Source organism: Pseudomonas sp. AC083 (assembly GCF_979253165.1).
In genome coordinates, this window is record NZ_CEEDDH010000015.1 from 111,464 (window position 1) to 156,403 (window position 44,940).

General features: G+C 60.2%; 40 protein-coding genes (1 of these 40 running past the window's edge). 17 read left to right on the top strand and 23 right to left on the bottom strand.

Annotated features, from left to right (window positions below; all coding sequences use genetic code 11):
• The 3 genes in view from AC0IXA_RS20550 to pilB are tightly spaced (at most 2 nt apart) and all read right to left on the bottom strand, a layout consistent with a single transcriptional unit that may run on beyond the window.
• Positions 1-245, bottom strand: the 5' portion of a protein-coding gene (locus tag AC0IXA_RS20550; protein WP_471814407.1) for a prepilin peptidase. 628 nt of this gene lie to the left of the window's left edge; the window shows 245 of its 873 coding nt (coding positions 1-245); it begins with the start codon at positions 243-245; the stop codon falls past the left edge of the window.
• Between the two features lies 1 nt (position 246).
• Positions 247-1,464: a type II secretion system F family protein gene (locus AC0IXA_RS20555; RefSeq protein ID WP_122693098.1), complete on the bottom strand. Its 1,218-nt coding sequence runs from the start codon at positions 1,462-1,464 to the stop codon at positions 247-249.
• A gap of 2 nt (positions 1,465-1,466) precedes the next feature.
• Entirely contained in the window at positions 1,467-3,167 is a 1,701-nt protein-coding gene (gene pilB / locus AC0IXA_RS20560; RefSeq protein WP_341639206.1) for a type IV-A pilus assembly ATPase PilB, read from the bottom strand.
• A 226-nt stretch (positions 3,168-3,393) separates the two neighbouring features.
• Here pilB and AC0IXA_RS20565 point away from each other — a divergent pair, with 226 nt between their 5' ends.
• Together AC0IXA_RS20565 and AC0IXA_RS20570 are read left to right on the top strand one after the other, a co-directional pair.
• Complete coding sequence (locus AC0IXA_RS20565) at positions 3,394-3,831, top strand: pilin (protein ID WP_217865203.1); 438 nt, start codon at positions 3,394-3,396, stop codon at positions 3,829-3,831.
• 299 nt (positions 3,832-4,130) lie between these two features.
• Positions 4,131-4,484 (top strand): BON domain-containing protein, encoded by a 354-nt coding sequence (locus AC0IXA_RS20570; protein WP_016773155.1) that lies wholly within the window; start codon positions 4,131-4,133, stop codon positions 4,482-4,484.
• 235 nt (positions 4,485-4,719) lie between these two features.
• Here AC0IXA_RS20570 and AC0IXA_RS20575 read toward each other — a convergent pair whose 3' ends face one another.
• From AC0IXA_RS20575 to dksA, 14 genes are all read right to left on the bottom strand, one after another.
• Positions 4,720-5,019 carry a DUF2845 domain-containing protein gene (locus AC0IXA_RS20575; RefSeq protein WP_471814408.1) on the bottom strand — a complete coding sequence of 100 codons (300 nt, stop codon included), beginning with the start codon at positions 5,017-5,019 and terminating at the stop codon, positions 4,720-4,722.
• Positions 5,016-7,967 carry a DUF748 domain-containing protein gene (locus AC0IXA_RS20580; RefSeq protein WP_471814409.1) on the bottom strand — a complete coding sequence of 984 codons (2,952 nt, stop codon included), beginning with the start codon at positions 7,965-7,967 and terminating at the stop codon, positions 5,016-5,018. Before AC0IXA_RS20580 ends, AC0IXA_RS20575 begins: the two co-directional genes overlap by 4 nt.
• A gap of 212 nt (positions 7,968-8,179) precedes the next feature.
• Positions 8,180-9,196 (bottom strand): class I SAM-dependent rRNA methyltransferase, encoded by a 1,017-nt coding sequence (locus AC0IXA_RS20585; RefSeq protein WP_341639204.1) that lies wholly within the window; start codon positions 9,194-9,196, stop codon positions 8,180-8,182.
• A gap of 135 nt (positions 9,197-9,331) precedes the next feature.
• Complete coding sequence (gene acs, locus AC0IXA_RS20590) at positions 9,332-11,269, bottom strand: acetate--CoA ligase (protein ID WP_341639203.1); 1,938 nt, start codon at positions 11,267-11,269, stop codon at positions 9,332-9,334.
• Positions 11,270-11,469: 200 nt separating this feature from the next.
• Complete coding sequence (gene pgi, locus AC0IXA_RS20595; RefSeq protein ID WP_016773160.1) at positions 11,470-13,134, bottom strand: glucose-6-phosphate isomerase; 1,665 nt, start codon at positions 13,132-13,134, stop codon at positions 11,470-11,472.
• A 358-nt stretch (positions 13,135-13,492) separates the two neighbouring features.
• Complete coding sequence (gene panC / locus AC0IXA_RS20600; RefSeq protein ID WP_341639202.1) at positions 13,493-14,353, bottom strand: pantoate--beta-alanine ligase; 861 nt, start codon at positions 14,351-14,353, stop codon at positions 13,493-13,495.
• Entirely contained in the window at positions 14,350-15,150 is an 801-nt protein-coding gene (gene panB / locus AC0IXA_RS20605; protein ID WP_016773162.1) for a 3-methyl-2-oxobutanoate hydroxymethyltransferase, read from the bottom strand. The genes panC and panB overlap by 4 nt, the downstream gene beginning before the upstream one ends.
• A 435-nt stretch (positions 15,151-15,585) precedes the next feature.
• The gene (folK, locus tag AC0IXA_RS20610) at positions 15,586-16,071 is read right to left on the bottom strand and encodes a 2-amino-4-hydroxy-6-hydroxymethyldihydropteridine diphosphokinase (RefSeq protein WP_471814410.1); all 486 of its coding nucleotides are present in this window, start codon (positions 16,069-16,071) and stop codon (positions 15,586-15,588) included.
• A 3-nt stretch (positions 16,072-16,074) separates the two neighbouring features.
• Positions 16,075-17,475, bottom strand: a complete 1,401-nt coding sequence (locus AC0IXA_RS20615) for a polynucleotide adenylyltransferase PcnB (protein WP_471814411.1) — start codon at positions 17,473-17,475, stop codon at positions 16,075-16,077.
• 733 nt (positions 17,476-18,208) lie between these two features.
• Positions 18,209-19,645: a sigma-54-dependent transcriptional regulator gene (locus AC0IXA_RS20620; protein ID WP_039761623.1), complete on the bottom strand. Its 1,437-nt coding sequence runs from the start codon at positions 19,643-19,645 to the stop codon at positions 18,209-18,211.
• Positions 19,646-19,667: 22 nt separating this feature from the next.
• A complete protein-coding gene (locus tag AC0IXA_RS20625; RefSeq protein ID WP_024014332.1) occupies positions 19,668-22,622 on the bottom strand; it encodes a sensor histidine kinase in 2,955 nt (984 codons plus the stop codon).
• Complete coding sequence (locus AC0IXA_RS20630) at positions 22,606-22,782, bottom strand: hypothetical protein (RefSeq protein WP_003176118.1); 177 nt, start codon at positions 22,780-22,782, stop codon at positions 22,606-22,608. Before AC0IXA_RS20630 ends, AC0IXA_RS20625 begins: the two co-directional genes overlap by 17 nt.
• 77 nt (positions 22,783-22,859) lie before the next feature.
• Complete coding sequence (gene gluQRS, locus AC0IXA_RS20635; RefSeq protein ID WP_110646737.1) at positions 22,860-23,753, bottom strand: tRNA glutamyl-Q(34) synthetase GluQRS; 894 nt, start codon at positions 23,751-23,753, stop codon at positions 22,860-22,862.
• Positions 23,754-23,964: 211 nt separating this feature from the next.
• Positions 23,965-24,408, bottom strand: a complete 444-nt coding sequence (gene dksA, locus AC0IXA_RS20640) for an RNA polymerase-binding protein DksA (RefSeq protein WP_016773167.1) — start codon at positions 24,406-24,408, stop codon at positions 23,965-23,967.
• A gap of 332 nt (positions 24,409-24,740) precedes the next feature.
• Here dksA and AC0IXA_RS20645 point away from each other — a divergent pair, with 332 nt between their 5' ends.
• Positions 24,741-25,910 carry a pyridoxal phosphate-dependent aminotransferase gene (locus AC0IXA_RS20645; protein WP_471814414.1) on the top strand — a complete coding sequence of 390 codons (1,170 nt, stop codon included), beginning with the start codon at positions 24,741-24,743 and terminating at the stop codon, positions 25,908-25,910.
• Complete coding sequence (gene sfsA / locus AC0IXA_RS20650; protein ID WP_024014329.1) at positions 25,910-26,623, top strand: DNA/RNA nuclease SfsA; 714 nt, start codon at positions 25,910-25,912, stop codon at positions 26,621-26,623. The genes AC0IXA_RS20645 and sfsA overlap by 1 nt, the downstream gene beginning before the upstream one ends.
• On the opposite strand, the gene AC0IXA_RS20655 is transcribed toward sfsA, so the two are convergent.
• On the bottom strand, positions 26,620-26,937 hold the full coding sequence (locus AC0IXA_RS20655; protein WP_016773170.1) for a Rieske (2Fe-2S) protein: 318 nt from the start codon (positions 26,935-26,937) through the stop codon (positions 26,620-26,622). The two genes, sfsA and AC0IXA_RS20655, sit on opposite strands and share 4 nt — an antisense overlap.
• A 164-nt stretch (positions 26,938-27,101) precedes the next feature.
• Between AC0IXA_RS20655 and AC0IXA_RS20660 the strand changes: the two genes are divergently transcribed.
• From AC0IXA_RS20660 to AC0IXA_RS20675, 4 genes are read left to right on the top strand one after another with little or no spacing between them, the layout of a single operon-like run.
• Entirely contained in the window at positions 27,102-27,974 is an 873-nt protein-coding gene (locus AC0IXA_RS20660; RefSeq protein ID WP_341639197.1) for a heme/hemin ABC transporter substrate-binding protein, read from the top strand.
• 50 nt (positions 27,975-28,024) lie between these two features.
• Positions 28,025-29,008: a FecCD family ABC transporter permease gene (locus tag AC0IXA_RS20665; protein WP_191622376.1), complete on the top strand. Its 984-nt coding sequence runs from the start codon at positions 28,025-28,027 to the stop codon at positions 29,006-29,008.
• Positions 29,008-29,775 carry a heme ABC transporter ATP-binding protein gene (locus tag AC0IXA_RS20670; protein WP_125918138.1) on the top strand — a complete coding sequence of 256 codons (768 nt, stop codon included), beginning with the start codon at positions 29,008-29,010 and terminating at the stop codon, positions 29,773-29,775. Before AC0IXA_RS20665 ends, AC0IXA_RS20670 begins: the two co-directional genes overlap by 1 nt.
• Before the next feature lie 19 nt (positions 29,776-29,794).
• Positions 29,795-30,643: a ChaN family lipoprotein gene (locus tag AC0IXA_RS20675; RefSeq protein WP_471814415.1), complete on the top strand. Its 849-nt coding sequence runs from the start codon at positions 29,795-29,797 to the stop codon at positions 30,641-30,643.
• A 233-nt stretch (positions 30,644-30,876) separates the two neighbouring features.
• On the opposite strand, the gene AC0IXA_RS20680 is transcribed toward AC0IXA_RS20675, so the two are convergent.
• The 4 genes from AC0IXA_RS20680 to AC0IXA_RS20695 form a co-directional block, all read right to left on the bottom strand.
• The gene (locus AC0IXA_RS20680) at positions 30,877-31,671 is read right to left on the bottom strand and encodes a Crp/Fnr family transcriptional regulator (protein WP_471814416.1); all 795 of its coding nucleotides are present in this window, start codon (positions 31,669-31,671) and stop codon (positions 30,877-30,879) included.
• A 15-nt stretch (positions 31,672-31,686) separates the two neighbouring features.
• Positions 31,687-31,959: a TfoX/Sxy family protein gene (locus tag AC0IXA_RS20685; RefSeq protein ID WP_016773175.1), complete on the bottom strand. Its 273-nt coding sequence runs from the start codon at positions 31,957-31,959 to the stop codon at positions 31,687-31,689.
• Between the two features lie 290 nt (positions 31,960-32,249).
• Positions 32,250-32,594 (bottom strand): pentapeptide repeat-containing protein, encoded by a 345-nt coding sequence (locus AC0IXA_RS20690; protein WP_073475441.1) that lies wholly within the window; start codon positions 32,592-32,594, stop codon positions 32,250-32,252.
• A gap of 91 nt (positions 32,595-32,685) precedes the next feature.
• Positions 32,686-34,242 carry a bifunctional aminoglycoside phosphotransferase/ATP-binding protein gene (locus tag AC0IXA_RS20695; protein WP_341639193.1) on the bottom strand — a complete coding sequence of 519 codons (1,557 nt, stop codon included), beginning with the start codon at positions 34,240-34,242 and terminating at the stop codon, positions 32,686-32,688.
• Positions 34,243-34,358: 116 nt separating this feature from the next.
• Between AC0IXA_RS20695 and mrcB the strand changes: the two genes are divergently transcribed.
• The 3 genes from mrcB to AC0IXA_RS20710 are packed head-to-tail and all read left to right on the top strand — an operon-like array spanning position 34,359 to position 37,784.
• Positions 34,359-36,683 carry a penicillin-binding protein 1B gene (gene mrcB / locus AC0IXA_RS20700; protein WP_016773178.1) on the top strand — a complete coding sequence of 775 codons (2,325 nt, stop codon included), beginning with the start codon at positions 34,359-34,361 and terminating at the stop codon, positions 36,681-36,683.
• Positions 36,684-36,699: 16 nt separating this feature from the next.
• A complete protein-coding gene (locus AC0IXA_RS20705; RefSeq protein WP_263471300.1) occupies positions 36,700-37,449 on the top strand; it encodes a tetratricopeptide repeat protein in 750 nt (249 codons plus the stop codon).
• Positions 37,449-37,784, top strand: a complete 336-nt coding sequence (locus AC0IXA_RS20710) for a YqcC family protein (RefSeq protein WP_341639191.1) — start codon at positions 37,449-37,451, stop codon at positions 37,782-37,784. The genes AC0IXA_RS20705 and AC0IXA_RS20710 overlap by 1 nt, the downstream gene beginning before the upstream one ends.
• Before the next feature lie 117 nt (positions 37,785-37,901).
• On the opposite strand, the gene AC0IXA_RS20715 is transcribed toward AC0IXA_RS20710, so the two are convergent.
• The gene (locus tag AC0IXA_RS20715) at positions 37,902-38,318 is read right to left on the bottom strand and encodes a DUF4124 domain-containing protein (RefSeq protein ID WP_471814417.1); all 417 of its coding nucleotides are present in this window, start codon (positions 38,316-38,318) and stop codon (positions 37,902-37,904) included.
• Positions 38,319-38,717: 399 nt separating this feature from the next.
• Here AC0IXA_RS20715 and AC0IXA_RS20720 point away from each other — a divergent pair, with 399 nt between their 5' ends.
• The 6 genes from AC0IXA_RS20720 to msrQ all read left to right on the top strand — a co-directional run bounded on the left by AC0IXA_RS20720 (position 38,718) and on the right by msrQ (position 44,705).
• On the top strand, positions 38,718-40,442 hold the full coding sequence (locus tag AC0IXA_RS20720; RefSeq protein ID WP_039761986.1) for an acetolactate synthase 3 large subunit: 1,725 nt from the start codon (positions 38,718-38,720) through the stop codon (positions 40,440-40,442).
• A 2-nt stretch (positions 40,443-40,444) separates the two neighbouring features.
• Positions 40,445-40,936, top strand: a complete 492-nt coding sequence (ilvN, locus tag AC0IXA_RS20725; RefSeq protein WP_003176102.1) for an acetolactate synthase small subunit — start codon at positions 40,445-40,447, stop codon at positions 40,934-40,936.
• A 46-nt stretch (positions 40,937-40,982) separates the two neighbouring features.
• A complete protein-coding gene (ilvC, locus tag AC0IXA_RS20730) occupies positions 40,983-41,999 on the top strand; it encodes a ketol-acid reductoisomerase (RefSeq protein WP_003228216.1) in 1,017 nt (338 codons plus the stop codon).
• Between the two features lie 148 nt (positions 42,000-42,147).
• Complete coding sequence (gene pssA / locus AC0IXA_RS20735; RefSeq protein ID WP_471814418.1) at positions 42,148-43,005, top strand: CDP-diacylglycerol--serine O-phosphatidyltransferase; 858 nt, start codon at positions 42,148-42,150, stop codon at positions 43,003-43,005.
• A gap of 63 nt (positions 43,006-43,068) precedes the next feature.
• Positions 43,069-44,082 (top strand): protein-methionine-sulfoxide reductase catalytic subunit MsrP, encoded by a 1,014-nt coding sequence (gene msrP / locus AC0IXA_RS20740; RefSeq protein WP_024014317.1) that lies wholly within the window; start codon positions 43,069-43,071, stop codon positions 44,080-44,082.
• Positions 44,082-44,705 (top strand): protein-methionine-sulfoxide reductase heme-binding subunit MsrQ, encoded by a 624-nt coding sequence (msrQ, locus tag AC0IXA_RS20745; protein ID WP_400558069.1) that lies wholly within the window; start codon positions 44,082-44,084, stop codon positions 44,703-44,705. The genes msrP and msrQ overlap by 1 nt, the downstream gene beginning before the upstream one ends.
• Positions 44,706-44,940: the final 235 nt, after the last annotated feature.

Genomic DNA, 44,940 nt, shown 5'->3' on the forward strand with positions numbered 1-44,940 from the left:
CACGGGCGGATCCGGTGTCCGCAATGCGGGCACGCGGAGTGCGGCAGCATCAGGTTGTAGGTCGGCACGGGCGTTTCGCTGGGCAGGCCGAGCACATCATGGGCTTGCTGGCGCCAGTCGCGCTCGAGCATTTTCGGCAAGCGCCAGACCACAACATTGAGGAAGCTGCCGACCACCAGCCCGAGCAGCAGCGCGCTGACCACAAAGGCCAGCGGATACACGGCAAACAGTTCATCGATAGGCATGTCAGATCGCTGAGCCGAGTTGGAAGATCGGCAGGTACATGGCCACCACCAGTCCACCGACGATGACCCCCAGCACCACCATGATGAACGGCTCCATCAGGCTGGTGAGGTTGTCGACCATGTTATCGACTTCCGCTTCATAAAAACCGGCGACCTTGTCGAGCATGTCATCCAGCGCGCCCGATTCCTCGCCGATGGCGGTCATCTGCACCGCCATATTGGGAAACACACCGGTGCTGCGCATGGAGAAGTTCAGCTGCATGCCGGTCGAGACGTCTTGCCTCACGCGCAGCACCGCGCGCTTGAACACCACATTGCCGGTGGCGCCCGCCACCGAATCCAGTGCTTCGACCAGCGGCACACCGGCGGCGAAAGTGGTCGACAGGGTGCGGGCAAAGCGGGCGACGGCGGACTTGTACATCAAAGTGCCTACCAGCGGCAGCTTCAGCAGCCAGGCATCGCGCCGGTCGCGCAGGGCCTGCGAGGTCTTCAGCGCGTGACGAGTGCCGAAAAACGCTGCCACCAGTGCAAACAGAATCGCCCACCACCACTGCTGCATGAATTCCGACAGGCTGATGATCATCAGGGTGAAGCCCGGCAGTTCTGCGCCGAACCCGGAGAATACCGACTGGAACTGCGGCACCACTTTGACCAGCAGAATGCCGGTCACCACCGCCGCCACCAGCACCACGGCGGTGGGGTAGGTCATGGCTTTCTTGATCTTGGCCTTGAGCGCTTCGCTTTTTTCCTTATAGGTCGCCACTCGTTCGAGCAACGTGTCGAGGGCACCGGACTGTTCGCCGGCGTCGACCAGGTTGCAGTACAACTCGTCGAAGTATTGCGGCTTCTTGCGCAGGGCCGTGGCGAAGCTGTTACCGGCGGCAACTTCCTGTTTGACCTCATCGACCAGCTTGCGCATGGCCGGGTTTTCGAAGCCTTCGCCGATGATGTCGAAGGACTGCAACAGCGGTACACCGGCCTTCATCATCGTTGCCATCTGCCGGGTGAACAGGGCGATGTCCTGCGGTTTGATGCGTTTGCCCAAGGTCAGCAGGGAGGCGGACTTCTTGCGCACCTTGCCCGGGTTGATCCCCTGTTTGCGCAGCTGCGCCTTGATCAGTGCGGGGTTCTGTCCGCTTAGTTCGCCGCTGACTTTGCTGCCTTTGCGGTCGGTGCCTTCCCAGGCGTAAATGCTGACTTTTGCTGCCTTGACCGCCATGTTCAATCCTTGGTGACCCGGTTGATTTCCTCAAGGCTGGTGATGCCTTGCATGGCCTTGTACAGCCCGGAAGTGCGCAGATCGGCGAAACCGTCGCGGCGCATCTGAATGTCGATTTCCAGCGAATTGCCTTCGGCCATGATCAACCGTTGCAGGTCCGGTGTGTTCTTTACCACTTCATAAATCCCCACGCGTCCTTTGTAACCGCCGTTGCAGTGATCGCAACCGACCGGCTCGTAGATCGTGAAATGGCCGATGCGTTCCTCGGGGAAGCCTTCCTTGAGCAAGGTTTCGTGCGGGATTTCCAGCGGCCGCTTGCAGTGCGCGCACAACTTGCGCGCCAGACGCTGGGCGATGATCAGGCTGACCGAGGTGGCGATGTTGAATCCGGGAATGCCCATGTTGTGCAGGCGCGTGAGGGTTTCCGCTGCGCTATTGGTGTGCAGGGTCGACAGCACCAGGTGGCCGGTCTGCGCGGCCTTGATCGCGATCTCGGCGGTTTCCAGATCGCGGATCTCGCCGACCATGATCACGTCCGGGTCCTGACGCAGAAACGAGCGCAGCGCCTGGGCGAAGTCCAGCCCTTGCCGAGGATTGACGTTGACCTGATTGATGCCTTCCATGTTGATTTCCACCGGGTCTTCGGCGGTGGAAATGTTGATGTCGACGGTGTTGAGGATGTTCAGTCCGGTGTACAGCGACACGGTTTTACCGGAACCGGTGGGGCCGGTGACCAGAATCATCCCTTGCGGCTGTTTCAGCGCGGCCAGGTACAAGGCTTTTTGTTCGGCCTCGTAGCCCAGCGCATCGATGCCCATCTGCGCACTGGACGGGTCGAGGATCCGGATCACCACTTTTTCGCCCCACAGGGTCGGCAAGGTGTTGACGCGAAAATCGATGGATTTGCTTTTCGACAGGCGCATCTTGATCCGCCCGTCCTGGGGTTTGCGTCGTTCGGAAATATCCAGACTGGCCATTACCTTCAAGCGCGCGGCAATGCGCCCGGCCAACTGGATCGGCGGCTTGGCCACCTCGCGCAGCATGCCGTCGGTGCGCATGCGCACCCGGTAGTTTTTTTCGTACGGCTCGAAATGCAGGTCGGACGAGCCGCTCTTGATCGCATCGAGCAGCATTTTGTGCACAAAACGTACGACCGGGGCGTCGTCGGCATCGAGGCCGCCGATCACGTCCTGTTTGTTGTCATCGATGGACTCGACGTCGAGGCCGTCGAGATCGACATCGGCCATTTCTTCCAGACCCGAGGCGTGGCTGTCGAAGAACTTGTCGATGGCGTCGCTGAGTTTGTCGTCCTCGACCAGAATCGCTTCGGTGCTCAGGCCGGTGCTGAACTGGATGTCGCTGATCGCCTGCTGGTTGCTCGGGTCGGAAAGGCCCACGAACAATTTGTTGCCGCGCCGCCACAAGGGCAGGGCGCAATGCTGACGAACCAGTTTTTCACTGACCAGGCCCTTGGGCTGAGTCTCTTTGTCGAGGCAATGCAAATCGAGCAGGGCCATGCCGAAATGTTCGGAAGCGATCTCGGCAATTTGCCGGCTGTTGACCAGTTTGTTGTGTACCAGGTAATTGACCAGCGACACGCGATTGCGCTGGGCCTGCGCCCAGGATTGCCGGGCACTTGTTTCCGTGAGCAGTTCGGCCTGGACCAATTGCTTGGCCAGACCGCTCAGAGCGATGTCATTCATGGGGATTCCGCACGCTTGCCGTTCATGACTTATAGCCTAGTCAAGTGACAGCGCCAAACACGGCCGGTGCAGGTGACAAAAAGTGTCAGATAGTGCGGTTGCGGGTTGTAGGAAACGGCGCAGGAAATTGCGCGCGCCCAGCAGGCGGGGCCTGAAAGGCGTTGGCATGGGCTGTGCTGAGCCTTGTTCAGATCATGAGATTTCGACTCATGCATGGAGCGTGTCTATGAAAAAACAACAAGGCTTTACATTGATCGAGCTGCTGATCGTCGTGGCGATCATCGGCATTCTGGCGACTATCGCCCTGCCTCAGTATTCGAAATATCAGGCGCGGTCGAAGGTGACGGCGGGGTTGGCGGAGATCAGCGCATTGAAAGTGCCGTTCGAGGACACGATCAATCAAGGCACAGCTCCAACTCTGGCCAACGTTGCTAATGGTGCGACTACTACTTCCAACTGTACGTTGGCAGTTACAGGCACAGCCGCGACTGGCGAAGGCACAGTCACCTGCACCCTGCTCAATGCACCGGGTCCGGTGTTGGGTAGGACCATTACTCTCTCCCGTTCCGGTTCCGCTACGGGTAATACCTCCGGCGTGTGGACCTGCGCGACCACTGTCAACTCGGACTACGCGCCTCGTGGCTGCACGGCCAGCGGTGCGTAATCACGTTGCCTTCTGAACTGGAAATGCCCCGCACTGCGGGGCATTTTCGTATCGTCACCTGTTCACAAAAGCTCCAATAATTTCAGCAGCTTATGAACTTTCCGAAAAACCGCAACTTGCATGCGAAATTGCGCTGAGTCATGCATTTTGCATGAAAATGAAAATCAGCGTTTTTTATAACCTATTGTTTTTAAAAGGTTTTATGCGGACGAAAAAGTTGGCACAGCGTTCGCAATATCTCCGGTAACCCTGCTGACAAGCGTTACAGCAGACTTCCAGTAAAAACAGGAGTTACTCGTATGAAGAAGTTCGCTATCACTGCCGCTGCTACCGCTCTGACCCTGACCATGGCTGGTGGCGCTTTCGCCCAGTCCGCTCAGGCTACCCAAGCGCCAATGGTTCTGGCTGCCGGTGAAGTTACCGAAATGAAACAAGATACCAGCGACACCTGGATCACCACCAAGGTCAAAGCTGACCTGGTTACCGAAAAAGGCATTCCAGGCACCGACATCAAAGTCGAAACCAACAAGGGTGTAGTTTCCCTGTCGTCGACCACTGCGGTAACCGAGTCGCAGAAAGAAGTCGCCGTGGGCATTGCCAAGAAAATCAAAGGCGTTAAAGCGGTCTCCGCTGACGGCCTGAAAGCCGAGTAAGGCAAGACTTCTCGCCTGAACCGGGAGAAGACGCGACAGACGGGCCGAGCAATACGTCTGCCGCAACTTTAGAGTTCATGCGAACGGTCACACGGATGTGACCATTACAGGCCCCGGCACTTGTGTCGGGGCCTGTTCTATTTCGAGAATCAAAAGATCGCAGCCTTCGGCAGCTCCTACAGGGAAATGCATTCCAAATGTAGGAGCTGCCGAAGGCTGCGATCTTTTGCTCTTCTCAGTTACCGCGTTTGCTGTTGATCTGCCGCAGGCGATTGCCTTCGAAGCGCAGGTATTGATACATGCCGTTGTTCGGGCCGTAGGTCCATTCCTCGACCTGAAACTCTTCGCGGCGATTGGCACTGCGCTTGTAGCCGAGCACGTCGCGACTGACCGGCTCGCCACATTTTTGCAGCACTTCGTTGGCGCGGTCGCCGAGGCTGATCAACTGGCTGGCGCAGCGCAATGTATCCGACGCCGACGCGTGGCCGGCGGCGCAGGTCAGCGCGAGCACAGCCAGCCAGTTACGCACGGTCATTCGGCATCCAGGTGCATTTGCGTGACCACGCGGCCATCGCTTTCGGCCTCGCCGAGGTTCGCGTCGATGAAGTACACGCGGTCATCTTCGAGCTTGCCCTTGTCGACCAGGTAATCCTTGATGGTGCTGGCGCGATCCTGGCCCAACTGTCGCAACAGCACCTCGCTGCCGCTCCAGAACGCGATCACGCCCTGGCGCATTTTCGCCGTGCGCTCTTCCTTGCCCAAGTCTTTCCATTCTGCCGGTGGCTGGGTTTTCAGGCGGGTGCGGTAAATCCCTTCGAGCAACGCGCCTTTCTCGCTTTCGGGCACTTGCAGCAGCGAGGCCTGGGCCGGGACTTTGTCGCCACGGCGCTGGAGCATCTTGTAGTAGTTGTATTGGTATTCGCGTTCCAGACGTTGCTCGGCCAGCAGTGGCCCATCACTGCTCTTCGCGGCAGTGCCTTCGATTTCCAGGCGCAGCGCCGGACGTTCCTTCAGCGCTTGCGACAGTTTCACCAGCGCCGCTTCGGCGTCTTTGCTCAGATCGCTGGAGCCCGGCGCGAAGGACACCGTGCCGAGGTCTTCGGAGCCGCCGCCGCTGACCAACCCGCCGATCATTTTGAACGGTGCGGCGGCGGCTTTGACGATCAAATTGCGCAGGGTCTGCCAGACGATCGGCATCACGCTGAACTGTGGATTATTCAGGTCGCCGGTCACCGGCAATTCGATGGAGATCTTGCCGTCGACGTCCTTGAGCAGGGCGATCGCCAGTTTCAGCGGCAAACTTACTGCATCAGGGCTGTCGACCTTCTCGCCCAGTTGCAGCTGCTCGACGACGACTTTGTTCTCGGCTTTCAGTTGGCCTTTGGTGATCAGGTAGTGCAGATCAAGGTTGAGCCGGCCCTTGCGGATGCGGTAGCCGGCGAATTTGCCGGAGTAGGGCGTCAGGGTCGTCAGTTCGACGCGCTTGAAACTGGTGGCGATGTCGAGACTGGCCATCGGGTCGAACGGATTGACCGCCCCCTTGATGGTCACCGGCGCATAACGGTCGACCTTGCCTTTGATGTCGACGCTGGCCGGTTTTGCCTGACGGCTGTCGATGGTGCCGATCTGACCGTTGAGCTGCTGCACGGCGGTGGCGAAATTCGGCGTCAGGCTGAAGTCGGCGAAGTTGGCCGAGCCGTCGTTGATCGCAATCGCACCGATGTGAATGCCCAGTGGTTTGTCCTTGCCGGCCGGTTTGGCTGCGGTGCTTTTTGCACCGCTGTCGGCCGGTTGCGGGATCAGCAGGTCATCGACGTTGGTGGTGCGATCGTCGTTGATCATGAAGCGCACATACGGCTGCAACAGGTTGACCTTGTCGATCGACAGGCTGTCGCCGTGCTGATAATTGATGCCGTCGACCACCACTTGCTGCCATTTGAGGAAGTCGCGGGTCTTCAGCGTATCGAGGGTGTGCAGTTGATCGATCTGCGCGCGGCCGGTAACGCTGAGGGCCAGTGGCTCGGTGCTTTTCAGATTGACCTTGAGGTCACTGCCGAGCATACCGCTGCGCAGTTCCAGGCGAATGAACGGGTTGATGTAGGACTGCGCGACACGCAGGTCGACGTCCTCGGTTTTCACGTTCAGCTGTGCGTTGACCGGGGCCAGATTGACCGTGCCGTCGGCGCTGATCTTGCCTTGCTTGCCCAGGCCGCTGTCGAGCTTGAGCTTGAAAGGCGAGCCGTTGAGGCTGTCGAAATCCTGCAGGTCGACGTTCAGCGGAGTGATGTCCAGCGCCACCGCCGGTTGCGCCGAGCGGTCAGCGAGATGGACCGTGTAGTTGCGCAGTTGCACATCCTTGACCAGCACCTGCCATGGCTTGCTCGGTGCGCTTGGTTCAGGTTTCGGCGAGTCGGCGGCGGCCGGTGTGTCCGTAGGTTCGGCAGCGGCTTTGGCCGCCGGTTTCGACGGTTGGCTGGCGAACAGCTTCTGCCAGTCCAGTTGGCCGTCGGCTTCCAGCGCCGCCCAGGTTTCCAGTTTGTTGCTGCGGATCTTGCCGACCACCACTTGCTGCTTGGCCAGGTCCAGCGAGGTTTCGCTGACGTCGAGGCGTTCAAGCCTGGCCAGCGGACGTCCGTCCGGAGCCTTGATGGCGAATGGCGCAATGCTCACCGCGACGTTGTTCAGCAGCAGTTCGGTTTGTTTCGACAGGTTGAGTTTGTACTCGGTGCTGAGGCTGACCACGCCGTTTTCCAGCACCAGCGGCACGGCGTCGCGCACGTAGGGCCAGAAGGATTTCATCTGGCCATCGGTGACTTTCAGCGTGCCTTCGGAGGTGAACGGGATCAGGCTGAAATTGCCGGTCCAGTCGATCCGCCCGCCAGCGGGGCCGATGGCGACGAGGGTCATGTCGGCGCTGTCCTCGGGCAGGGTGCTGAGGTTTTTCAGCTCGAAACTGAGGTCGTCGTAAAGAAATTCGATCGGCTCACTGGGCCGCATATCCTCGAAATGCACCACGCCGCCGGCCAGTTTGATGTTGTCGATACGCAGCGGGAACGGCTTGGCGTCGGGATCGGCGGGTGTCGGCTCGCTCGGCGGCAGGTTGAACAGGCCGAGCAGGTTGAGCTTGCCGTCCTTCGCGAAGAGGATTTCGCTTTTGGGTTTGTCCAGTTCGATGTCGGACAGATGCAGCGCTTTGGTCCACAGGCTGTCGATTTGCAGGTTGGCATAGAGGCGATCGAAGCCGACCTGCTCCTTGCCCGGTTCGCCGATGATCAGGCCCCACAGGGTGACCTCAAGGCTGAAGGGGTTGAGTTCGATACGCTGCAGATGCGCCGGCACCGTGGCGTAGTTGGCCAGTTGCTGGTTGGCCACGCGCAAGGTAATGCCCGGCAGGATCAGAAACCCCAGCAGGCTGTAGAGGGCCAGGGCTGTCAGCAGTGCGCCAATCGCGCGAATCAATCCTTTGGGCATGTGCGGCTTCATCTGTCTGAATCGGAGTGCCTTGGAGTATGGCACGCGATTCTGGTTCCGAAGTGCTTGATGTGGGACAGGATTGTTCAGAAATATTGAACACCACATAACCCTGTGGGAGCTGGCTTGCCAGCGATTGCGGTGGCTCAGACAACAATGATGTAGATCGACGTACCGTCATCGCTGGCAAGCCAGCTCCCACAGGTTATGACTTCAGTCGAGGATCACAGCTGTAGAATAAGCGTCTTCAACGGTGGCTGCTGGTCCCGCGAGGGAAAGTCGGCACCCGGGGTCATCACGCTCCATTCGCGCACCGGGCGGCCGGCCTTTTCGGCGCAGCGCAACACTTGTTCGCGCCAGTCGTCCATGCTGACTTTCGCCAGGTTGTTGCAGCAGATCAGCACGCCGTTGTCAGCGGTGGTCAGCAGCGCGGGTTTGAGCAGGCTCTGATAATCGCGCAGCAGATCGACGGTGCCGAATGCACTTTTCGCCCAGGCCGGCGGATCGAGCAGGACCAGATCGTATTGGCGCTGTTCGAGGCGCTGATAGCTCGGCAGCTTCTGCCCGCGACGCACGCTGATCGGCAGGCCAGCGAGCTGACGGATCGCCGGAAAGTAATCGGACTGAATGAATTGCATCGGCGGCAGCTGCGGGTTGAGCAAACCATTCTCGCGACCGACCGCCAGATTGCCCTCGGCAAAATCGAGGTTGCACACCTCGCGCGCACCGCCCGCCGCTGCACTGAGGCCAACACCACAGGTGTAAGCGAACAGGTTGAGCACGCTTTTGCCTTGCGCGTGGTCCTTGACCCAGCCGCGCGTGTTGCGCAGGTCGAGGAACAGCAGCGGATCCTGCCCGGCATGGCGCCCGCGCACGCGATAGTTCAGCCCCCATTCGTGCCCGACCAGATCCGCCAGTGCGGCGTCATCGGCTTTATAGACGCTGTCCTCACGATCGATCCGCGAGTTGCCACGGGAGCGGTCGTTGTAGACCAGCAGGGTGTCGAAGCCCAGGGTCTGGTTGACCATGGCGTGCAGTTGCAGCAGGTCGTCACGTTCGAGCGTCTGGTGAAAACTCTGCACCAGCAGTTGCGGGCCGTAGCGGTCGATGGTCAGGCCGCCGGCACCTTCCTGGCTGCCATGGAACAGCCGATAGCAATCGGTGCCCTGGCTGTGCAGCGCAGCGAGCAGGTCCTGGCGTTGATCGAGGGCGGCGCGCAGCGCCTGATTCAAGGAAGACATGCGGGCGCCTTGCTGAAAAAACGCGAAGCTTAGCAGTCGGGGAGCTACAAGCGGCAAGTTTCTAGCTGCAAGCTAAAAGCGAAAAGCTGCGCGGACCGCTTTAGCTTGCAGTTTGTAGCTAGAAACTTGCAGCTCTCAAGTATTGAGCCGCTTGTCGACGAGGTCCTGCACCACACTTGGATCAGCCAGCGTCGAAGTATCGCCAAGGCTGTCGAGCTCATTGCAGGCAATCTTGCGCAGAATCCGCCGCATGATCTTGCCCGAACGGGTCTTCGGCAATGCCGGCGCCCACTGGATCAGGTCCGGTTTGGCGAAGCTGCCGATCTCCTTGCTGACATGCGCCAGCAGGTCCTTCTTCAGCTCTTCGTTGGCCTCAGTGCCGTTCATTGGCGTGACGAATGCGTAGATGCCCTGGCCTTTGACGTCGTGGGGATAACCGACCACGGCGGCCTCGGCGATGCTGTCGTGCAGCACCAGGGCGCTTTCCACTTCGGCGGTGCCGATGCGGTGGCCGGAGACGTTGATCACATCATCGATGCGTCCGGTGATCCAGTAATCGCCGTCCTCGTCACGGCGGGCGCCGTCGCCGGTGAAGTAGTAGCCGGGATAGGGTTTGAAGTAGGTGTCGATCATCCGCTGCGGATCGCCGTAGACGCTGCGAATCTGCGCCGGCCAGCTCGATTTGATCGCCAGCACGCCACTGCCGGCGCCTTTGATTTCCTTGCCGACTTCGTCAAGCAACACCGGTTGCACACCGAACATCGGTTGCGTGGCGCAGCCGGGTTTGATTCGTTGGGCGCTGACCAGCGGGCTGAGCATGATGCCGCCGGTTTCGGTCTGCCACCAGGTGTCGACGATCGGGCAGCGCTGTTCACCGACAGCATTGAAATACCATTCCCACGCTTCCGGGTTGATCGGCTCACCGACGCTGCCGAGCAATCTGAGGCTGGCGCGTGAAGTTTCCTTCAACGGTCCGGCGCCTTCGCGCATCAGCGCGCGCAGCGCGGTCGGTGCGGTGTAGAAAATGTTGACCTTGTGTTTGTCGATAACCTGCCAGAAACGCGAACTGCTCGGGTAGCTCGGCACGCCTTCGAACATCAGTGTGGTCGCACCGTTGGCCAGCGGCCCGTAGACGATGTAACTGTGGCCGGTGACCCAGCCGACGTCGGCGGTGCACCAGAACACTTCGCCGTCGCGGTAGTCGAGCACATATTTGAAGGTCATCGCCGCTTGCAGCAGATAGCCGCCGGTGGTGTGCAGCACGCCTTTGGGTTTGCCAGTGCTGCCGGAGGTGTAGAGGATGAACAGCGGATCTTCGGCGTCCATCGGTTCCGGCGGGCAGTCGTCGCTGACCTCACGCACGGCCTGGTGGTACCAGAGGTCACGGCCCTCGACCCAATCGACCTGGCCCTGCGTGCGCTCGACCACCACGACGGTGCTGACGTTCGGGCAACTTTGCAGGGCTTTGTCGACGTTGTTTTTCAGTGGCACGAAGCGGCCGCCGCGCACGCCTTCATCGGCCGTGATCACGGTACGGCAGTCGGCGTCGAGAATTCGATCACGCAGGGAATCCGGAGAAAATCCGCCGAACACCACCGAATGGATCGCGCCGATTCGCGCGCAGGCGAGCATGGCGTAGGCGGCTTCGGGGATCATCGGCATGTAGATGCACACCCGGTCGCCTTTCTTTACGCCACGGCTTTTCAGCACGTTGGCCAAACGGCAGACGTGGTGATGGAGTTTGTTGTAAGTGATCTGCGCCGACTCGGCTGGGTCGTCGCCTTCCCAGAGCAGGGCGGTCTGCTCGCCGCGTTGCTTGAGGTGACGGTCGATGCAGTTGTAGCTGACGTTGAGCTTGCCGCCGGCAAACCAGGCGGCTTCTCCGGTTTTCAGGTCATAGCGCTGAACGGTCTGCCACGGCGTGCTCCAATCGAGGAAACGCGTGGCCTGCTCGGCCCAGAAGGCGCTGGGGTGTTCAATCGATTCGCGGTACAGGCGCCGATACTCGTCCTGGCTCAACTGAGCGGCCTGGTGCACGGCATCGGCTTTGGGGAACGTGCTGATATCGAACATGACGGTTCCTTATTCTTGTGGTGCGACACGAATAAAGATGCGCCGAGCGCTGCACAGGTTCAAGTCATGCGCCAAAACAACTGTGGGAGCGAGCCTGTTTGCGAAGGCGGCGGATCAGTCAACACAGTGTTGAATGACGCACCGATTTCGCGAGCAGGCTCGCTCCCACAGGGGAACAGCGTTGTGCCCTAAGGCTTTGATCAGCCGCGGTGACGCCCGCGGAAGTAGTTGATCAGGCCTTGAGTCGAGGCATCGTCAGCCACGGTCTCGTCGCTGCCGACCAGGCGGTTGTAGACGCCTTTGCCCAATTCCTTGCCCAGTTCTACGCCCCACTGGTCGAAGGCGTTGATGCCCCAGACCACGCTTTGCACGAACACTTTGTGCTCATACATCGCAACCAGCGCGCCGAGGCGACGCGGGCTGATGCGTTCGACCACCAGGGTGTTGCTCGGACGATTGCCCGGGATCACCTTGTGCGGCGCCAGTTTGCGCACGTCGTCTTCGCCCATGCCTTTGTCGCGCAGCTCGGCTTCGGCTTCCGGCAGGGTCTTGCCGAGCATGAGCGCCTGGCTCTGCGACAGGCAGTTGGCGTACAGCCACTGGTGATGGTCGGAAACCGGGTTGAAGCTGACGATCGGCACGATGAAGTCGGCCGGGATCAGTTGGGTGCCCTGGTGCAGCAACTGGTGGTAAGCGTGCTGACCGTTGCATCCGACGCCGCCCCAGATCACCGGGCCGGTATCGGTCGACACCGAGGTGCCGTCCTGACGCACGCTCTTGCCGTTGGACTCCATGTCCAGCTGTTGCAAGTGCTTGGTGATGTTGCGCAGGTAGTGGTCGTACGGCAGGATCGCGTGGCTCTGCGCACCCCAGAAGTTGCCGTACCACACGCCGAGCAGGGCCAGCAGCACTGGCATGTTCTGTTCGAACGGCGCGGTCTGGAAATGCTGGTCCATGGTGTAGGCACCGGACAGCAGTTCTTTGAAGTTGGACATGCCGATGGCCAGCGCAATCGGCAAACCGATCGCCGACCACAGCGAGTAGCGCCCGCCGACCCAGTCCCACATCGGGAAGATGTTTTCTTCGCGAATCCCGAAAGCCACAGCGGCGGCGTTGTTGCTCGACACAGCGATGAAGTGGCGATACAGCTCGGCTTCCGAGCCGCCCTGCGCCAAGTACCAGGCGCGGGCGGCCTGCGCGTTCTTCAGGGTTTCGAGGGTGTTGAACGACTTCGACGAAACGATGAACAGCGTGGTCTCGGCGCGCAGTTTCTGCGTCAGCTCGTGGAATTCGCTGCCGTCGATGTTTGCCAGATAGTGGCAACGTACGCCTTTCTGCGCGTAGGACAGCAGCGCTTCGGAGACCAGCTCAGGACCGAGGAACGAACCACCGATACCGATATTGACCACGTCAGTGATCGGCTTCTCGGTGTAGCCACGCCACAAGCCATCGTGAATGCGGCCGACCAGATCGGTGATCTGGTTCAGCACCTTGTGCACTTCCGGCATCACGTTGACGCCGTTGACCGACAACTTGTCGCCGACCGGGCGGCGCAGGGCGGTGTGGAGTGCCGGGCGGCCTTCGGAGGCGTTGACGATTTCGCCGTCGAACAGCGCTTTGATCGCGCCCTTCAGATCGACTTCATTGGCCAGGCCCACGAGCAGGTTGCGGGTCTCGGCGTTGATCAAATTCTTCGAATAGTCGAGAAACAGACCGCAGCTGCTGAGGGTGAACTGATTGAAACGCTGCGGATCGGCGTTGAAGGCTTCGCGCATGCTGAAATCCTGCATGGCTTGGCGGTGATCTTTCAACGCTTGCCAGGCGGGCAGAGCGGTAACGTCGTGAGGAGTGCGGTAGTACGCCATCGCTGCGGTTTTCCTTTTTACTTGAACGGCCTTTTGAACACGGTACAGATCAACCACGGGTATTTAGCGCATGGGATCAACTGCGTCGACACGAGATCTGGACACAGGGCGAATACAGTAAACCTCGCGCTGCGTTCTGTCTTGACTTTGTCTGACCAGATCCCTGTACTTTTTTAACATCCGCAAAGGAATCTGGCCGACAAACGGAGGGGCCGGAAGACTTTCGCCCAACCGGCATGGACCCAAAACACCTGTGGGAGCGGGCCTGCCCGCGAAGGCGGCGTGTCAGGCAACTTATAAGTCGCTGATACACCGCCTTCGCGAGCAGGCTCGCTCCCACAGGGAAATTCGTTGCTGCTTAAATCGGGCTATCGAGGTTCAGGTGCAGGTTGTCGATCAGCCGCGTAGTGCCGAGGAACGCTGCCGCCAGAATCACCAGATCGCGATCTTCCGCCGTCGCCGGACGCAAGGTCAGGCCATGGCGGATTTCCAGATAATCCGGACGCAGCCCTGCCGCTTCCAGCAGCTGCAACTGCGCAGCGATCAGCGCCGGGTAATCGCGCTCACCTTGCTTGATCGCTTCGGCAATGCTGCTCAGCACGCGATACACCACCGGTGCCACGGCGCGCTGATCTTCACTGAGGAAGCCGTTGCGCGACGACAGCGCCAGACCGTCCGCAGCACGCACGGTCGGCTCGCCGATGATCTGGATCGGCATGTTCAGGTCATGCACCAGTGCGCGGATCACCGCCAGTTGCTGGTAATCCTTCTGGCCGAAAATCGCCAGGTCCGGCTGGACCATGTTGAACAGCTTGCTGACCACCGTCGCCACACCTTCGAAGTGCCCCGGACGGCTGGCGCCACACAGGCCTTCGGACAATTGCGGCACGCTGACCCGGGTTTGCCCGGCCATGCCGTCCGGGTACATCTCTTCAACCGTCGGCGCAAACAGCAGGTCGCAACCGGCTTCGAGAAGCTTTTCCTGATCGGCGGTGAGGGTGCGCGGGTATTTGTCGAGGTCTTCGCCGGCGCCGAATTGCAGCGGGTTGACGAAAATACTCGCAACCACGAAATCGACTCGCTGGGTAGCTTTGGTGATCAGGGCGACGTGGCCGCTGTGCAGGTTGCCCATGGTCGGCACGAAGCCGATGCGCTTGCCTTCACTGCGCGCGCGGGCGACGGCGGCGCGCAGTTCGCGTACGGTTTTGACGGTGTTCATGCAGAGAATCCGTGTTCGATGCCGGGGAACGTGGTGGCTTTGACTTCGCTGACGTAAGCCTTCAGCGCGGACTGGATGCTGTCCTGACCTTGCATGAAGTTTTTGACGAATTTGGGTACGCGGCCGGTGATCGACAGGCCGAGCATGTCGTGCAATACCAGCACCTGGCCGTCGGTAGCGTTGCCGGCACCGATACCGATCACCGGAATGCCCACGGCCTGGCTGATTTCTGCCGCCAGTTCGCTCGGCACGCACTCGAGCAACAGCATGGCCGCACCGGCCTGCTCCAGCGCGATCGCATCGGCACGCATCTGCCGCGCCTGATTCTCGTTGCGGCCCTGCACTTTATAGCCACCGAGGATGTTCACCGCTTGCGGGGTCAGGCCCATGTGCGCACACACCGGCACACCGCGCTCGGCGAGCAGGCGAATCGACTCCGCCAGCCACAGCTGACCTTCGACCTTGACCATGTGCGCGCCGGCCTGCATCAGCATGGCGCTGTTGGTCATGGTCTGTTCGAGGGTGGCGTTGGCCATGAACGGCAGGTCGGCGAGGATCAGGGCATCGCCATTGCCGCGCTTGACACTGGCGACGTGGTAGGCCATTTCCGCCGTGGTCACCGGCAGGGTGCTGTCATGACCCTGCAGAACCATGCCGAGGGAGTCGCCGACCAGCAGCACTTCGACACCGGCCTCGTTGCAGGCGTGGGCGAAGGTCGCGTCATAGCAGGTCAGCATGGTGATTTTTTCACCTTTCTGCTTGAGGCTCTGGAGCGTGGTCAGGGTGATGGCTGGCATGTAAAAAATCCTCGTTCAGGCGCTCTGGAAACTGCTGCGAGTCACGCGCGTGATTCTTCATCTACTCAGGCGCACGGTCTTGTGTCGTGCTTTGAAAGGCCTGGATTGCGCCCGTTCATACCGGGTTGGCGGCAGCGGGACGCCTATAGTCGTGATGAGCCAACAGGAAGTCAATTGCGTGTGTTACCGCATTGTTACGCGGGCGGTGTTACCGGCGTTACTGATGCGATTCAGCGGCGCGGCGGGCCTGATTCGGGGGATTTTTGTCTGACAAAAACTCGAGATTGGCAGGTGACCTGTGGCGAGGGGATTTATCCCCGTTGGACTGCGAAGCAGGCCCAAATCTGACCAAGCTGTACACAACATGGGGCCGCTCCGCGACCCAACGGGGATAAATCCCCTCGCCACACAACCACATTTCACAGCGGATTTTTGTCAGGGCTGGGAGAGGCGTTCAAGGCCGACAAACGGGCAGGCGGCCAGCAAGTCTGTCAGCGTGCGGCCATCGGCAAGACGCAGATCCTGCGGTGCCAGTTCAGCGAGGGGATAAAGAACGAACGCCCGCTCCTGAATCTGGTAATGCGGGATCTTCAGCCGTGGCTCATCGATCAGGCGATCGCCGAACAGCAGAATATCCAGATCCAGCGTGCGTGGCCCCCAGCGCTCAAGACGCTCGCGGCCCTGAGCATTTTCGATCGCTTGCAAGGCGTCGAGCAGCTCGATCGGTGCGAGCGAGCTGTCGATCGCGGCGACGGCGTTGGTGTAACGCGGCTGGCCCGGCAGCAGCGAATCGCTTTGATAAAAGGCTGAAACGCCGGCAAGACTCGTCTGCGGCAATTGCCCCAGCGCCGCAATGGCGCTGCGCAACTGGTCGGCCGGGTCAGCGAGGTTGCTGCCCAGGCCGATGTAGATGCGTTCCATCGCTTACTCGCCCGTCGCGCTCGAAGCACCGGCGCGCTTGCGCTTGGAACCGCCGCTGCGGCGACGTTTGCGCGGTGCGCCGCTGGCATCGTCGGCCTTGCCGCTGAGGTCGCGGATCATGTCGCGACGCTCGCTGTCATTGGCGTCCTGATAATCGGTCCACCACTCGCCGAGGCCATCGGTCTCCTCGCCGGCGCTTTCACGCAGCAGGAGGAAATCGTAACCGGCACGGAAGCGCGGGTTGTCCAGCAACAGATCGGCGCGTTTGCCACTGCGGCGTGGCAGGCGTTCCTGCATGTCCCAGATTTCGCGGATCGGCATGGTGAAGCGCTTCGGAATCGCGATGCGCTGGCACTGTTCGGCGATCAGCTCATGAGCGGCTTCCTGCATCGCCGGAATCGGCGGCATGCCACGTTCCTGCAGACGCAACACGCGCGCCGGCAGCGCCGGCCAGAGCAGAGCGGCAAAGAGGAACGCCGGGGTCACCGGTTTGTTCTGCTTGATGCGCAGATCGGTGTTGGTCAGTGCTTCGCTGATCAGCGTATGGGTGTATTCCGGGTTGTATTCCAGCGCCTCGGCACTGGCCGGGAACAGCGGTGCGAACAGTTGCAGGTCGACCAGCATTTCAAAGGTGATCGCGCCGTGCCCGGAGAGGAACAGCTTGAGCACTTCTTCAAACAGCCGCGCCGACGGAATCTCGCGCAGCATCGGCGCCAGCTCACGGATCGGCTGCACGGTGTGCTTTTCGATACCGAAGTTGAGCTTGGCGGCGAAACGCACGGCCCGCAGCATGCGCACCGGGTCCTCCTGGTAACGCTGCCTCGGGTCGCCGATCAGGCGGATCAGATGGTTGCGGATGTCATGCACGCCATTGGCGTAATCGAGAATGCGCTCACTGACCGGATCGTAATACAGGGCGTTGATGGTGAAATCGCGGCGTTGCGCGTCTTCTTCCAGGGTGCCGTAGACGTTGTCGCGCAGAATGCGCCCGCTCTCGTTGCGCGAAGACTGGTTGCTGTCTTCCTCGTCTTCGTTGACCGGGTGATTGGCGCGGAAAGTCGCGACTTCAATGATTTCGCGACCGAAATGGATGTGCACCAGCTTGAACCGGCGGCCGATGATTCGCGCATTGCGGAATTCGGCACGCACCTGCTCGGGGGTGGCGCTGGTGGCGACGTCGAAATCCTTGGGCGTGATGCCCAACAGCATGTCACGCACGCAACCACCGACCAGATAAGCCTGGTAACCGGCACCTTGCAGGCGTTCGACGATATTCACCGCATAGCGGCTGAACTGCGTTTTCTGCAGCGAATGTTGGCCGCTGTTGAGCACTTCAGGGGTGCTGCGGATGTGTTGCGTACGACGCACGGGAGTTCGGAATGACTGGAACAGCTTCTTCAGCATGGGATGCACTGTTTGAAGGAATGTTCGGCCATACCAAAAGAATGACCGCATGATGGGCGCAGATTCTAGCATTTAGTCGGGGGATGGTGTAGGACGCAGCAGATATGAGCTGCAAGCCGCAAGCTACAAGGGTCGAGTGAGGAAAACGGGGGGATTTCACGGAAGGGAGAAACTACAAGGGGAGCCGAAGCTCCCCAAGAAGTAGTTGCGTGCTCTTTTTATTATTGATTCGGGCTTCTTGTTTTTGTTGAGTGCCCTCGCCACGAAGTGTTTCCTTCGTGACCCTCCCAATCGGGAGTCAAGAGCAAACGGATTGCTTTGGTCGCTGAATTGCAGTGATCTGTCGATCCAACCAGTACAGGCTCTGTCTTAGGACAGTTTTTGTTGTTCTCGGCCTGGTCGTGGGGCAAGCCCCAAATACAACGCCTCTCCAAAAGAATCAGTTAGCTGCGCCTCTCGCCGTCTTGTTTTTATTGTGCGTGAGTCGATTCGTCTTATTTTTATTGTCTTGTGCATTGCTTGTTATTGTTCTTGTACCAAACATATAGCAGGGTGCGTGCCAACTTTTGCCAAGCCCAGTAAAACAAGGGGTTAGGTCGATATAACCATTTTGCAGGGGCGAAAAAAAGCCGGGGTTTCGTTACCGATAACCCCGGCTTCTGTTACGTGAATCGACTGCGGTAACAGTTTTTTCACATTGTCATGCGTTACCCGCGCACGCGGTGGGTAACGCTCAGCTCTCGCTGGCAACCCCGGTCTTGCGCCGTGGAATGCCCAGACGCTGGCGGCGTTCCCACAGGCATTTGCGGCTGACGCCGAGTTTGCGTGCCAGTTCGGTCTCGGTCATGTGGTCCTGATGCTCGAGGACGAAATGCTGGAAATAGTCTTCCAGCGACAGATCCTCGGTCGGCTCATGGCTGCTGTTGCTGGCGTTACCGCCGGTTTGCGGCGGCAGACCGATGAACTCGTCGTCTTCCAGATCGCTCAGCTCGATGTCGATGCCCAGCAGGTCGGCCGAGATCTCCGGGCTTTCGCTGAGAATCACCGCGCGCTCGACGGCGTTTTCCAGCTCACGCACGTTACCCGGCCAGGAATAGTGCCGGATCGCCTGTTCGGCATCGGCGGCGAATTTCAGGTCGGTGCGGTTGATCCGCGCGCTCTGGCGAGCGAGGAAGGCATTGGCGATTTCGTTGACGTCGGCGCCACGCTCGCGCAGCGGCGGCAGCTTCAGGGCAATCACGTGCAGACGGTAATAAAGGTCTTCACGGAACTGGCCGATTTTCGCCAGGCTCTTCAGATCGCGGTGAGTTGCAGCGATCAGGCGCACATCGACTTTCTGCGACTGCACCGAACCTACGCGGCGAATTTCGCCCTCCTGCAGAACCCGCAGCAAGCGAGCCTGGGCTTCGAGGGGCAGTTCGCCGATCTCATCGAGAAACAAGGTGCCGCCGTCCGCCGCTTCAACCAGACCGGCGCGACCGGCGCTGGCGCCGGTGAACGCGCCTTTCTCGTGGCCGAACAGTTCTGATTCGATCAGGCTTTCCGGAATCGCCGCGCAGTTCACCGAAATCATCGGCGCCTTGGCGCGTTTCGACAGATTGTGCAGGGCACGGGCCACCAGTTCTTTACCGGTACCGGACTCACCCTGAATCAACACGTTGGAGTCGGTTGGCGCGACTTTGCGGATCTTGCTGTACAGGTCCTGCATCGGTGGGCAGGAGCCGATGATGCCAATTTCACCATTGCTGTTATCCACAGCAGCTTTGCCATTGCCAGCGGCAGGCTTGCTCGCCGTAGCTTCGCCGGCAGCCGGCGCCGACTGGCGATCGCGCAGGATCCGCGCAACCGCCTGGAGCATTTCATCGTGGTCGAACGGCTTGGCGATGTAATCGACCGCGCCCATTTTCATCGAGTCGACCGCCGAGCGCAGGCTGGCGTAACTGGTCATGATCAGCACCGGCGTGCCCTGGCCGAGCTTGATCAGCTCGGTGCCCGGAGCGCCCGGCAGGCGCAGGTCGCTGACGATCAGATCGAACGTAGGAATGGTGAAGCGTTCTTGTGCTTCCTGCACTGATCCGGCTTCGCTGACCTGGTACTGGTTGCGTTCCAGCAGGCGGCGCAAGGCGGAGCGGATAATGGTTTCGTCTTCGACGATCAAAATGTGCGGCATTGATTCGATACTCTCGACGGTCTCAGTTCACAGCGGACGTCGCTTCGACATGACGCGGTAAGGTCACCCGGATACGGGTGCCGCGTTGGCTTTGTACATCAGCCGGGCTGTCGATGGTGATTTGTCCATAATGCTCTTCAACGATGGAATAGACCAGTGCAAGGCCCAGACCGGTGCCTTCACCCGGATCCTTGGTGGTGAAGAAAGGTTCGAACAATCGGTCCATGATGCTCGACGGAATGCCACTGCCTTCGTCTTCGACGATCAGATCGACCGTGTGTTCGCCGGCTTCGCTCTTGACCCGTACCGCACTGTGCGGCGGCGAGGCGTCGCGGGCGTTGGAGAGCAGATTGATCAGCACCTGGGCGAGCCGTTGCGGGTCGCCTTCGACCCAATGATCGGGATCGCACAGGTTGTAGAACTGCACTTCGAAATTGCGCCGGTTCAGCGCCAGCAGTCCAATGGCGTCCTGCGCGACTTCGGCCAGACACACTGGTTCGTCGTTGTGCTGATGGCTGCCGGCATGGGCGAAGCTCATCAGCGACTGGACGATGCGCGAGACGCGTTTGGTCTGCTCGAGAATCTGCCCGCTGATTTCCGTCAGCTCGCCGTCGTCTTCACGCTCTTCGCGCAGGTTCTGCGCCAGGCAGGCGATGCCGGTGATCGGGTTGCCGATTTCGTGGGCCACACCCGCTGCGAGTCTGCCGATGCTGGCCAGCCGTTCGGAATGCACCAGTTTGTCTTCGAGCATCTGCGTTTCGGTCAGATCCTCGACCAGTAACACCAGGCCACTGTTACCCGGGGCCAACGGCTCGTCGATTGCCGCTTTGTGCAGATTCAGCCAGCGGGTCTGACCATCGAGGGCCAGATGCTGTTTGTGCAAATGCTCGTCGGGCAGGTTGATAAAGCCTTGCAGCAGTTCTTTCCACGGGTTGGCGATGGTGCTCAAGCGAGAACCGACCACTCGCTGCGCGGCGATGCCGGTCAGCTCTTCCATCGCCTTGTTCCACATCAGGATCTCCTGATCCTTGGCCAGCGAGCAGACGCCCATCGGCAGTTCCTGCAAGGTCTGGCGGTGGTAGCGGCGCAGGGCGTCGAGCTCGGCGGCCAGGCCGGTGAGGCGCGAGTGGTAATCCTCGAGACGGCTTTCAATGAAGTGAATGTCTTCGGTGACGTAGTTTTCGCCGCCAGCCTTATAGGGCAGGAAAGTTTCCACCATATCCTGCGCAACGCTCGGGCCCATCAGGCCGGACAGGTTGGCCTCAATGCGGTCGCGCAACCGGCGCAAGGCATACGGCCGGCGTTCATCGAAGGGCAGATACAAGTCGCGCAGCGCTTGCTCGACTTCTTTCTGCGCTGCCTTGGCGCCGAGCGGTTTGGCCAGTTGCGTGGCGAATTCCTGCGGCGAGGCGGCGTGCAGCTCGCGGCGTTGCGGGCGGCGCACGTTGTCCACCGCACAGGCTTCGGCGGCGCTGGCTTCTTCCGGGCTGGCGTTGGTGAACAGCGAGATCAAAGTGAACATCAGCACGTTGGCGGCCAGCGAGGCGATGGCCGCCATGTGCCAACTGGTGTCGTCGAGCACGTAGATCATGTTCAGCAGCGGGATATAGAAACCCTGCAGATTGCCGACCAGCGGCAGCAGCATGGTCACCACCCAGACCGTGATCCCCGCCAGCAGACCGGCAATGAAACCACGGCGGTTGGCGGTCGGCCAGTACAACACCGACAACACCCCAGGCAGAAATTGCAGGGTCGCAACAAACGCGACGATGCCGAGGTTGGCCAGATCCTGCTCGACGCCGAGCATCAGGTAGAAACCGAAACCGGCCATGATGATCGCCACGATCAGCGCCCGGCGGGTCCATTTCAGCCAGCGGTAGATATTGCCCTCGGCCGGCGGCTGATAGAGCGGCAGCACCAGATGGTTCAGCGCCATGCCCGACAAGGCCAGGGTGGTGACGATGATCAGGCCACTGGCGGCGGACAGGCCACCGACATAGGCGAGCAAAGCCAGCGGTTTGCTGTTGGCGGCAATGCCGATGCCGAGGGTGAAATATTCCGGGTCGGTGGTGGCGCCGAGTTTCAGCCCGGCCCAGAGAATCAGCGGTACGGCGAGACTCATCAACAGCAGAAACAACGGCAGGCCCCAACTGGCGCTGACCAGCGAGCGCGGATTGAGGTTTTCCGTAAAGGTCATGTGATACATGTGCGGCATCACGATCGCCGAGGCGAAGAACACCAGCAGCAGCGTGCGCCACGGACCTTCCTGCAACGGCGTGTGCAGGGCGGCGAGAGCGGTCTGGTTTTGCAGCAGCCACAGTTCGAGCTGTTGCGGGCCGTCGAACACGCCATACAGCGCGTACAGGCCAACGCCGCCGAGAGCGATCAGTTTGATGATCGATTCGAAGGCAATCGCAAAAACCAGCCCTTCATGTTTCTCGCGCGTAGCGATGTGCCGGGAACCGAAGAAAATCGTGAACAGAATGATCAGCGCACAGAACGCCAACGCCACGCGGCTCTGCACGCGTTCTCCGGTGAGAATGCCGATCGAGTCGGCCACGGCCTGAATCTGCAGGGCCAGCAACGGCAGCACGCCAATCAGCATGAAAATCGTGGTCAGCGCACCGGCCCAGGTGCTGCGAAAGCGGAAGGCAAACAGATCGGCCAGCGACGACAGTTGATAGGTGCGGGTGATCTTCAGGATCGGATAGAGCAGCACCGGCGCCAGCAGAAACGCACCGGACACGCCGAGATAACTGGACAGAAAGCCGTAACCGTACTGATAGGCCAGGCCCACCGTGCCGTAGAACGCCCAGGCGCTGGCGTAAACCCCCAGCGACAGGGTGTAGGTCAACGGGTGGCGAATGATCGCGCGCGGGATCATGCCCCGTTCGCTGACCCAGGCAACGCCGAACAGCGCCGCCAGGTACGCGGCGCTGATCAGGATCATCTGGGTCAGGCTAAAGCTCATCGGCATCTTTTTGGCTCTGCAGGATGAAGGTCACGACAATCAGGATCAGCCAGAGCAGATAAGGGCGATACCAGGCGCCCGTCGCGTCGATCCACCAGTCCATGATGGCGGGGGAGAACAGGTAGATCCCGACGACCAGAAGCAGGACCAAGCGATAGATGTACATCCCGGCCTCTCTTTTTTATGCGCGTGCCCGAAAACGTGCGGCGATGGTAACGGATGGGCGCGCGACTGCAAGTGTCGTCATTGCAGTTGCGCTTCGGGCAGGGTCAATGTGCGCGGGATCCGGTCGGCATCCCAATGCGCGCTGCCCCAGGCCAGCAGTTCGCCCGGCGAAGCGTGAGCCAGTTCGGTGCCGGGATTCTGCCCCAGCGCGCGCAAGGCCCGCAGCAGCAACGGCGTGGCCTGATCGGCTTCGAGCGGCGGCGAGCGGTAGGACTTGCCGAGTTTGTTGCCGTCCGGCTGGGTGATCAGCGGCAGGTGCAGATAACGCGGCTGTTTCAGACCGAGCAGTTCTTGCAAGTACAGCTGACGCGGCGTCGAATCGAGCAGGTCAGCGCCGCGCACGATGTCGGTAATGCCTTGCCAGGCGTCATCGAGCACCACCGCCAGTTGATAGGCGTAGAGACCATCGCGCCGACGGATGACGAAGTCGCCTACGTCGCGGCCCAGGTGCTGGCGGTATTCGCCCTGCACGCGATCAATGAAGTGGTATTCCAGCTCCGGCACGCGCAGGCGGATCGCGGCGTCGTGCTGTTCATGCCCGGCATTGCGGCAAAACCCCGGATAAATCCCGTGATAGGGCTCCAGTTGTTTGCGCGAGCAGGTGCAGGCGTAGGCCAGACCGTGATTGAACAGGCTGTCGAGCACTTCGGCATAAGCCGCGTGTCGATCGCTCTGGCGGACCATTTCGCCGTCCCATTCGAAGCCGTAACTTTCCAGCGCCTTGAGAATCGCCGCTTGCGCACCGGGCTCTTCGCGCGGCGGATCGAGATCTTCCATGCGCACCAGCCAGCGCCCACCGACGGAGCGGGCGTCGAGGTAAGACGCCAACGCAGCGACCAGCGAACCGAAGTGCAGGTGGCCACTGGGGGTGGGGGCGAAGCGGCCGATGTAGGCGGGGGATTTGGCAGTCATGGAGGCGATAAAGGCTATTCAGAATTTGAGCAGGTTACCTCTGTGGGAGCGAGCCTGCTCGCGAAAGCGCTGTGTCAGGCAATAATGAGCTGTCTGAAGGGACGCTTTCGCGAGCAGGCTCGCTCCCACAGAGGCAGAAGCAGGTTCCGCGGGCAAAACACAGAAACAAAAACGGAGCGTTCGCACGCTCCGTTTTTCGTTCAGGCCGAGATTACTTGCCGACCTGCTTTTCCTTGATTTCCGCAAGGGTCTTGCAGTCGATGCACAGATCCGCTGTCGGGCGGGCTTCGAGGCGCTTGACGCCGATCTCGATGCCGCAGGACTCGCACCAGCCGTACTCTTCGTCTTCGATCAGTTGCAGCGTCTTGTCGATTTTCTTGATCAGCTTGCGCTCGCGATCGCGGGCGCGCAGTTCGAGGGCGAACTCTTCTTCCTGGCTGGCACGGTCGGCCGGGTCAGGGAAATTGGCCGCTTCGTCTTTCATGTGATCAACCGTGCGGTCGACTTCCTGCATCAAGTCCAGTTTCCACTTGTTCAGGATCTTGGTGAAGTGCGCGCGCATTGGAGCGCCCATGTACTCTTCACCCGCCTTCGAAACATAAGGTTCGAAGCCGCTGATCGTGTCTTTCTGCTGTTGCTTTGCTTGGGTGGACATGAAATAGACCGCCTCTACTCTTGTAATCCATTGCGCAGGATTGCTCCATCACCGACACCTGCCGGCCCTGCGGCTGCAAGCGGGCGAACTTACCAGATCAAATCAGCCTGCGCTACTCCCGGATGTCGAGCCCCCGGCGGGTGGCGCTTGCAGATGTCTGACAAGCCGTGTCTGTGGGAAGGGAGACCTGTTCAATCACTGATTTTAGTCAATCCTGGAGCGTACGTTCAGATCGTTACAGTCCAGCGTTCTTGAGGCTGTGACCTTCACGGGTTCTCGCTCGTTCCGGCAGACAGGTAGAATCGTCTCTTTTTTCCGTCGAAGGCATTCCAATGGGCCCCTACAGTACGCGCAGTCGTGCGATCGAACCGTTCCATGTGATGGCGCTGCTGGCGCGGGCCAATGAATTGCAGGCCGAAGGCCACGACGTGATCCATCTGGAAATCGGCGAGCCGGACTTCACCACCGCCGAGCCGATCATCCGCGCCGGACAAGCCGCGTTGACCGCCGGCAAGACCCGTTACACCGCCGCCCGCGGCATTCCCGAACTGCGCGAGGCGATCGCCGGGTTCTACCAATCGCGTTACGGTCTGAATATCGACCCACGGCGGATTCTGATCACGCCGGGCGGCTCCGGCGCGCTGTTGCTGGCCAGTGCCCTGTTGGTCGATCCGGGTAAACACTGGCTGTTGGCAGACCCCGGCTACCCGTGCAATCGGCATTTCTTGCGGCTGGTCGAAGGCGCGGCGCAATTGGTGCCGGTCGGGCCGGAGGTGCGTTATCAACTGACCCCGGATCTGGTCGAGCGGCATTGGGATCACGACAGTGTCGGCGCCCTTGTCGCTTCGCCGGCCAACCCGACGGGCACTTTGCTGACCCGCGATGAACTGGGCGGATTATCCACAGCGATCAAGGCCAGACACGGGCATTTGGTGGTGGATGAGATCTACCACGGCCTGACTTACGGCACCGATGCCGCCAGTGTGCTGGAAGTCGATGACAGCGCATTTGTCCTCAACAGTTTCTCCAAGTATTTCGGCATGACCGGCTGGCGCCTGGGCTGGCTGGTCGCACCGGATGCGGCGGTCAGCGAGCTGGAAAAACTCGCGCAGAACCTCTACATCAGCGCGCCAAGCATGGCGCAATACGCGGCACTGGCTTGTTTCGAGCCGGCCACCATTGCGATTCTCGAAGAACGCCGCGCCGAGTTTGCGCGCCGTCGCGACTTCCTCCTGCCGGCGCTGCGTGAACTCGGTTTCAACATCGCCGTTGAGCCGGAAGGCGCGTTTTATCTGTACGCCGATATCAGCCGTTTCGGCGGTGATGCCTTCGCATTCTGCCGACATTTCCTCGAAACCGAGCACGTTGCCTTTACGCCGGGACTGGATTTCGGTCGTTATCAAGCCGGCCATCACGTGCGTTTCGCTTACACACAGAACCTCGCACGTTTGCAGGAAGCGGTTGAGCGCATTGCGCGCGGCTTGAAGAGCTGGCAAGGCTGATGCGCTTTTATCCTGCTCTGGAAGAAGCGCGGCTGATTCGCCGATATAAGCGTTTTCTCGCCGATATCGAAACCGTTAGCGGCGAATTGCTGACCATTCACTGCCCCAACACCGGTTCGATGCTCAATTGCCAGGTCGAGGGCGGGCAGGTCTGGTTCAGTCGCTCCAATGACCCGAAACGCAAATTGCCCGGCACTTGGGAAATTGGCGAAACCCCGCAGGGCCGGCTGTTTTGCGTCAACACCGGGCGCGCCAACGGCTTGGTCGAAGAAGCCTTGCAGGCGGGCGTGATCACCGAGTTGAACGGCTTTACCGCGTTGAAGCGTGAGGTTGCCTACGGACAGGAAAAAAGTCGCATCGACTTCCGCCTCGAATACCCCAGCGGCCCGGCGTATGTCGAAGTCAAAAGCGTCACCCTCGGCTTCGACGGCACGGCGGTGGCGGCGTTTCCCGATGCGGTGACCCAGCGCGGCGCCAAACATCTGCGCGAGCTGGCGCATCTGGCGCGCGACGGCATTCGGGCGGTGCAGTTGTACTGCGTGAACCTCACCGGCATCGATGCCGTGCGCCCGGCCGAGGAAATCGATTGGGCTTACGCCGAGGCGCTGCGTGAAGCGGTCGCCTGCGGTGTTGAGGTGTTGGCCTACGGTGTGCGCCTTGACCACGAAGAAATGGTCATCGACCGCCGACTCGACGTGCGGCTAAACGGTTAAACGTCGACCCACACGCCTTGTGTATCTTCCCGGCATTCAATTGCCGTGAGCGACTGCCCGGCGCAGGGGCCGGCGACGCATTCGCCGTCCTCGATCAGAAACAGTGCGCCATGGGTAGCGCACTGGATCAGGCTATTGCTCGGATCGAGAAACTGGTCGGGCTGCCATTCCAGCCCGACGCCCCGGTGCGGGCAGCGATTGAAATAGACAAACACCTTGCCGCCACGACGCACGGCAAACAGCTTTTTGCCTTCGATTTCGAAACCGCGACTGCCGGCTTCGGCCAGATCGCTGCCGGCGCAGAGAAACTTCATGGCTATCCTCAAATGTCCGCTCGTGTCTGGATATGTCCGAGCTTGACGTTCAAATGCAAACAATTATCAAATGGCGACCTTCTCCCACAGGGAGTCTGGCCGTTGCCGAGGATACTTGGCTCGCTGCGCCGATGCCCGGGAAACCTTGTTCAAGGAAGCTGCGTATGCGCCTGAAAACCCGCGTTGCCGTACTGTGCGTCGGCCTTTTTCTCAGCCATCAGGCGAGCGCAGCGGATTTACCGCAACGCTGGGTCAGCGCTGGCGGCGCGCTGTCGGAATGGGTCAGCGCGCTGGGTGGCGAGTCAAAACTGGTTGGGGTCGACACCACCAGTCAGCATCCCCAATCGTTGCAGGCCCTGCCGAGTATTGGTTATCAGCGCAGCCTGTCGGCCGAAGGCATCTTGAGCCTGCGCCCGGACATTCTGGTCGGTACCGAAGAAATGGGCCCGCCGCCGGTTCTGGCGCAAGTCAAAGCGGCCAAGGTCAAGGTCGAGTTGTTTTCAGCCCAGCCTGATCTGCCGACATTGGAAAAGAATGTCACTCATCTGGGCCAGTTGCTCGGCGCACAAAGCCAGGCAGCGCAGCTGCTGCAGAGTTATCAACAGCAGCTCCAGGCGCAGAAAGCGCGCGTTGCCCAAGTGCAGGCCACGCAGAAAGCTCCGGGCGTGTTGCTGTTGCTCGGGCACGCTGGCGGCAAGCCGTTGATCGCCGGCAAGGACACTGCCGCCGATTGGTTGCTGCAACAGGCTGGCGGGCACAACCTTGCGACGCATAGCGGCTACAAACCGTTTTCTGTCGAATCCCTCGCCAGCCTCGATCCCGAAGTGCTGGTGTTCGCTGACCGTGCGCTGACCGGCGAGGCCGCAAAAGCGGCATTGTTCAAGGAAAACCCGATCCTCAATTCCAGCCGTGCTGCCAAGAGCGGGCGGGTGATGGAGCTGGATCCGACGCTGCTGGTTGGCGGTCTCGGGCCACGGTTGCCGGCTGCTTTGCAAACCCTGACGGACGGTTTCTACCCGGCCAAGGGCGGCCAATGACCACACTGGTCAAACCCCGTGGCTTGTTCATCGGCCTGACATTGTTGTGTCTGCTCGCGATCTGGCTGTCGCTGGCATTGGGGCCGGTGAGCCTGCCGCTGTTTGACACTTTGCGCGCCGCGCTGCGTCTGGTTGGCGTGCCGCTGGCGCCGGAGGGGCTGGAGCAGGCCGAGCTGATTCTCGGCCAGATCCGCCTGCCGCGAACCTTGCTCGGCTTGGCGGTCGGTGGCGTGCTGGCGCTGTCCGGCGTGGCGATGCAGGGTCTGTTTCGTAATCCGCTGGCCGATCCGGGGCTGGTCGGGGTGTCCAGTGGCGCGGCACTTGGCGCAGCGATTGCGATTGTCGGCGGTTCTTTATTCGGCGGCCTGCCGGAGTGGTTCGGGCCGTATCTGTTGTCGGTGTGTGCGTTTCTTGGTGGTCTTGGGGTGACGGCGCTGGTCTATCGGCTGGGCCGGCGCAACGGTCAGACCCACGTGGCGACCATGTTGCTGGCCGGTATCGCGCTGACGGCGCTGGCCAGTTCGGCGGTCGGCCTGTTCACTTATCTGGCCGATGACGCGACGCTGCGCACCCTGACCTTCTGGAACCTCGGCAGCCTCAACGGCGCCAGTTACGCGCGGCTGTGGCCCTTGCTGATCATCACCATCGGCGTGGCGCTGTGGCTGCCGCGTCGGGCCAAGGCATTGAATGCCTTGTTGCTCGGTGAATCCGAGGCCGGTCATCTGGGCATCGATGTCGAACGGCTCAAGCGCGAACTGGTGTTCTGTACAGCGCTGGGTGTCGGCGCGGCGGTGGCGGCTGCGGGCATGATCGGTTTTGTCGGGCTGGTGGTGCCGCATCTGGTGCGCCTGCTGGCCGGCCCGGATCACAAAGTTCTGCTGCCAGCCTCGGTGCTGGCCGGTGCAAGCCTGTTATTACTCGCCGATTTGGTGGCGCGCTTGGCGCTGGCGCCGGCGGAGTTGCCGATCGGCATTGTCACCGCGTTTATCGGCGCGCCGTTCTTCCTTTATCTGCTGCTGCGAGGGCGTGCCTGATGTTGTCTGCGCACAATCTGCATGTCCGCCGTGGCCGCAAGGCTGTGCTCAGTGGAGTCACGCTCAGGCTCGAACCCGGTCAAGTGCTTGGCGTGCTGGGACCGAACGGCGCCGGCAAAAGCACCTTGCTCGGCGCCTTGTGTGGTGAGTTGCCCGCCAGCGACGGCAATGTCTCGCTCGATGGTCAGACGTTGAGCCACTGGAGCGGAACGCAGCGGGCACAACGACTGGCGGTGTTGCCGCAGGTTTCGACGCTGGATTTTGCCTTCGCCGTGGAAGAGGTCGTCGGCATGGGCCGTTTGCCGTACCAGACCGGGCGCGTACGTGATGATGAAATCGTCGCGGCAGCGCTGGCCGCCGCCGATGCCGGTCACTTGGGTGGGCGCAGCTATCTGGCATTGTCCGGTGGCGAGCGTCAGCGCGTGCATCTGGCGCGGGTGCTGGCGCAACTCTGGCCGGGTCAGGCCGGGCAAACCCTGTTGCTCGACGAACCGACATCCATGCTCGATCCGCTGCATCAGCACACCACCTTGCAGGCGGTGCGCGAGTTCGCCGATCGCGGCGCGGCGGTGCTGGTGATCCTGCATGATCTGAATCTGGCGGCGCGCTATTGTGATCGCGTGCTGTTGCTGGAGGAGGGGCGCCCGGTTGCGCTGGATACTCCGCAGCAGGTGCTGCGTCCGGAAACGCTCAAAGCGGTGTTCGGCCTGGAGGTTTTGGTGCAGCCGCACCCGGAGCGTGGGCATCCGCTGATCATCGCCCGCTGAATCATCATTGAGGTGTTGCATGCGTGGATTGTGGTTGTTGGCGCTGGTGTTGCTCGCGGGGTGTCAGCACGTGGCGGCTCCGCCAGTGGGCGCTGATATCCGCGATCTGCGCAGCGGCGAGGTACTTACGGCGCAGCAATTGCTGACGCGTCTGGCTGAGCCTGAGCGTTTGATCATCGGTGAGCAGCACGACAACGCCGATCACCATGCCGCACAGTTGTGGCTGTTGCAGTCGCTCGGCGAGCAGCGAGCGCAAGGCAGTCTGCTGCTGGAAATGCTTTCGCCGGTTCAACAAGCGAAAGTCGATGCGGCACGCCAGTCGAAATCCGTTCCGGCAGATCTGCCCGCGGCATTGGCCTGGCAAGAGGGCTGGGACTGGAATCTTTACGGGCCAATCGTGCGCTTTGCCCTGTCGCAGCCGTATCCGTTGCTGGCGGCCAATCTCGATGACAGCGAAATCCGCGCGTTCTACCGCAATCCACCTGCTCTGAACGGTCCGCGCAGTAATGCGCTTTCGGTTAAAAAAACCTTGCTTGGGCAAATCAGTGAATCCCACTGCGGCTTGCTGCCCGAATCACAGATGCCTGCGATGTTGGCAATTCAGCAGCAGCGTGATCGACGCATGGCCGAACGCATGCTGGCGGCGCCGATGCCTTCGATTCTGCTGGCCGGTGCCTGGCATGCGCGCAAGGATGTCGGCGTGCCGCTGCATCTGTTGGATCTCGGCGCTGGCAAGGCGCCAATCGTATTGATGCTGGCCGAGCAGGGCGCTGCGGTATCGGCGGCGATGGCCGATTACGTCTGGTACACGCCGGCCAGGCCGAAGCCGGATTACTGCGAGCAGATGCGCCAACAATTCGCTAAATGACTTTTCCACAGGCAAAAAAAGACCCGGTAAAAAACCGGGTCAAATAACCGTGATTAGCCTGATGAGGAGATAATCTGAGAGTCCGAACCAAGGGCTTTTCAGAATATCGACTGATCTCGCGACCAGTTGTGATAATCATAGCGATTCTCATTACCGCGTCAACCGCTGATTTCGCAAATCTGTAATTTAGTTTTGCGAGCGGTGGTGAGGCCCTGTGAATAAAGGGCATTGCGCTAGGTGCGCTGCGTCGTCAACTGCGTGATCTGGCGATTCAACTGGCCGATGCGTCGAGCCATTCCCTCAATCAGGCTATGGGCGATCTTCGGATTGCTGCGGGTCATGCTCAAAAATTGATCACCGGGAATCAACATCACCGTGCTCGGCACGGACGTCACCACCGAAGCGTTGCGCGGCTCGCCGGTAAACAACGCCATGGCGCCGAAAATCTCGTCCTTGGCCACGTCGCCTACCTTGTGCCCGTCGAGGAACGCCTCGGCATGCCCGTCAATAATCACAAAGACATGATCCGCTGCATCGCCCTGTTGGATCAGCACGGCGCCGGCCTCGACCCGTTTGAAGCCGTTGGTGCTGCGAAACTCCCGAGGTTTCAGCTCGGCCACGGCATGGGCGAGCAGCGCCATTTGCCCGAGCAGATAGCTCAGCAACTGCTCCGCTCGATCAGGGTCGGCATACAAATGCTGCAAAACCTCAGCGCGCCCATAGGGCACCAGGCGCACAGCGCTGTCGCTGCAAATGCGGCAGTCGCTCCATTGCTCGCCACGTTGCAGGCCGAGCAGATCACCTTCCTGCCAGTAGAACAGCGCACGGCCCGCGATGCAGCCATGTACCACGCCCTCGCTCAGCAGAAACAACTGATCGCTCGGCACCTGTGCAAACAGATCGTCCGTAGCCTCCAGCTCGATGACCGGCGCGCACGGCGACAAATCCTGCAGCCACTGCCCAGGAAGATTCTGCAAGCGATTGATCAATGCGTCGGCGTGGGCCGATTGTTCCCCCAGTAAATACATGGCGTCAGCGCCTGTTCAGTTCTTGTGACGCGCGGAAATGGCTTCGAGCTGTTTGTTCAAGGCGTCCTTGCGCTCGGCGGGGATATCGTTCCAGTGCACGTCCATCAACGCGCCCTCGATCGCATACAACAACACCTTCGATGCGCGAAACCCCCGAGTACGCACGGCCCGGTAGGCATCCACTGCACCGAGGCGACGCAAGTCCGAGGCGCTGTGGATGCCCACGGCATGCAGCCATTGCGCCGATGTCTTGCCAAGATTTTTCAGGTGTTGCAGTTCATCATTCATCAAGCCTCCTTGCGACGGCCGAATGGTGCGTGGGCGAGCTTCTCAGCAGTGTAGCCATCAGTAGGAAAAGCGTGGTTGTTTGGTCGGATTCGACGCAAAAGCTTCTAAGAAAGGGGAGTGAAAGACCTGCGAACGCAGAAGGAAGGCGAGTTAGGCGATTAACAATGTGGGAACGAGCCTGCTCGCGAAGAGGGCGTATCAGACACAATCGATATCAACTGACACTACGCCTTCGCGAGCAGGCTCGCTTCCACAGGGGAAAGGCGTGGTGTCAGGAAGATATCCAGATTTCAGCGGGTGCGATAGCGCAACCGCGTGCCGAAATTCATCGACATCAGAATCTCGTCAGCACTCAGCTCCGGCGGAAAGTACGCCCCGGAGATTTGCGCATGGGCCAGGCTGGCGCCTTCGAGCGAAGCCTTGCGGAAGTCGATGCCGCGCAGATCGGCGGAGCGGAAGTACGCATCGCGGAAATCCACGCCGTCGGCGTTCAGCTCGCGCAGGTCGAGACCACGGAAATCGCCGCCGACCATGTCGATCGGACCATCCAGTGGCCGTTCCTTGTTGAAGCCTGCGACGTCATCTTTGTGCAGCAGGGCGTAAAGCGGAGTGTCGAGCAGTTTGGGCTGGCTCATGTCAGATCACCTGTTGGTTTTATGACGCCAGTATAGTGCCACTATTTGACGGCCGTGAAGCGGGCGAGGGCTTCACGGCCGAAATAGTTTTTTACAGGCCTGGCAGGCGCTGACGAATCTGCGCGACTACGGTATCCAGTGTCCCGGATTCATTGGTCTGTACGCGTTTGCTGCGCAGGATTTCTTCCGGCGTCAGCGCTTCGCGATTCGCCTGCTGCGCTTCGATCACGGCGAGGGTGGCGTCGGACGGATCTTTCTGGTCGGCCTGACGCATCGCCAGCCAGCTCTCGATCACCGCTTGCGGGGCGTTGCAGTCGAGGATCAGGAATGGCGCGCCGGTGGCTTCGGCAATCTTCGCCGCGTTATCGCGCTGCTCGCGCTTGAGGTAAGTCGCGTCGATCACTACCGGGAAACCAGCGTGCAGAATTATCTCGGCGATTTCGTGCAGGCGCGCGTAGGTCGCGGCGCTGGCGTCGGCGCTGTAAATGCCGGCCTGCACATCGTTGGTAACCGTCTGCTCACCGAACAGGCGCTTGCGCTCGACATCGGAACGCAGGCGAATTGCGCCCAGTGCTTCGACCAGTCGCATGGCCACATGGCTCTTGCCGACTGCGGAAACACCGTGGGTAATGGCCATGAAGCGCGAAGGAATGGTGCTGTAGCTTTCCGCCAGGTTGGCGTAGTTGCGGTACTGGCGCAGGGTGGTGGCGCGCTGCACCGCAGTCGCGTCGGCCGGCATGCTGAACAATGCCACCTTGGCTCGCACCAGCGCGCGGTAGGCTTTATAGAAGTTCAGCACTTCCAGGCCCTCATAGTCGCCGGTCAGTTCCAGGTACTGGCTGATGAGGCGACGCGCCAACGATTTCAGGCCACGGTCTTCCAGGTCCATGGCGAGGAAACCGGTGTCGGCCCAGACATCAGTGAAACGGAATGGCTCGTTGAACTCGATGCAGTCGAAGATCACCACGTTGCCGTCGATGACCGTGGCGTTGCCCAGGTGAATGTCGCCGTGGCATTCACGGGTAAAACCTTGCGCCTTGCGCTGGGCGAACAGGGGCTTGAGGCGCTCGAAGCTGCTTTCGGCCCAGGCTTTCAATGCCTCAAGTTGCAGCAAGTCGTTTTTGTCGCTGAGGAATGGCAGGATCTGCTCGAAGTTTTGCGCGACCGGCGCCATCACGCTGTCCGGTGTGCCGGCGTCGTGTTCGGCCGGGACTTTCGGTGCGTGAAGGTGGAAGTGCGCGATCTGCTCAGCCAGAGCATCGATGTGCTGAGTAGTCAGCTCGCCATTGGCTTGCAGGGTGCTGAGCAAGCCGCTCTGGGGGAACTGGCGCATTTTCAGCACGTATTCGATAGCCGGGCCGTCGCCGCCCAGTTGTGGTGCTTCGACGCTGCCGGTTACCGGCAACACGTCCAGATACAAATCAGCGGTCAGACGCTGGTTCAGGCGCAGCTCTTCCGCGCAGAAATGCGCGCGTGCATCGAGGCTGGTGAAGTCGAGAAAGCCGAAATTCACTGGCTTCTTCACTTTATAGGCGAAGGGGCCAGTGAGGATCACCCACGAGATGTGAGTTTCGATGACCTGAAATCCTTCGACGGGATGCGGGTAGAGGGCCGGGTTTTGCAGGGCAGCGATCAGGGACTGGCTCACGGGCGATCCTTCAGAGGCGGGGGAATTCGAGGCGGCCATTATGGCTGCTTGCCCGCCTGACGCAAACCTCTGCGCGTGCCTGTTGAGGATCGATAAAGTGCGTATAATCCGCCGCCATGACTCGATCCCGATCCCCCCGTACCAAGAAAAAACCACCAGCCAAGGGCCTCAGCCCATGGTTGAGCTGGGCCATTAAACTCAGCCTGGTCGGCCTTGTAGTGCTGGCCGGCTTCGCCGTTTACCTCGATGCCGTGGTGCAGGAGAAGTTCTCCGGCAAGCGCTGGACCATCCCGGCCAAGGTATACGCGCGCCCGCTCGAGCTGTTCGTCGGACAGAAGCTCAGCAAGGACGATTTCCTCACCGAACTCGATGCCCTCGGCTATCGCCGCGAAGCCGTGAGCAATGGCCCCGGCGCCGCCGCCGTCAGCGGCAATACGGTTGACCTGAACACCCGTGGCTTCCAGTTCTATGAAGGCCTTGAGAAACCGCAACCGGTTCGCGTGCGCTTCTCCGGCGATTACGTTGCTGAGCTGTCCGCGACCAACGGTTCGAAGCTGTCGGTGGTGCGCCTCGAGCCGCTGATGATCGGCGGCATTTACCCGAAAAATCTTGAAGACCGCATCCTGATCAAACTTGATCAGGTGCCGCCGTACTTGCTCGAAACCCTGATCGCCGTCGAAGACCGCGACTTCTACAGCCACTGGGGCGTGTCGCCGAAATCGATCGCCCGCGCCGTGTGGATCAACACCTCCGGCGGCAAGATGACCCAGGGCGGCAGTACGCTGACCCAGCAGTTGGTGAAGAACTTCTACCTGACCAGCGAACGCAGCCTGACTCGCAAGCTCACCGAAGCGATGATGGCGTTGCTGCTCGAACTGCATTACGACAAGAAGGAAATCCTTGAGGCCTACCTCAACGAAGTCTTTGTCGGCCAGGACGGTCAGCGCGCGGTGCACGGTTTCGGTCTGGCCAGCCAGTTCTTCTTCGGCCAGCCTTTGTCCGAACTGAAACTGCATCAAGTGGCGTTGCTGGTCGGCATGGTCAAGGGGCCGTCCTACTACAACCCGCGTCGCAACCCGGAGCGCGCGCTGGAGCGGCGTAATCTGGTCCTCGACGTGCTGGCGCAGCAAGGCGTGGCAACCCCCGAACAGGTCGAAGCGGCGAAGAAAATGCCGCTCGGCGTGACGACTCGCGGCAAGCTCGCCGACAGCTCGTTCCCGGGCTTTATCGACCTGGTCAAGCGTCAGTTGCGCGAGGACTACCGCGACGAAGACTTGACCGAAGAAGGCCTGCGCATCTTTACCAGTTTCGACCCGATTCTGCAGATGAAAGCCGAAGCCTCGGTCAATGACACGTTCAAGCGTCTGGCCGGGCGCAAGGGCTCGGATGACGTCGAAGCGGCGATGGTCGTGACCAACCCGGAAACCGGTGAAGTCCAGGCGATGATCGGCAGCCGTCAGGCCAGTTACGCCGGGTTCAACCGTGCACTGGATGCGGTGCGCCCGATTGGTTCGTTGATCAAACCGGCGGTGTATCTGACCGCACTGGAGAAGCCGAGTCAGTACACGCTGACCAGTTGGCTGTCGGACGATCCGCTGTCGGTCAAGGGCGCCAACGGTCAGGTGTGGAAGCCGCAGAACTACGATCGCCGCTCCCACGGTACGGTGTTTCTCTATCAGGGCCTGGCGCATTCCTACAACCTGTCGACCTCGCGCCTGGGCCTGGAAGTCGGTGTGCCGAATGTGCTCAAGACCGTGGGTCGCCTGGGCGTTACTCGTGAGTTCCCGGCGTTCCCGTCGATGCTGCTCGGTGCCGGCGGCATGACGCCGATCGAAGTGGCGACCATGTATCAGACGCTGGCCAACGGTGGTTTCAATACGCCGATGCGCGGCATTCGCAGCGTGCTGACCGCCGAGGGCGAGCCGCTCAAGCGTTATCCGTTCCAGATCGAACAGCGTTTCGACCCGGCCTCGATCTACCTGATCCAGAACGCCATGCAGCGGGTGATGCGTGAAGGTACCGGCAGTTCGGTTTATAACGTGCTGCCCAAGACCCTGACCCTGGCGGGCAAGACCGGTACCAGTAACGATTCGCGCGACAGCTGGTTCGCCGGTTTCAGTCAGGATCTGCTGGCAGTGGTCTGGCTCGGCCGCGACGACAACGGCAAGACGCCGTTCACCGGGGCCACCGGTGCGCTGCAGGTCTGGACCAGTTTCATGCGCAAGGCCGATCCACTGCCGCTGGACATGCCGCAGCCGGACAACGTCGTGCAGGCCTGGGTCGATTCGCGCACCGGCCAGGGCTCCGATGCCAACTGCCCCGGCGCGGTACAGATGCCGTATATTCGCGGCAGCGAGCCGCCACCCGGCGCCGCGTGTGCAAGCGAAACACCTGCCTCGCCGGAGTCGGTGATGGACTGGGTCAAAGGCTGGATGAATTAAGCAAAGAGGGTTTCAAGTGAACAAGTGGTTGATTCCAGCGGTGACCGCCGTGGCTTTGCTCAGCGGCTGCTCCACCGTACAGCGTGGTTCCATTCCGGTAGTGGATTCGGGTACGGCCGTGTCCAACAGCGAACGCATCGGTGCCAATGGCGGTTTCCGCCAGACCACGGTCAAGCGCCCGGCGCAGGGCCAGCCTCAGGCGATTCCGCAAGGCGATACCGGCGTGGTGGTGATGGTGCCGGGCGGCGGTGCTGCGGTGTCGACACCGATCAGCTCTTCGCCGATCGTCCCGGGGCCGGCATCCGGCGGCATCACGTCGGGGCCTTACAACCCGTCGGCGGTTGAGTCGGCGCCGATCAACTCCGGCAGCTACAGCATGCCGTCGACGCCAAGTGGCATTCCTTCGGCCAGCAGTGGCGGTGGCCTGTCGGCGGATGAGCAACTGGACGGTCCGGTACTCGCCTTGCTGACCACCGCGCAACAGCAACAGGCCGGTGGCGACCTCAATGGTGCTTCTTCCAGCCTGGAGCGGGCGCAACGTGTCGCCCCGCGCGAGCCACAAGTGCTTTACCGTCTGGCGCAGGTGCGCATGGCCCAGGGCGATGCGCCGCAAGCCGAGCAATTTGCCCGTCGTGCGCTGACCATGGCCAACGGTCGTCCGGACCTGCAAGCCAGCCTGTGGGAAATCATCGCTCAGTCTCGTGAGAAACAAGGCGATTCCGCCGGCGCCGCACTGGCCCGTCAGAAGGCCAAGGTTTCCCTGTGATGGATGTGCGCTTCCCGAAAATCGCCGATCAGCTGTTGCTGATCGAACGCGAGCTGCGCACCCAGGGTTGGTGGGATGAAGTTCAGCCGTCCGCCGAAGCCCTGAGCAGTGTCGAGCCGTTTTCGGTCGACACGCTGGACTTCGAGCAATGGCTGCAATGGATCTTCCTGCCGCGCATGAAGCTGATCCTCGAACAGGATCTGCCCTTGCCGAACGCCTCGGGCATTCAGGAAATGGCGGAAATGGTCTTCGCCCAGCGCAACCTTGGCGGCAAGGATCGGCAGTTGCAGGTGCTGCTCAAAGAGTTTGACCTGCTGATCACTGCATCTCGCTGAGCGCGGTTGTGTAGGAGCTTTGTAGGAGCTGCCGAAGGCCGCGATCTTTTGATCTTGCTCTTCCAACAAGTCAAAAGATCGCAGCCTTCGGCAGCTCCTACACATCCTTCGAAACGATTACGAACAATTCTCCTTAATCTGCTTCTTCGCTTCGACGATGCGTTCCTGACGCTGTGTATCGTCGAGCCTGCGCACATCCCCCTCGACCTCCTCACGCAAACGCGGGTTGTTCTGCAGTTGCGCCAGGTTCGTGCGTGCCTGCTCGCAAAAGGCCTTGAGCTGCGCCTGCTGCTCGGCGACCTGTTTCTTCACCTTGGCATCAATGGCTTTCTGATCGCCAAGTACCCCGCCGCCCTGTATCGGCGCCGCTTTCGGAGTGGGCGAGGAGGGCGTCTGCAGGGTCGTGGACGGTTGGCCCTGCGGCGGCTGTGCATCGAAATGCGTGACACCTTGGGCGTCGACCCATTTGTAGATTTGAGCGGCCGAGCACCACGGGCTGAGGCCGATCAGCAGAGTGAGGAGGAGCGTTCGCATGCTGATTCCTTGGCAAAAATGCGCAATTGACGCTAACAGAGTAGCGCTTTTCAGGTTTTTTCTTGCGTTCTCATGTGCTTACCCACAATTAACCACACAGACGACTTGACTTGCAGAGGGCGAAACAGAAGAATCCAAAGTCCGCTGTAGAGGGACTGCCAGAAGCAGACCCACTCGGTAGATCATGAGGCGCACATCCGCGCCGACCTGTTACACCCGCAACGCGTTACCTCGCGCTGGGTGGGAAAGGCCCGCAACACTTGGGACGATCCCAATACTTGCTCAGTCAGTGCTGACGTAGTCGGCGACCACCGTCGCTCATGCTCTGCCGAGAAGTAAACCTATTAAGACCCGCCCCTTTTTTGTGGACGGTATTCTGGCGTTTTAGAGGTGAACAACGTGGAGCTTTTATCTGGCGGTGAGATGCTTGTCCGCTTTTTGCGTGACGAAGGCGTCAAATATATCTACGGGTACCCGGGTGGTGCTCTCCTGCATGTTTACGATGCCCTGTTCAAAGAACCGGAAGTGACCCACATCCTGGTTCGTCACGAACAAGCGGCGACCCATATGGCTGACGGCTACGCCCGTGCCACCGGTAAAGCCGGCGTGGTATTGGTGACTTCCGGTCCAGGCGCCACAAACGCCATCACCGGTATCGCCACCGCCTATATGGACTCGATTCCGATGGTGATCATTTCCGGTCAGGTGCCAAGCACCATGGTCGGCACCGACGCGTTCCAGGAAACCGACATGATCGGTATCTCCCGGCCGATCGTGAAGCACAGCTTCATGATCAAGCATGCTTCGGAAATCCCGGAAGTCATGAAGAAGGCCTTCTACCTGGCGCAATCCGGTCGTCCGGGCCCGGTCGTGGTCGACATCCCGAAAGACATGACCAATCCGGCCGAAAAGTTCGAATACGTTTTTCCGAAAAAAGCCAAGCTGCGTTCCTACAGCCCGGCCGTTCGCGGTCACTCCGGGCAGATCCGCAAAGCAGCAGAAATGTTGTTGGCGGCCAAGCGCCCGGTGCTGTACTCCGGCGGCGGCGTGATTCTCGGCAATGGCTCCGCGCAACTGACCGAACTGGCAAAAATGCTCAACCTGCCGGTGACCAACACCTTGATGGGTCTGGGCGCTTTCCCAGGCACTGACCGTCAGTTCATCGGCATGCTCGGCATGCACGGCAGCTACACCGCGAACCTGGCGATGCACCATGCCGACGTGATCCTCGCAGTGGGCGCACGCTTCGACGATCGGGTGATCAACGGCCCGGCGAAATTCTGCCCGAACGCCAAGATCATCCACATCGACATCGACCCGGCGTCGATTTCCAAGACCATCAAGGCCGACGTGCCAATCGTGGGTCCGGTCGAGAGCGTCCTGACCGAAATGGTCGCGATTCTCAAGGAAATCGGCGAGACCCCGAACAAGGAGTCCGTAGCCAGTTGGTGGAAGCAGGTCGATGAATGGCGCGGTGATCGCGGCCTGTTCCCTTATGAAAAGGGCGACGGCAGCAAGATCAAGCCGCAGACCGTGATCGAAACCCTCTGCGAAGTGACCAAGGGCGACGCCTTTGTGACCTCCGACGTCGGTCAGCATCAGATGTTTGCCGCGCAGTACTACACGTTCAACAAGCCGAACCGCTGGATCAACTCCGGTGGTCTGGGCACGATGGGCTTCGGTCTGCCAGCCGCGATGGGCATCAAACTGAGCTTCCCGGACGACGACGTTGCCTGCGTCACCGGCGAAGGCAGTATCCAGATGAACATCCAGGAGCTGTCGACCTGCCTGCAATACGGCTTGCCGGTGAAGATCGTCATCCTCAACAACGGTGTGCTGGGCATGGTTCGCCAGTGGCAGGACATGAGCTACGGCAGCCGTCACTCGCACTCCTACATGGAATCGCTGCCCGACTTCATCAAACTGGCTGAAGCCTACGGCCACGTTGGCGTACGCATCACCGAATCGAAAGATCTGAAGTCGAAGATGGCCGAAGCCTTCGCCATGAAGGATCGCCTGGTGATCATCGATGTTGCGGTCGACACCAGCGAGCACGTCTACCCGATGCAGATCAAAGACGGCTCCATGCGCGATATGTGGCTGAGCAAGACGGAGCGTACTTAATCATGCGGCACATTATTTCCCTGCTTCTGGAAAACGAACCCGGCGCTCTGTCTCGCGTAGTCGGCCTGTTCTCGCAGCGCAACTACAACATCGAAAGCCTGACCGTGGCCCCGACCGAAGACCCGACCCTGTCGCGTCTGACGCTGACCACCGTGGGCCACGATGAAGTAATCGAGCAGATCACCAAAAACCTGAACAAGCTGATCGAAGTGGTCAAGCTGGTGGACCTGTCGGAAAGCGCTCACATCGAGCGTGAACTGATGCTGGTCAAGGTCAAGGCCACTGGCGCCCAGCGCGCCGAGATCAAACGCACCACCGATATCTACCGTGGGCAGATCGTCGACGTCAGCGCCAGCGTGTATACCGTTCAGTTGACCGGTACCAGCGACAAGCTCGACAGCTTCATTCAGTCCATCGGCACCGCATCGATTCTGGAGACCGTCCGTAGCGGCGTGACCGGCATTGCTCGCGGCGACAAAGTACTCAGCATCTAAACCAAATTAGCGCATGGCCTGAACGGCCGGATATAAGGGGAAATTCATGAAAGTTTTCTACGATAAAGACTGCGACCTGTCGATCATCCAGGGCAAGAAAGTTGCCATCATCGGTTACGGCTCCCAGGGCCACGCTCAAGCGTGCAACCTGAAAGACTCCGGTGTCGACGTTACCGTCGGTCTGCGTAAAGGTTCGGCCACCGTTGCCAAAGCCGAAGCTCACGGCCTGAAAGTGACCGACGTTGCTTCCGCTGTTGCCGCTGCCGACCTGGTCATGATCCTGACCCCGGACGAGTTCCAGTCCTCGCTGTACAAGAACGAAATCGAGCCGAACATCAAGAAAGGCGCCACTCTGGCCTTCTCCCACGGCTTCGCGATTCACTACAACCAGGTTGTTCCGCGTGCCGACCTCGACGTGATCATGATCGCGCCGAAAGCCCCGGGCCACACCGTGCGTTCCGAGTTCGTCAAAGGCGGCGGTATCCCTGACCTGATCGCGATCTACCAGGACGCCTCGGGCAACGCCAAGAACGTTGCGCTGTCCTACGCCGCTGGCGTCGGTGGCGGTCGTACCGGCATCATCGAAACCACCTTCAAGGACGAGACCGAAACCGACCTGTTCGGCGAACAAGCCGTTCTGTGCGGCGGTACCGTTGAACTGGTAAAAGCCGGTTTCGAAACTCTGGTTGAAGCTGGCTACGCGCCGGAAATGGCCTACTTCGAGTGCCTGCACGAACTGAAGCTGATCGTTGACCTCATGTACGAAGGCGGTATCGCCAACATGAACTACTCGATTTCCAACAACGCCGAGTACGGCGAGTACGTGACTGGCCCGGAAGTGATCAACGCCGAATCCCGTCAGGCCATGCGCAACGCCCTGAAACGTATTCAGGACGGGGAATACGCCAAAATGTTCATCAGCGAAGGCGCAACCGGCTACCCTTCGATGACCGCCAAGCGTCGTAACAACGCCGCTCACGGTATCGAAATCATCGGCGAGCAACTGCGCTCCATGATGCCGTGGATCGGTGCCAACAAGATCGTCGACAAAGCCAAGAACTGAGTCGTCGTCCCTTGTACGAAAAACGCGGCCTCGGCCGCGTTTTTTCGTTTGGGCCGGTGCTTCTGGTATAAAGCTGCATCGTTTGTGGCCGAACTGTCGTCCTCAAGCTTCTGTCGAATTTTTTCCAAACCGTTGCAAGGTAATGTCCATGAGCGAACGTCCCGAAGAGCCGAACAAGGCTTCCGACGCCGAAAGCCTGCTGCCCATCGATGAGCACATCGAAGAAGGGCACGACGCTGAAGGTCGTAAAGTCCGGCATCGTGGTATCTATCTGCTGCCGAACCTGTTCACCACTGCCAACCTGTTCGCAGGCTTCTATTCCATCATCAACTCGATGAGCGCTCAGGCCGCCTTGAGTGCCGGCGACACGGTGAATGCGAGCAAGTACTTCGCCTTCGCTGCGATCGCGATCTTCGTCGCGATGGTGCTCGATGGCCTAGATGGTCGCGTGGCGCGCATGACCAATACCCAAAGTGCCTTCGGCGCCGAGTACGACTCGCTGTCGGACATGGTCGCCTTCGGCGTCGCGCCGGCATTGCTGGCCTTCGGCTGGGCGCTGGGAGACATGGGCAAGGTCGGCTGGATGGTCGCCTTCATCTATGTAGCGGGTGCGGCGTTGCGTCTGGCGCGTTTCAACACCCAGGTCGGCACGGCGGACAAACGCTACTTCATCGGTCTGGCCAGCCCGGCGGCGGCAGGTGTGGTGGCCGGTATTGTCTGGGCGTTCAGCGATTACGGCATCCAGGGTTCGAAGATGTCGTTCCTGGTGGCCTTGATGGTGGCGGCGGCCGGCATGCTGATGGTCAGCAACATCAAGTACAACAGCTTCAAGGAGCTGGATCTCAAAGGTCGCGTGCCGTTCGTGGCGATCCTGGCGGTGGTGCTGGTATTCGCTGTCGTGTTCAGTGATCCGCCGCGCATTCTGCTGCTGGTGTTCCTCGCCTATGCGGCGTCCGGTCCGGTGCAATATCTGTTGCGTCTTCGTCGTCACAAAAACGCCGAGTGATGTAATTTCCCGCATACTCCGCAGTCTATGGGTGCACCTGTCCTCCTAAGCTGCGGAGTTGTCATGTTGATCAAGATCCCCAAAGCATCCGACTGCCATGAGTCGGATGTCACGCCTGAAGCCATTTATCTCTCCCGCCGCCAATTGCTCGGCGCCACTGCTGCCGGTATTGCCGTGAGCAGCCTGCCACGCTGGGCCAGTGCCGCTGATGCCCCTCGCTACTCTGATGTCGAATCCGGCAAGGCTCCGGCCTGGTTTGCCGAAAAGCTTCCTTCTACTCAATGGGGGGCGGTCAACGTCAAGGACGAGGCGATCACGCCTTATAAAGACGCGACGAACTACAACAACTTTTATGAGTTCGGTACCGGCAAGGGCGATCCCGCGAGGAACGCTGGCGACCTGAAAACCGAACCCTGGAGCGTGGTGATTGACGGGGAGGTGGGTAAGCCGGGGCGTTATGCGCTGGAAGACTTCATGAAACCGTATCAGTTGGAGGAGCGTATTTATCGTCTGCGCTGCGTCGAGGCGTGGTCGATGGTCATTCCCTGGATCGGCTTTCCCATCTCGGCCTTGCTCAAGCAGGTCGAACCGACTTCCAAAGCGAAGTACATCCGCTTCGAAACCTTGCAGGATCCCAAGAGCATGCCCGGCCAGCGTTCCGGTTTTGCCTTGATCGACTGGCCGTATGTCGAAGGCCTGCGTCTCGATGAGGCGATGAATCCTTTGGCGATCCTCGCGGTGGGCATGTATGGCCGCGAACTGCCGAACCAGAACGGCGCACCTTTGCGTCTGGTGGTGCCGTGGAAGTACGGCTTTAAAAGTGTGAAGTCCATTGTGCGCATCAGTCTGGTCAGCGAGCAGCCGAAGACCACCTGGCAAAGCATTGCTGCCGATGAGTATGGCTTCTACGCGAATGTGAATCCTACCGTCGACCATCCACGCTGGACCCAGGCGCGCGAGCGGCGCTTGCCGAACAGCCTGTTCAAACCGAATGTGCGCGATACACAGATGTTCAACGGCTACTCGGATGAAGTCGCTTCTTTATATACAGGGCTCGATCTGCGGAAGAACTACTGATGCGTTATCCGTTCTGGCGAGTGGGCGTTTTCATTGCGACAGCGATCTGGCCATTGCTGTGGTTCTATCAAGCGTTCGCCGATCTGCTCGGGCCTGATCCGGGCAAGGTGCTGGTTGATCGTCTCGGGCTTGGCACGCTGGTGTTGCTGTTGATTACGCTGAGCATGACGCCGTTGCAAAAGCTGAGTGGCTGGGCGGGGTGGATTGCAGTGCGCCGGCAGTTAGGGCTTTGGTGTTTTGCTTATGTGACGCTGCATCTGTTCAGCTATATGGCGTTTATCCTCGGGTTCGATTGGTCACAGTTGGGCGTTGAGCTGCGCAAGCGGCCTTACATTATTGTTGGTGCGCTGGGCTTTCTCGGATTGCTGATACTGGCGGTGACGTCCAATCGTTATAGTCAGCGTCGTTTGGGCGCTCGCTGGAAGAAGCTGCATCGTTTGGTTTACCTGATTTTGGGGCTGGGTTTGCTACATATGCTGTGGATCGTCCGGGCTGATCTGGAGGAGTGGGCGATTTATGCCTTTATAGGTGGCGTGCTTTTGCTGCTTCGTCTGCCGCCGGTGACGAAGCGAATCCCGCGTTTACTGGGTAAAAAGCAGAATCTGCAAGAAAAGCGAAATTAACGGTTGACGGCAGATTCCAGAGGTCTATAATTCGCCCCACTTCCGGCGCAGTCGAAACGGAAAACTCCTTGTAATTCAAAGAGTTACGCAGTTTTCGACAGCGGCTTGCTTCAGATCATCGAGGCCTGGAAGGAGTTGAAAGAGCGGTGATGTTTGGTTCTTTTAACGGTTCGATCTTCTCGGTCGAAAGCGGAGAAAAAGAGGTGTTGACAGCAGCGATTAACGCTGTAGAATT

Bases quoted from the DNA above. Each gene is read 5' to 3' on its own strand.
- AC0IXA_RS20555 (WP_122693098.1), bottom strand. From the start codon at position 1,464: ATGGCGGTCAAGGCAGCAAAAGTCAGCATTTACGCCTGGGAAGGCACC.
- pilB (WP_341639206.1), bottom strand. From the start codon at position 3,167: ATGAATGACATCGCTCTGAGCGGTCTGGCCAAGCAATTGGTCCAGGCC.
- AC0IXA_RS20565 (WP_217865203.1), top strand. From the start codon at position 3,394: ATGAAAAAACAACAAGGCTTTACATTGATCGAGCTGCTGATCGTCGTG.
- AC0IXA_RS20570 (WP_016773155.1), top strand. From the start codon at position 4,131: ATGAAGAAGTTCGCTATCACTGCCGCTGCTACCGCTCTGACCCTGACC.
- AC0IXA_RS20575 (WP_471814408.1), bottom strand. From the start codon at position 5,019: ATGACCGTGCGTAACTGGCTGGCTGTGCTCGCGCTGACCTGCGCCGCC.
- AC0IXA_RS20580 (WP_471814409.1), bottom strand. From the start codon at position 7,967: ATGAAGCCGCACATGCCCAAAGGATTGATTCGCGCGATTGGCGCACTG.
- AC0IXA_RS20585 (WP_341639204.1), bottom strand. From the start codon at position 9,196: ATGTCTTCCTTGAATCAGGCGCTGCGCGCCGCCCTCGATCAACGCCAG.
- acs (WP_341639203.1), bottom strand. From the start codon at position 11,269: ATGTTCGATATCAGCACGTTCCCCAAAGCCGATGCCGTGCACCAGGCC.
- pgi (WP_016773160.1), bottom strand. From the start codon at position 13,134: ATGGCGTACTACCGCACTCCTCACGACGTTACCGCTCTGCCCGCCTGG.
- panC (WP_341639202.1), bottom strand. From the start codon at position 14,353: ATGAACACCGTCAAAACCGTACGCGAACTGCGCGCCGCCGTCGCCCGC.
- panB (WP_016773162.1), bottom strand. From the start codon at position 15,150: ATGCCAGCCATCACCCTGACCACGCTCCAGAGCCTCAAGCAGAAAGGT.
- folK (WP_471814410.1), bottom strand. From the start codon at position 16,071: ATGGAACGCATCTACATCGGCCTGGGCAGCAACCTCGCTGACCCGGCC.
- AC0IXA_RS20615 (WP_471814411.1), bottom strand. From the start codon at position 17,475: ATGCTGAAGAAGCTGTTCCAGTCATTCCGAACTCCCGTGCGTCGTACG.
- AC0IXA_RS20620 (WP_039761623.1), bottom strand. From the start codon at position 19,645: ATGCCGCACATTTTGATCGTCGAAGACGAAACCATTATCCGCTCCGCC.
- AC0IXA_RS20625 (WP_024014332.1), bottom strand. From the start codon at position 22,622: ATGCCGATGAGCTTTAGCCTGACCCAGATGATCCTGATCAGCGCCGCG.
- AC0IXA_RS20630 (WP_003176118.1), bottom strand. From the start codon at position 22,782: ATGTACATCTATCGCTTGGTCCTGCTTCTGGTCGTCGGGATCTACCTG.
- gluQRS (WP_110646737.1), bottom strand. From the start codon at position 23,753: ATGACTGCCAAATCCCCCGCCTACATCGGCCGCTTCGCCCCCACCCCC.
- dksA (WP_016773167.1), bottom strand. From the start codon at position 24,408: ATGTCCACCCAAGCAAAGCAACAGCAGAAAGACACGATCAGCGGCTTC.
- AC0IXA_RS20645 (WP_471814414.1), top strand. From the start codon at position 24,741: ATGGGCCCCTACAGTACGCGCAGTCGTGCGATCGAACCGTTCCATGTG.
- sfsA (WP_024014329.1), top strand. From the start codon at position 25,910: ATGCGCTTTTATCCTGCTCTGGAAGAAGCGCGGCTGATTCGCCGATAT.
- AC0IXA_RS20655 (WP_016773170.1), bottom strand. From the start codon at position 26,937: ATGAAGTTTCTCTGCGCCGGCAGCGATCTGGCCGAAGCCGGCAGTCGC.
- AC0IXA_RS20660 (WP_341639197.1), top strand. From the start codon at position 27,102: ATGCGCCTGAAAACCCGCGTTGCCGTACTGTGCGTCGGCCTTTTTCTC.
- AC0IXA_RS20670 (WP_125918138.1), top strand. From the start codon at position 29,008: ATGTTGTCTGCGCACAATCTGCATGTCCGCCGTGGCCGCAAGGCTGTG.
- AC0IXA_RS20675 (WP_471814415.1), top strand. From the start codon at position 29,795: ATGCGTGGATTGTGGTTGTTGGCGCTGGTGTTGCTCGCGGGGTGTCAG.
- AC0IXA_RS20680 (WP_471814416.1), bottom strand. From the start codon at position 31,671: ATGTATTTACTGGGGGAACAATCGGCCCACGCCGACGCATTGATCAAT.
- AC0IXA_RS20685 (WP_016773175.1), bottom strand. From the start codon at position 31,959: ATGAATGATGAACTGCAACACCTGAAAAATCTTGGCAAGACATCGGCG.
- AC0IXA_RS20690 (WP_073475441.1), bottom strand. From the start codon at position 32,594: ATGAGCCAGCCCAAACTGCTCGACACTCCGCTTTACGCCCTGCTGCAC.
- mrcB (WP_016773178.1), top strand. From the start codon at position 34,359: ATGACTCGATCCCGATCCCCCCGTACCAAGAAAAAACCACCAGCCAAG.
- AC0IXA_RS20710 (WP_341639191.1), top strand. From the start codon at position 37,449: ATGGATGTGCGCTTCCCGAAAATCGCCGATCAGCTGTTGCTGATCGAA.
- AC0IXA_RS20715 (WP_471814417.1), bottom strand. From the start codon at position 38,318: ATGCGAACGCTCCTCCTCACTCTGCTGATCGGCCTCAGCCCGTGGTGC.
- ilvN (WP_003176102.1), top strand. From the start codon at position 40,445: ATGCGGCACATTATTTCCCTGCTTCTGGAAAACGAACCCGGCGCTCTG.
- ilvC (WP_003228216.1), top strand. From the start codon at position 40,983: ATGAAAGTTTTCTACGATAAAGACTGCGACCTGTCGATCATCCAGGGC.
- pssA (WP_471814418.1), top strand. From the start codon at position 42,148: ATGAGCGAACGTCCCGAAGAGCCGAACAAGGCTTCCGACGCCGAAAGC.
- msrP (WP_024014317.1), top strand. From the start codon at position 43,069: ATGTTGATCAAGATCCCCAAAGCATCCGACTGCCATGAGTCGGATGTC.
- msrQ (WP_400558069.1), top strand. From the start codon at position 44,082: ATGCGTTATCCGTTCTGGCGAGTGGGCGTTTTCATTGCGACAGCGATC.